This is a genomic window from Hydrogenimonas thermophila, assembly GCF_900115615.1.
Classification (GTDB): Bacteria; Campylobacterota; Campylobacteria; order Campylobacterales; family Hydrogenimonadaceae; genus Hydrogenimonas; species Hydrogenimonas thermophila.
Map to the genome: position 1 here is coordinate 1 of NZ_FOXB01000007.1, position 57,671 is coordinate 57,671.

62 protein-coding genes and 1 pseudogene (1 of these 63 running past the window's edge) are annotated in these 57,671 nt (G+C 32.6%); 17 read left to right on the forward strand and 46 right to left on the reverse strand.

Translation table 11 applies throughout. The annotated features are described in order from the left end of the window. Positions 1-322 (forward strand): annotated as a pseudogene (locus BM227_RS12710) (hypothetical protein); the annotation flags it as partial. 3 nt (positions 323-325) lie between these two features. Here the strand turns inward: BM227_RS12710 and BM227_RS03670 are convergent. The 6 genes from BM227_RS03670 to BM227_RS03695 form a co-directional block, all read right to left on the reverse strand. Then, a complete protein-coding gene (locus BM227_RS03670) occupies positions 326-1,630 on the reverse strand; it encodes a DEAD/DEAH box helicase family protein (RefSeq protein WP_092911313.1) in 1,305 nt (434 codons plus the stop codon). 7 nt (positions 1,631-1,637) lie between these two features. Then, positions 1,638-2,243 (reverse strand): class I SAM-dependent methyltransferase, encoded by a 606-nt coding sequence (locus BM227_RS03675; RefSeq protein ID WP_092911315.1) that lies wholly within the window; start codon positions 2,241-2,243, stop codon positions 1,638-1,640. 269 nt (positions 2,244-2,512) lie between these two features. Continuing rightward, positions 2,513-3,301 (reverse strand): indole-3-glycerol phosphate synthase TrpC, encoded by a 789-nt coding sequence (gene trpC, locus BM227_RS03680; RefSeq protein ID WP_092911317.1) that lies wholly within the window; start codon positions 3,299-3,301, stop codon positions 2,513-2,515. Then, positions 3,298-4,602 (reverse strand): tetratricopeptide repeat protein, encoded by a 1,305-nt coding sequence (locus tag BM227_RS03685; RefSeq protein WP_092911319.1) that lies wholly within the window; start codon positions 4,600-4,602, stop codon positions 3,298-3,300. The genes trpC and BM227_RS03685 overlap by 4 nt, the downstream gene beginning before the upstream one ends. Beyond that, complete coding sequence (locus BM227_RS03690) at positions 4,578-4,961, reverse strand: YkgJ family cysteine cluster protein (RefSeq protein ID WP_092911321.1); 384 nt, start codon at positions 4,959-4,961, stop codon at positions 4,578-4,580. Before BM227_RS03690 ends, BM227_RS03685 begins: the two co-directional genes overlap by 25 nt. Then, positions 4,946-5,593 (reverse strand): tRNA1(Val) (adenine(37)-N6)-methyltransferase, encoded by a 648-nt coding sequence (locus BM227_RS03695; RefSeq protein ID WP_245757012.1) that lies wholly within the window; start codon positions 5,591-5,593, stop codon positions 4,946-4,948. The genes BM227_RS03690 and BM227_RS03695 overlap by 16 nt, the downstream gene beginning before the upstream one ends. 95 nt (positions 5,594-5,688) lie before the next feature. On the opposite strand from BM227_RS03695, the gene kdsB reads away from it, so the two are divergent. Beyond that, positions 5,689-6,402 carry a 3-deoxy-manno-octulosonate cytidylyltransferase gene (kdsB, locus tag BM227_RS03700; protein WP_092911324.1) on the forward strand — a complete coding sequence of 238 codons (714 nt, stop codon included), beginning with the start codon at positions 5,689-5,691 and terminating at the stop codon, positions 6,400-6,402. A gap of 6 nt (positions 6,403-6,408) precedes the next feature. On the opposite strand, the gene BM227_RS03705 is transcribed toward kdsB, so the two are convergent. From BM227_RS03705 to BM227_RS03740, 8 genes are all read right to left on the reverse strand, one after another. Further along, on the reverse strand, positions 6,409-7,212 hold the full coding sequence (locus BM227_RS03705) for an ABC transporter permease (protein WP_092911325.1): 804 nt from the start codon (positions 7,210-7,212) through the stop codon (positions 6,409-6,411). A 3-nt stretch (positions 7,213-7,215) separates the two neighbouring features. Next, positions 7,216-9,051 (reverse strand): flagellar hook-associated protein FlgK, encoded by a 1,836-nt coding sequence (flgK, locus tag BM227_RS03710; RefSeq protein WP_092911327.1) that lies wholly within the window; start codon positions 9,049-9,051, stop codon positions 7,216-7,218. 2 nt (positions 9,052-9,053) lie between these two features. After that, a complete protein-coding gene (locus BM227_RS03715; protein ID WP_092911329.1) occupies positions 9,054-9,482 on the reverse strand; it encodes a hypothetical protein in 429 nt (142 codons plus the stop codon). A gap of 13 nt (positions 9,483-9,495) precedes the next feature. Beyond that, complete coding sequence (locus BM227_RS03720; protein ID WP_092911331.1) at positions 9,496-9,696, reverse strand: flagellar biosynthesis anti-sigma factor FlgM; 201 nt, start codon at positions 9,694-9,696, stop codon at positions 9,496-9,498. A 60-nt stretch (positions 9,697-9,756) separates the two neighbouring features. After that, positions 9,757-10,047: a rod-binding protein gene (locus BM227_RS03725; protein WP_092911333.1), complete on the reverse strand. Its 291-nt coding sequence runs from the start codon at positions 10,045-10,047 to the stop codon at positions 9,757-9,759. A gap of 12 nt (positions 10,048-10,059) precedes the next feature. Next, positions 10,060-11,124 carry a flagellar basal body P-ring protein FlgI gene (locus BM227_RS03730; RefSeq protein WP_092911334.1) on the reverse strand — a complete coding sequence of 355 codons (1,065 nt, stop codon included), beginning with the start codon at positions 11,122-11,124 and terminating at the stop codon, positions 10,060-10,062. A 64-nt stretch (positions 11,125-11,188) separates the two neighbouring features. Next, positions 11,189-11,782, reverse strand: coding sequence for a 16S rRNA (guanine(966)-N(2))-methyltransferase RsmD (gene rsmD, locus BM227_RS03735; RefSeq protein ID WP_177201979.1), 594 nt, complete (start codon positions 11,780-11,782; stop codon positions 11,189-11,191). Between the two features lie 4 nt (positions 11,783-11,786). Beyond that, the gene (locus tag BM227_RS03740; protein WP_092911336.1) at positions 11,787-12,152 is read right to left on the reverse strand and encodes a hypothetical protein; all 366 of its coding nucleotides are present in this window, start codon (positions 12,150-12,152) and stop codon (positions 11,787-11,789) included. A 115-nt stretch (positions 12,153-12,267) separates the two neighbouring features. On the opposite strand from BM227_RS03740, the gene BM227_RS03745 reads away from it, so the two are divergent. The 4 genes from BM227_RS03745 to BM227_RS03760 are packed head-to-tail and all read left to right on the forward strand — an operon-like array spanning position 12,268 to position 14,616. Beyond that, positions 12,268-12,660, forward strand: coding sequence for a FlaG family protein (locus tag BM227_RS03745; protein ID WP_177201980.1), 393 nt, complete (start codon positions 12,268-12,270; stop codon positions 12,658-12,660). A gap of 58 nt (positions 12,661-12,718) precedes the next feature. Beyond that, positions 12,719-13,099 (forward strand): flagellar export chaperone FliS, encoded by a 381-nt coding sequence (gene fliS, locus BM227_RS03750; RefSeq protein ID WP_092911339.1) that lies wholly within the window; start codon positions 12,719-12,721, stop codon positions 13,097-13,099. Beyond that, on the forward strand, positions 13,086-13,346 hold the full coding sequence (locus BM227_RS03755) for a hypothetical protein (protein ID WP_092911341.1): 261 nt from the start codon (positions 13,086-13,088) through the stop codon (positions 13,344-13,346). Before fliS ends, BM227_RS03755 begins: the two co-directional genes overlap by 14 nt. A 55-nt stretch (positions 13,347-13,401) precedes the next feature. Then, entirely contained in the window at positions 13,402-14,616 is a 1,215-nt protein-coding gene (locus tag BM227_RS03760; RefSeq protein ID WP_092911343.1) for an argininosuccinate synthase, read from the forward strand. A gap of 166 nt (positions 14,617-14,782) precedes the next feature. On the opposite strand, the gene BM227_RS03765 is transcribed toward BM227_RS03760, so the two are convergent. The 4 genes from BM227_RS03765 to BM227_RS03780 all read right to left on the reverse strand — a co-directional run bounded on the left by BM227_RS03765 (position 14,783) and on the right by BM227_RS03780 (position 19,178). Beyond that, positions 14,783-15,970 (reverse strand): ATP-binding protein, encoded by a 1,188-nt coding sequence (locus BM227_RS03765; RefSeq protein WP_092911345.1) that lies wholly within the window; start codon positions 15,968-15,970, stop codon positions 14,783-14,785. Positions 15,971-16,098: 128 nt separating this feature from the next. Continuing rightward, positions 16,099-16,911: a DNA adenine methylase gene (locus BM227_RS03770; RefSeq protein WP_092911347.1), complete on the reverse strand. Its 813-nt coding sequence runs from the start codon at positions 16,909-16,911 to the stop codon at positions 16,099-16,101. A gap of 7 nt (positions 16,912-16,918) precedes the next feature. Beyond that, on the reverse strand, positions 16,919-17,227 hold the full coding sequence (locus BM227_RS03775; protein WP_092911348.1) for a hypothetical protein: 309 nt from the start codon (positions 17,225-17,227) through the stop codon (positions 16,919-16,921). Continuing rightward, a complete protein-coding gene (locus BM227_RS03780; RefSeq protein WP_425431708.1) occupies positions 17,220-19,178 on the reverse strand; it encodes a M3 family metallopeptidase in 1,959 nt (652 codons plus the stop codon). Before BM227_RS03780 ends, BM227_RS03775 begins: the two co-directional genes overlap by 8 nt. An 82-nt stretch (positions 19,179-19,260) precedes the next feature. Between BM227_RS03780 and rplI the strand changes: the two genes are divergently transcribed. From rplI to BM227_RS03830, 10 genes are all read left to right on the forward strand, one after another. Beyond that, a complete protein-coding gene (gene rplI, locus BM227_RS03785; RefSeq protein ID WP_092911352.1) occupies positions 19,261-19,704 on the forward strand; it encodes a 50S ribosomal protein L9 in 444 nt (147 codons plus the stop codon). 3 nt (positions 19,705-19,707) lie between these two features. Then, positions 19,708-20,244, forward strand: a complete 537-nt coding sequence (gene hslV / locus BM227_RS03790) for an ATP-dependent protease subunit HslV (RefSeq protein WP_092911354.1) — start codon at positions 19,708-19,710, stop codon at positions 20,242-20,244. Next, positions 20,241-21,575, forward strand: coding sequence for an ATP-dependent protease ATPase subunit HslU (hslU, locus tag BM227_RS03795; RefSeq protein ID WP_245757013.1), 1,335 nt, complete (start codon positions 20,241-20,243; stop codon positions 21,573-21,575). Before hslV ends, hslU begins: the two co-directional genes overlap by 4 nt. Further along, a complete protein-coding gene (era, locus tag BM227_RS03800; RefSeq protein ID WP_245757014.1) occupies positions 21,547-22,461 on the forward strand; it encodes a GTPase Era in 915 nt (304 codons plus the stop codon). The genes hslU and era overlap by 29 nt, the downstream gene beginning before the upstream one ends. A 112-nt stretch (positions 22,462-22,573) precedes the next feature. Further along, complete coding sequence (locus tag BM227_RS03805; RefSeq protein ID WP_092911358.1) at positions 22,574-24,121, forward strand: hypothetical protein; 1,548 nt, start codon at positions 22,574-22,576, stop codon at positions 24,119-24,121. Continuing rightward, on the forward strand, positions 24,118-24,762 hold the full coding sequence (pilO, locus tag BM227_RS03810) for a type 4a pilus biogenesis protein PilO (RefSeq protein ID WP_092911360.1): 645 nt from the start codon (positions 24,118-24,120) through the stop codon (positions 24,760-24,762). Before BM227_RS03805 ends, pilO begins: the two co-directional genes overlap by 4 nt. Continuing rightward, positions 24,744-25,172 carry a hypothetical protein gene (locus tag BM227_RS03815; protein ID WP_092911362.1) on the forward strand — a complete coding sequence of 143 codons (429 nt, stop codon included), beginning with the start codon at positions 24,744-24,746 and terminating at the stop codon, positions 25,170-25,172. The genes pilO and BM227_RS03815 overlap by 19 nt, the downstream gene beginning before the upstream one ends. Positions 25,173-25,183: 11 nt before the next feature. Further along, positions 25,184-26,737, forward strand: a complete 1,554-nt coding sequence (gene mshL, locus BM227_RS03820; RefSeq protein ID WP_092911363.1) for a pilus (MSHA type) biogenesis protein MshL — start codon at positions 25,184-25,186, stop codon at positions 26,735-26,737. A 49-nt stretch (positions 26,738-26,786) separates the two neighbouring features. Continuing rightward, the gene (locus BM227_RS03825; protein ID WP_092911365.1) at positions 26,787-28,529 is read left to right on the forward strand and encodes a GspE/PulE family protein; all 1,743 of its coding nucleotides are present in this window, start codon (positions 26,787-26,789) and stop codon (positions 28,527-28,529) included. A gap of 13 nt (positions 28,530-28,542) precedes the next feature. Beyond that, positions 28,543-29,787: a type II secretion system F family protein gene (locus BM227_RS03830; RefSeq protein ID WP_245757015.1), complete on the forward strand. Its 1,245-nt coding sequence runs from the start codon at positions 28,543-28,545 to the stop codon at positions 29,785-29,787. Here BM227_RS03830 and BM227_RS03835 read toward each other — a convergent pair. Further along, on the reverse strand, positions 29,774-31,837 hold the full coding sequence (locus BM227_RS03835) for an ATP-dependent helicase (RefSeq protein WP_092911368.1): 2,064 nt from the start codon (positions 31,835-31,837) through the stop codon (positions 29,774-29,776). The two genes, BM227_RS03830 and BM227_RS03835, sit on opposite strands and share 14 nt — an antisense overlap. Positions 31,838-31,927: 90 nt before the next feature. Between BM227_RS03835 and BM227_RS03840 the strand changes: the two genes are divergently transcribed. Next, a complete protein-coding gene (locus tag BM227_RS03840; RefSeq protein ID WP_092911370.1) occupies positions 31,928-34,558 on the forward strand; it encodes a valine--tRNA ligase in 2,631 nt (876 codons plus the stop codon). A 36-nt stretch (positions 34,559-34,594) separates the two neighbouring features. Here BM227_RS03840 and BM227_RS03845 read toward each other — a convergent pair whose 3' ends face one another. The 27 genes from BM227_RS03845 to BM227_RS03975 all read right to left on the reverse strand — a co-directional run. Continuing rightward, positions 34,595-35,146, reverse strand: a complete 552-nt coding sequence (locus BM227_RS03845; RefSeq protein WP_143089686.1) for a Uma2 family endonuclease — start codon at positions 35,144-35,146, stop codon at positions 34,595-34,597. Positions 35,147-35,186: 40 nt separating this feature from the next. Continuing rightward, positions 35,187-35,612, reverse strand: a complete 426-nt coding sequence (locus tag BM227_RS03850; RefSeq protein WP_092911374.1) for a hypothetical protein — start codon at positions 35,610-35,612, stop codon at positions 35,187-35,189. Continuing rightward, on the reverse strand, positions 35,600-36,115 hold the full coding sequence (locus BM227_RS03855) for a histidine phosphatase family protein (protein WP_092911376.1): 516 nt from the start codon (positions 36,113-36,115) through the stop codon (positions 35,600-35,602). Before BM227_RS03855 ends, BM227_RS03850 begins: the two co-directional genes overlap by 13 nt. Continuing rightward, complete coding sequence (locus tag BM227_RS03860; RefSeq protein ID WP_177201981.1) at positions 36,106-36,852, reverse strand: adenosylcobinamide-GDP ribazoletransferase; 747 nt, start codon at positions 36,850-36,852, stop codon at positions 36,106-36,108. The genes BM227_RS03855 and BM227_RS03860 overlap by 10 nt, the downstream gene beginning before the upstream one ends. Continuing rightward, positions 36,846-37,730 (reverse strand): adenosylcobinamide-phosphate synthase CbiB, encoded by an 885-nt coding sequence (cbiB, locus tag BM227_RS03865; protein ID WP_092911380.1) that lies wholly within the window; start codon positions 37,728-37,730, stop codon positions 36,846-36,848. The genes BM227_RS03860 and cbiB overlap by 7 nt, the downstream gene beginning before the upstream one ends. Further along, entirely contained in the window at positions 37,730-39,415 is a 1,686-nt protein-coding gene (locus BM227_RS03870; protein WP_092911382.1) for an AAA family ATPase, read from the reverse strand. Before BM227_RS03870 ends, cbiB begins: the two co-directional genes overlap by 1 nt. 28 nt (positions 39,416-39,443) lie before the next feature. Continuing rightward, positions 39,444-40,784 (reverse strand): cobyric acid synthase, encoded by a 1,341-nt coding sequence (locus BM227_RS03875; RefSeq protein ID WP_092911384.1) that lies wholly within the window; start codon positions 40,782-40,784, stop codon positions 39,444-39,446. A 92-nt stretch (positions 40,785-40,876) separates the two neighbouring features. Continuing rightward, positions 40,877-41,614, reverse strand: coding sequence for a hypothetical protein (locus BM227_RS03880; protein WP_092911385.1), 738 nt, complete (start codon positions 41,612-41,614; stop codon positions 40,877-40,879). Further along, positions 41,614-42,804, reverse strand: coding sequence for an AAA family ATPase (locus BM227_RS03885; protein ID WP_177201982.1), 1,191 nt, complete (start codon positions 42,802-42,804; stop codon positions 41,614-41,616). Before BM227_RS03885 ends, BM227_RS03880 begins: the two co-directional genes overlap by 1 nt. A gap of 141 nt (positions 42,805-42,945) precedes the next feature. Further along, complete coding sequence (locus tag BM227_RS03890; RefSeq protein ID WP_092911389.1) at positions 42,946-43,968, reverse strand: aminotransferase class I/II-fold pyridoxal phosphate-dependent enzyme; 1,023 nt, start codon at positions 43,966-43,968, stop codon at positions 42,946-42,948. Continuing rightward, positions 43,965-44,462, reverse strand: coding sequence for a bifunctional adenosylcobinamide kinase/adenosylcobinamide-phosphate guanylyltransferase (locus tag BM227_RS03895; protein ID WP_245757016.1), 498 nt, complete (start codon positions 44,460-44,462; stop codon positions 43,965-43,967). Before BM227_RS03895 ends, BM227_RS03890 begins: the two co-directional genes overlap by 4 nt. Positions 44,463-44,468: 6 nt before the next feature. Next, a complete protein-coding gene (locus BM227_RS03900) occupies positions 44,469-45,524 on the reverse strand; it encodes a nicotinate-nucleotide--dimethylbenzimidazole phosphoribosyltransferase (RefSeq protein ID WP_092911391.1) in 1,056 nt (351 codons plus the stop codon). Positions 45,525-45,574: 50 nt separating this feature from the next. Next, positions 45,575-46,384 carry a phosphotransferase gene (locus tag BM227_RS03905; RefSeq protein WP_092911393.1) on the reverse strand — a complete coding sequence of 270 codons (810 nt, stop codon included), beginning with the start codon at positions 46,382-46,384 and terminating at the stop codon, positions 45,575-45,577. Further along, positions 46,374-47,651, reverse strand: coding sequence for a cobyrinic acid a,c-diamide synthase CobB (locus tag BM227_RS03910; protein WP_092911395.1), 1,278 nt, complete (start codon positions 47,649-47,651; stop codon positions 46,374-46,376). The genes BM227_RS03905 and BM227_RS03910 overlap by 11 nt, the downstream gene beginning before the upstream one ends. Before the next feature lie 12 nt (positions 47,652-47,663). After that, positions 47,664-47,888, reverse strand: coding sequence for a helix-turn-helix domain-containing protein (locus BM227_RS03915; RefSeq protein ID WP_218147908.1), 225 nt, complete (start codon positions 47,886-47,888; stop codon positions 47,664-47,666). After that, complete coding sequence (locus BM227_RS03920; protein ID WP_092911399.1) at positions 47,854-49,056, reverse strand: type II toxin-antitoxin system HipA family toxin; 1,203 nt, start codon at positions 49,054-49,056, stop codon at positions 47,854-47,856. Before BM227_RS03920 ends, BM227_RS03915 begins: the two co-directional genes overlap by 35 nt. Before the next feature lie 100 nt (positions 49,057-49,156). Further along, the gene (locus tag BM227_RS03925) at positions 49,157-49,942 is read right to left on the reverse strand and encodes a precorrin-3B C(17)-methyltransferase (RefSeq protein WP_245757017.1); all 786 of its coding nucleotides are present in this window, start codon (positions 49,940-49,942) and stop codon (positions 49,157-49,159) included. Beyond that, positions 49,942-50,952 carry a cobalt-precorrin 5A hydrolase gene (locus BM227_RS03930; protein WP_245757018.1) on the reverse strand — a complete coding sequence of 337 codons (1,011 nt, stop codon included), beginning with the start codon at positions 50,950-50,952 and terminating at the stop codon, positions 49,942-49,944. Before BM227_RS03930 ends, BM227_RS03925 begins: the two co-directional genes overlap by 1 nt. Before the next feature lie 96 nt (positions 50,953-51,048). After that, positions 51,049-51,780 carry a cobalt-precorrin-4/precorrin-4 C(11)-methyltransferase gene (locus BM227_RS03935; protein ID WP_092911401.1) on the reverse strand — a complete coding sequence of 244 codons (732 nt, stop codon included), beginning with the start codon at positions 51,778-51,780 and terminating at the stop codon, positions 51,049-51,051. Between the two features lie 113 nt (positions 51,781-51,893). After that, positions 51,894-52,433, reverse strand: coding sequence for a Uma2 family endonuclease (locus BM227_RS03940; RefSeq protein ID WP_092911403.1), 540 nt, complete (start codon positions 52,431-52,433; stop codon positions 51,894-51,896). A 52-nt stretch (positions 52,434-52,485) separates the two neighbouring features. Continuing rightward, entirely contained in the window at positions 52,486-53,637 is a 1,152-nt protein-coding gene (gene cbiT / locus BM227_RS03945) for a precorrin-6Y C5,15-methyltransferase (decarboxylating) subunit CbiT (protein WP_092911404.1), read from the reverse strand. Further along, positions 53,637-54,581: a cobalt-precorrin-5B (C(1))-methyltransferase CbiD gene (cbiD, locus tag BM227_RS03950; RefSeq protein WP_092911406.1), complete on the reverse strand. Its 945-nt coding sequence runs from the start codon at positions 54,579-54,581 to the stop codon at positions 53,637-53,639. Before cbiD ends, cbiT begins: the two co-directional genes overlap by 1 nt. 3 nt (positions 54,582-54,584) lie before the next feature. Continuing rightward, complete coding sequence (locus BM227_RS03955) at positions 54,585-55,025, reverse strand: (2Fe-2S) ferredoxin domain-containing protein (protein WP_092911408.1); 441 nt, start codon at positions 55,023-55,025, stop codon at positions 54,585-54,587. Next, positions 55,015-55,725: a precorrin-8X methylmutase gene (locus BM227_RS03960; protein ID WP_092911410.1), complete on the reverse strand. Its 711-nt coding sequence runs from the start codon at positions 55,723-55,725 to the stop codon at positions 55,015-55,017. The genes BM227_RS03955 and BM227_RS03960 overlap by 11 nt, the downstream gene beginning before the upstream one ends. A gap of 8 nt (positions 55,726-55,733) precedes the next feature. Continuing rightward, positions 55,734-56,402 carry a precorrin-2 C(20)-methyltransferase gene (locus tag BM227_RS03965; protein ID WP_245757019.1) on the reverse strand — a complete coding sequence of 223 codons (669 nt, stop codon included), beginning with the start codon at positions 56,400-56,402 and terminating at the stop codon, positions 55,734-55,736. After that, a complete protein-coding gene (locus BM227_RS03970) occupies positions 56,395-57,210 on the reverse strand; it encodes a sirohydrochlorin cobaltochelatase (protein ID WP_092911412.1) in 816 nt (271 codons plus the stop codon). The genes BM227_RS03965 and BM227_RS03970 overlap by 8 nt, the downstream gene beginning before the upstream one ends. A 3-nt stretch (positions 57,211-57,213) precedes the next feature. Beyond that, a protein-coding gene (locus BM227_RS03975) for an energy-coupling factor ABC transporter permease (protein WP_092911414.1) crosses the window boundary here: on the reverse strand, positions 57,214-57,671 show its 3' portion. 226 nt of this gene lie beyond the right edge of the window; the window shows 458 of its 684 coding nt (coding positions 227-684); the start codon falls outside the window, past its right edge; the stop codon is at positions 57,214-57,216.

Genomic DNA, 57,671 nt, shown 5'->3' on the forward strand with positions numbered 1-57,671 from the left:
AACCATTGACAATCAAGAGACTACAACACACTACTATATATCAAATGAGTATAATGATGCAAAAACTTTTTTAACAAAAATTCTTTATGAATGGAGTGTTGAAACAATGCACTTTTACAAAGATACTGCATTAAATGAAGATAAATGCAAAGTCAATAAAGGTGCTTTTGCATTATCTATTCTTAGAAGCTTCGTTATCAATATTTTACATTTGAATAAAGTTGAAAATATTGGTAGAAAAATTGTTGAAACAACATATGATCTTACAGAAGCTTTAACACTTATTTGTATGACAAGAATCAAGTATGGACTTATTAAATGAATATTAGGGTTGGAATGGGCTACTTATTGGTACTAATAATTTTTTCTTTATTGCTTCAACTAATGTTAAAGATACTTCATATTTTCCAAAAATATCTGCAAGACTCTTTTCATCAAGTCTTTTATCAGTAGCAGTTAATCCCAAAAGAGTATTTGGATTAAAGTGTTGAATTACTTTTTGTAAAGTTGGTGCAACAGCATGATGAGCCTCATCAATAGCAATATAGTCAAAATCTGAGCTATTGAATCTTTGATAATATCTACTCATCCAAGAATATGTTTGAATTAAAATTTGTGAATCTGGTTCTTCACCAATTGTTGGAATATCTATAATATCTATATTGTATCTATCTTTAAACCTTATATTAAATTTCTTAATAGTATCTATCTTTAACTGCTTTGTTGGAACAAGTAATAAAACTTTTAAATCCCTATTTTTTTCATACTGGTCTAAAATATCAGCAATTAAGATTTCTGTCTTTCCTGTACCTGTTGGAAGTACAACTAAAAAATTTTTTTCTCCTTTTGCTCTCTTTGCATTTATAGCTTTTAATGAATCTTCTTGATGTTTTAAAAGAGTTATTTCTCTTGAAATAGATAGTTTTTGTAGGTCTAAGAGATCTTCTTTTTTCCCTATGTATTTTTTAATTTCACTATAAAAATTTTCAGTTGATTTCATACCTTCTAATGACCATCTGAAAACTTTATATCCATAAGCTATAAGAGAGTTCTGTTTTTTTAGTTGAGATTTATATTTTTGTTTTCCAACAATTATAGGATGATGATAACTTTCACCATTTTTTTCAATAGCAATATTGTAATCTTTATGTTTTACAACATAATCAATCCATCTTGTTTGACCATCAAAATCAATAATAGGAAATTCTCTTCTAATTTTTGAAAGAGATTCTCTTCCATAACATTCTATAAAAGCTTGCTCAAAATATGCTTCTGGTACACTAGGATCAATCTCCTTTAACTCTCTATTTACTCCACTTTGTTTAATATCATCTTCATTAAAATCATTTTTTAAAATATGGGAGAAAATGGCTACAAACTCACTAAAGTCATTTTCATCATCAATCATAAATCTAAAAAGCTTCTTATATTTATGCATAAGAAAGTTTTGCTCTTTTGTATACTCATTGTATTCAAAGTATTTTGATTTATTACAAATATCATTATCAATGATAATTGCTGTATTGTCTATAGTATTAACAATCAAATATCCTCTTAATAAATCTTGTTTATAAACATAGAATTTACCTAAAAAATCTAAAACTTGATCTTTAAAATTTGAATAAGTCATTACTGTTCTACTTACTCATTACTAAAGTTAACCACTCTATACCACTTCTATTTAGACCATCATTGTTTGTTTGTATATTTTCTATTTTAAATCCTGCTTCTTCACAAAGTTCAATCCACTTATTTTGTGGTAAAACTAAAAAAAATCTTCCTTTATCATCAAAGCCGTTTTTATCAATATCATCTCTAAAAAGAGAAACAGATATTAAAAACTTTCCATCAATGTTAAGTAAGTTAAAAATTTTTAAAAGAGTTAGTTTTAAATCTTCAAAAGATAGATGCATTAATGTAGCTATCGAATAAATACCATCAAATTTTGTTTTAAATTCTAACTCATGAGGTAAAACTTTAGTATATAGAAAGTTACTAATCTCTGGATGTGTTTTTTTTGCTTCTGTTATCATATTTTCAGAACCATCAATTGCAATAACATCAAATCCATTTTTAAACATAAAAGAAGCATCTCTACCAGATCCACAACCTATTTCTAACAATTTATTCTTTTCCCTAAAAGTCTGCAAAAGTAAGCTTTGAACACTTGATACATTTGCTGACTCATATCTATTTACTAATATTTTTGAATTATTTTTATAGTAGTTTAATGTGGTATTCATACTTTAACTGCTTTAAAAAAGTTATGTAGTAAATTATAACATATGATTTTTTACATAAGCTGTATCAATTTGTTAAATAGGATGTTACAAATATCTGAAAATTGTCATCTATTAAATCTACTGTTTAATTACATTACACTTTTATTTACGTCTAACTTATAATTTTGTTTACTAAAAAGTAATGTCTCTATTTTTATCATTACTTTTAGCATTAAAAATAGAGACATTAAACTTTAAATCTTTTGTAGTAACTATCAAACTAAAATTACTTACTGCTTGCCCTTAAGCTTCTTAAGAGCCCCAGAAATGTCATCTTGGCGCATAAAGTGTTCGCCTACCAAAAATGCATCTGCACCTACTTCGTGTAAATGTTTAACCTGTTCGTGATCGTAAATACCGCTTTCTGCAACAATTATCTTACTGTTTGGAATAAGCGGTATCAACTTTTCGCTTAAGTTCATATCCATTTCAAATGTTTCAAGGTTTCGGTGGTTGATGCCTATGATGTTTGCACCTGCAAATATGGCTTTAATAAGATCTTTTTTATCATGAATCTCAACAAGTGCTTCCATTCCCAAGTGCCATGTATATTCTAGTAGTTCTTTGAGCTGTTTGCGAGTTAGTGCTTTGGCAATGAGCAATACAAAGTCAGCGCCATAAACAAGAGCTTCAACAAGCTGGTACTTATCTATAATGAAATCTTTACGAAGTAGCGGCATTGGTACATAGCGTCTTATTTGTGTCAAATACTCAATATCACCTTTAAAATAGTGAGGCTCAGTTAAAATAGAAAGTGCATCTGCTCCACCCTCTTCATACTCTTTTGCAATCATAAGAGGGTCAAAATCTTCACGAATAACACCTTTTGAAGGGCTTGCTTTTTTAACCTCTGCAATGATTCTGTAAGGGTTCTCTTCTGTTGACTTTAAAACTTTATGAACATCTCTTGGCGGGAAAGGGTTGTATGCCAAAGAGCGTCCAAGCCACTCTAACGGATACTCTTTTTTCTTTCGCTCAAGATCAATCTTTGTACGGGCAATTATCTCATCTAAAATCACTTCTTTTTACTCCTACACTCTTGAATTTTTTTCATATGGTTTTTAATCTCTTCATCTTCCATTCCAAGCTTTTCTACAACTTTTTTCATTAGCTTGTAAGCTTCATCACATTGATCAAGTTTATAATAACCCCAAGCTAATGAGTCAATATAAAAGGCTGAGTCAGGTTCAGCTTTCAAGGCTTTTTTAACCAGTTTTATGCCGCGATTTATGTCAATATCATTGTCAATCAACAAATAACCTAGATAATTATAATAGAGTGGATCATCTAATCCTTGTTCAATAGCGCGATTTAATTTATCTACTACACTATTTAAAAGTTTTTTATCATTTTTCTTTTCAGCTGCCTCGAAAAGCAAAATTCCATATTCAGCAAGCCATATAGGATCTAAACTATTATCATAAATCTGTTTTGCTAATTTAGCTGCTTTTTTAAATTGACGTATCTGTTTTAAAATAGCTAAAAGAAGACGATTATCCGTTTTAGAAGATTCAAGCAATTCTATAGCTTGATCATACTTTTTCTCATATGCGTAAATTTCTGCAGCTTTTTGTGCGTACTCACTCTTTTTAGTAGTTTTATAAAGATTGGCATATATTTTTGCCATATTGTTTAAATCACTGCGTTGACGGTAAATCTCTGCCAAAAATGTGCATATTTTCTCAGAACAGCCAATGAACTGTGTATGTGAGCGTAGCATTTGAATAGTTTTATTAACATCTTTTAGTTTATGAAATGTTATTGATGCAATTTTGATCAAAGATTGATCATCGTGATGTTTGCTATAGTATTGGTTATAAAGGTCTATAGCTTCTTGGTATTTTTGCATTACTAAATAGATTGATGCTACAAGATCAATATTTTCCATACTCTCTGGATCTATTTTTAAAGCTTTTTTTGCACTTTCAAGTGCTTTATCAACATAATTTAGTTTTAACTCTGCTAGTGTAAGTAGTCTATATAGTGTAACATTGTTGGAGTGATGTTTTAAAAACGAAACAATCTCTTTTTGTGCGCTTTCATAACCACCTAAAGAGATTAAAAGCTTTAGTGACTCTATTTTATACTCAATTTTTTTAGTCTCTTTGTAGAGTTTATCAAAGAGTGCATATGCTTTAATGTAATCACCATGCTCTTTATAGTAAAGTGCATGCATTATATAACCAAGCTCATTTTCAAACTTCTCTATTTTACTGTCTACATCTATTTCTGATCTGTTTTGAATATTGCTTTTATCTGCACATCCACCAACAAGCAGAAGTGTTATTAAACTAACTATAAAGAGATTATTCCTGGACATTCTGCTTTTAATTCCTCTTCATTATCTTTAAAATATTCCCAAAATGGAAATGTTCGGCACTGAATTGGCCTAACTGGATATATTGCACATCTCTTTTTTTCACGGTCAAAAAAGATGCAATCATACTCACCTTCAACTACTACTTTCTCTTTGATACTAAAACGATACCCTACTTTTTCCAAGTACTGCTTAATGAAACTCTCTTCATCAATATTTAAAAAAGCAGCCATTTCAGGAATTTTTTGAACTGAAACCCATATGTGACCGCTTTCACCTATGCAACAGTTACCTTCACAGGTTTCACAAGCTTTTGGATCAAATGCGAAATTATATCCATCTTTTTTTATGATATCTGACATTTTATCGTATGTGTCCTTGCTTTTTTAAATATCTCTTGTGCTTCTGTGCTGTATTTATCCCCTTCGAAAACTATAAAAGGTGGTAAAACTTTGAGTCTTGCTTTAGAATTTTTCCTTGCGTGTATCATTACAAGCTTTGCCGCACGGTCTGTCTTTGGATGAACCATACGCAACTCTTCAGCTCTTAGTGCTACTTTATTTAAACTTTCTAAAAGCTGTGGTAGTTGTGATGCATCATAACAAAAAATGAAATGTCCTCTAGAACTAAGAAGAGATGCAACTTTTTTAAAAAAAGGCTCTATTGGCAAATGGGTATTGTACCTGCATGCGTTTATATGGCTATTTTGACTTTGAATCACATCAGGATGATAAAAAGGAGGGTTTGAGACTATAAAATCAAAAGGCTTAGTAGCATTAAATTCAAGGAAATCACTCTTTATAAGCTCTGCATCAATTTTGTTGACTTTTATATTTCTTTGTGCAAGTTTGGCCATAACATCTTGCTTCTCAACCATAGTAAGATCTATATTAAAATCCCTCGCAAGCAGTAAGCCAATTACACCTACGCCGCATCCAACATCTAAAAGCCTCCCTTTAGGAGAGTAGGATGATATAAAATCGTAAAGAAACATAGAGTCACTGTTAAAACAGTAGCCTTTCTGAGGTTGATAAAAAAGCACATTACACCCAAATTTTTGATAGAATTATATCAAAAAAGGTTCAATAGATGATCATAATTCCGGCAAGATTGGGTTCTACCCGTTTTCCCAAAAAAGTATTGGCAGATATTGGCGGGACTCCTATGGTTGTAGCTACTGCAAATGCAGTTAAAAGTGTAGATGATGTAGCTGTAGCAACAGATTCTAAAGAGGTAATGGATATTTGTAAATCAAACAACATAAAAGCTGTTATGACCAGCAGTGAACACAAAAGCGGAACTGACCGCATAAATGAAGCAGCTGCACGACTTGGTTTAGATGATAATGAGATAATTATAAATGTACAGGCAGATGAACCATTTATTGAACCAGAAGTTGTTGAAAAATTAAAACAACTGGTTGAATCAACTTGCAATAACAACCGCATAATGATATGCTCTGCATACAAAGCTATCTCAAAAGAGGATGCCAAAGATCCAAATATTGTAAAAGTTATAACAGATGAGAGCGGTTTTGCCATATATTTTTCTAGAAGTATGATTCCTTATGATAGAGACGGAGGATTTGACAGCTACAAAGGGCATCTTGGACTTTATGGATTTACAAGAAGAATGCTTGAAAATTTTTGCAACCTTCCACACGCACCGCTGGAGCACATTGAAAAGCTTGAACAGTTACGTGCACTCTCACACGGGTATGCTATAGCTATGACAGAGGTTAAAACAGAGAGTTTTGGCATTGATACGCCAGAAGATTTACAGAGGGCTATTGCCTGTTTATAACAGGAATCAGCTCAATACCTCTTTTCTGTTTGTCCTGCTCTGCAGATAGTCTGAAATCTGCATTAGTGAAAATGTAACAAGAAAGATCATAAGTCCTGGGAAAAAACTGATCCACCAGGCAATCTCCATAACCTCTTTACCTTCGCTAATAAGGCTACCCCAGCTCATTTGTGGTGGTGTAATTCCAAGTCCTAAAAAGCTAAGTGCACTCTCACTTAAAATTGCACCGCCTACTCCAAAGGTGAAGCTTACAAAAAATATTGGTGCCAGTAGAGGAGCAAAATATTTTAGAATAATTTTTAGAGGGTTAACATTGGCAATTTTAAGGATTTTAATAAAAGGCTTTTCACTTATAGAAAAACTTTCAGCACGGATCATTCTTGCCATTGTCATCCAACCTGTTACTGAAATAACAAAAATCAAAACCCAAACTGATGCTTCAACATAACTAACAAGAGCCAACAAAAGAAAAAATGTAGGAAAAGTTAAAAATAGGTCAACAAGAATGACAAAACCTTTATCGACTTTTCCTTTAAAAAATCCAGCTGTAATGCCAATAATTAAACCAAGCATAGATGCTATCAAAGCACTTCCTACACCAATAATTAAAGATACCCTACCGCCATACATTAAACGGGCAAAAAGGTCTCGTCCCAAACGGTCTGTACCAAAAGGGTGTTCTAATGTTGGCGGCAGCAAAAGTGCGTCTGGATTTAAGTCATATGGATTTACATTATAAATATAAGGTCCTAAAAAAGAGAATAAAAAAATAGATATTAAAATACCTATACTAATACAAGGACATCTCATTGACTACTGTTTCATTCCAAGAAGTGTCTGAATCATCTGATCAATAGTTGTAATGACTTTTGCACTTGCCTGATATCCGGTTTGATACTTCATAAGATTGGTCATCTCTTCATCTATATCGACTTTGCTTATGCTGTCGAACTCATCTACTACACTGTTTAAAAGCGCTTTGGATGTCTCATTCATTGTATGAGCTGATGCAGTAACATCAGCAACTCCAGTGACACTCATTCTAAAAAAACCGCCTAATGTATCAGTTGAATATGGTTTATCTGTTCCATTTATATAAAAATCTACTTTTTTATACTGCAATTCAACCATACTGTTTGCTAGAGTATTATCTCCAGCAACTGGTGCACTATTTCCAGAAATTTTTGTCGGGTCTTTATCAAGAGATGATTCTAATGATATATTTGTAGCATCATCTCCATCTAAAAATCGTTCTAATCCCAATGCACCTGCAAATAGTGTAGGATTGTCAGGGTCTTTCTCTTCAATGGCAAATGTATATCCTGAGTTTGCTTTATCTGTATTCATACTTATTTGAAAAATATTTGAAGCACTTGCTGATAAATAATCATCAATATCATTTGTACCAAGATTGTCTGCATTATCATCCTGCTCAACAGAAAATTGTGCAGCAATATCTTCAAATGTCATATCTTTAGTTAGCGTTATCTCTCTTTTTGCAACCTCATTGCCATCTATATCATAAACTTTAACATAAAATGATCCTTCATTAATAGGAAGATCTGAATTAGATAATGTATTTTGTGGATCAATTTGCGTACTGCCGTCCATTTGAGTTGTAGCGTGGGATGCATATAAGTTATTTGTATTTACTATCAAACTATTTGCGAAACTATCTAATTCATCAATGATATTTTGAATATCTCCATTTGTAAATTTACCTAAATTTTGATCATAATCACTTCCTCGTAAAGAGAGAATTGCTCCAACTTCACCAGTTTTAATATAGTTTGTAATATCAAACTTCTCACCATCTTGTCTTTCATAATACAAACTACTGTATTGACTACCTTCAGCTGTTTTATCTAAAATAATAGGATGATATGTAGCTCCATCAACAAATGAAGCACCACCTATATTTAGATTATAATCACTTCCTGACTCTCTTAAGTTAGAATCTACAGTAGTATTAGAGCTTAATTCTCCTTTTGAAACAGAAACATCAATTAACTTACTTAATGTTAACTCTAATTTATCTCTTTGATCTCGAAGATCATTAGCGTTATTTCCACCTGCTTCATTTGCATTTATACGGGCATTTAACTCTGCAATATCTTTACCTATTCTATTTATTTCATCTATATTGGTTTTTAATCTATCATCTAGTGACTTCTGAAGTTCATCAAGTTTATCACGAGTTTCACGTATTGTAGAGGTAAATATCCTTGTCTGCTCTGCTAGGTTTATTTTAAGTGAGCTATCATCACTATTTTTTGCAAAATCATTCCAAGCATTAAAATAATCTTGCATTCCATTATAGATACCATTTTTATCTATCTCTGGAAAATATGATGATACCTGATCTAGAACATCTTGACGCAGTTGATTATATTCACTTGATGCAGAAGAGTCTTTAAGCCGTTTATATACAAACTCATCATGGATTCGAACTATCTGTGTAACTTTTGCACCAAGACCTACATCACCCGGAACAGTGTTTAGTGGGGTGCGTGGATCAATTGAGACACGCTGACGAGTATAGTATGGGTTCTCAGCATTTGCAATATTGTGCCCTACTGTATCTATTGCTACTTGAGAAGTTTTTAATCCACTGTACCCTATGTGTAATGCATTGAATATTGAAGACATTTCTATGCCCTCACTTCTATTAGTGATGCTGTTTTGGTACTTTTACCTGTATATCCATCTTTTTCAACAGGTATCATCTCTTCATATAATGAGTTGTAGAATTCACCTACTGTTACTACAAACCTTGCGTAGTATTTATTTGTTTCATGTAGTTTTTCAAGCTGTTTGCGCATTATTTCAAGTTTTTCTTGAATTACTGGTCCTAGAACACTATCTATCTGTTTATTAGGATTCTTTTCAATAAGTGCTCTTATAGAGTCATCAATCAGAGATTTGTAGTTTTCAAAAGAGACTATTGCATGCTCTTTAGTTTTTATTCGGTCAAACATACTTTGATGTTTGGCTTGTTTAATATCTTCAATATCTGCTTCAGTAAGTTTAATTAGATTATTTATCTCTTCTATTGCTTTATCAATATAGTGTTCTAACATTATTTCCCCCTTCTTATAAGGGCTTGATCTCCTGAGCCATCTTAGTAGCTGTAGCTTTTAGATCAATGGTATACTCACCATTTCTAATCTGCTCTTTCAGCTTATCTAAACGAGTGGCTTGGTTATCACCCTTTTTTGTTATAACTTTCTGTTCATTTTTTGTTGTTTCAGTAATCAGTGAATTACTCTGATTAATTCCGATATTTCTTATCATTAAGATTCCTTTTGCCTACCAATAGTTCTTACTTCTAATATCGGCAAAAATAGTAATTTATTAACCTTTCATACTTTTTTGCTCAGTCAAATATCCATAAAGAAGTTCACTGTATCCAAAGCTACCAGACAACTGTTTACTAATCTCATCATTTTGCATTGATTTGTATATTTTACGTCCAGGATCTTCTGGTAATAGTGAATCTTTTGTATCAAGTGCTTTATCAAGCATCATTTTTAAAATTATTGCTTCAAATGCATCTGTCTGTTCTCTCAACTTTTCTTCATCTTTATTTGAACTAGAGATTGTTGGAACAGCAGGTTGATATTGATTAATATTGATAGGTTGCATAATTTTTTCTCCTTAAATTATTTCTAAATCAGCTTGAATTGCCCCAGCTTGTTTCATAGCTTCAATAATAGAGATAATATCTTTTGGTGTAGCACCAAGTTTTTTTAGTGATCTGGCTATATTGGCTACGGTAGATGATTTTTTCTTCATTAAAACAGCATTATTTTTAGTCTGAACTTGAACATTGTCTCCAATATTAAAACTGTTTGCATCATTACTATCTATTGTAGGCAAACTTTGTGTTGGTTCAATTTGTATAGTAATATCACCATGTGTTATGACAACAGGTTGAACCTCAATATTTACCCCAGCGACAATTGTTCCTGTTCTTTCATCAATAACGATTTTCTCTTTTGGAGTGTAGTTAATTGAGAGTTCCTGTACATTTGCAAGAAACTCAATCATACTCATATTTTGAGGCTTTTTTAGTCTTATTGTACGTGAATCAACTGCAACTGCTATTCTCTCTTTATAGTATCGGTTAAGAATATCTTGAATAGCAATAGCATTTTTAAAGTTAGCCTCTTTAAGACTCAAAGTTGCTGTCTTTTGATTATATAGGTTATATGGTACTTCCTGTTCAACTAATGCACCTGCAGGAATTTTACCTGCAGTTGCATGATTTAGTGTTCCACCACCTTTACCATTTCGTCCTCCTATTGTTACCGAACCTTGTGCAAGAGCATAAATACGCCCATCAACCCCCTTAAGAGGAGTCATTAGCAATGTTCCGCCTTCTAAAGACTTTGCATCACCAATTGACGACACAACTACATCAATCTTATCACCCTGTCTAGCAAATGGAGGAAGTGTAGCTGTAACAACAACAGCAGCAACATTTTTTGATTTGATATCTTTTGGATCTAGCTTTACATTCATTGTTTGAAGCATATTGGCAACAGTTTGCAAAGTAAACTTTGAAGTTGTTCCATCACCGGTTTTATTGAGACCGACAATCAAACCATACCCAATAAGTTGGTTCTCCCTTACTCCTACAATATTACTAATCTCTTTGATTTTTATGGCATTTAAAGCCAAAGGAATAAATAAAAAGAGTAGAAGAAGACGTACTTTCACAGTTCCACCTTTGCTTTAGTTAGTTACCAAAGCAAAAGCAAAAACTATTCCAGTTTTATATGTTTTAGTTAGAAGAGTAGTAAGAAAGAGAGCTTTTTCCAAATTTTTTTCTTTTTTCCAGTGAAAAAGAACCAATTCTTTCTGGAAAATCAACCTGTGTCATATGTTCAATAATAATTTTTATGACAACTTCTTGAGGAATATCTTCAATCATTCTAATTACTTTTTGGTAAATATCTTCATGCCCTTCACGTATAGCAAACGGAGGATCTATGTATATGTAAGCTTTTTTATCCTCTTTTAAAAGAGTTTCAATAATTTTAGGCAACTGTATAAATGCATCTGCTAAATATGTTTCACAACGCGATGGATCAATTAAACGACAATTAGACTGTAATGTTTTGTAGCTTTCTGAATTTTGCTCTATAAAATAGGCTCTGCTTGCACCTCTACTGATCGCTTCAAGCCCAACTGAACCGCTTCCGCCAAAAACTTCAACAAAATTTTGATCTAATATATCAAACTGTAAAGTATTAAACAGAGACTCTTTTAAACGCGATTTCGAACTGCGGGTAACTGTTTTAGAAGGAAGCAATAACTTCTTACCTTTATATTTTCCACCGATTATTTTAGTTGTTAATTCACTTGTTTTAGACATTTTTTTAATTATCCTTTTGGGCATATTTCTTAAATATTTTCAATAAATCATTAGTAAATTGCTTAGTCAATTGTTCAATCTCTTTTTCAATTGTAGTATCTTCTTCAGTAATAATTGAGTTTAACTCATCTTTTTGCTTTATAGTTTTTAACTTATCTTCTAACTTAATCATAAGTTGTGATCTTGAAAAAGGCTTTTGTAAATCTGCTGTTGGATCGTTATAACCTATATGAAATATAGGCAAATTGCTTTTAACACTATTGTCAGTAATCAATATATTTGCTTCATTTTCAGATACAATATACTGACTCAAAAAATTTTTTAAAGCTTTTTCTAGTAATAAAGATTTACAATTTAATGCAATTTTCATAAATTAACCTGTTTTTTAAATTTATCGTTTAAATATATCTCTATTATACAAAATGTTATATAAACATTTAAATAAAATGTCCGATACTATAAACAGAGGTATTAGGAGGTACATCATGGAAATATATAATACTGTAGCAAATGCTCACCAACCAATACAAACAAAGCAAGATGGTGCTCAAAGAATTCAAACAGCTGAATCACAATTGAATGAGACTAATCCTTCAAAACAACAGAAGGTAGATGAAAATGAAAATGAAGATAAAAAATATAATGAAAAAGAGATAAAAAAGAAACTCCAAGAGATCACTGAACAGTTAAATAAAGAGATGGACACTCTAAATACAACAATCAGATTTGGATTTAATGATAAAGTGGAGGAGATGTATGTCAGTGTCATTGATACAAAAGACAACAGAGTAATAAGACAAATTCCATCTGAAGAAGCTATGCAATTAGCAGCAAAAATGAGAGAATTAGTTGGCATGCTTTTTGATGAAAAAGGCTAAACCTCATTACTTTGCATAATTTAAAAACTAAAAAAATATAATAAATAAAGGATTAAATATGACAGCAGCTAGAGCTTATTCAACTTATTCGCAAAATAATGTACAAATTGAATCACCTGAAAAACTGATTGAAATGCTTTATGAAGGAGTTTTACGTTTCTGTTCACAAGCAAAAAAAGCTATTGAGAATAATGATATAGAAAAGAGAGTTTACTGGATCAACAGAGCAATAGCAATATTTAGTGAATTAATAGTATCCTTAGATCCTGATCGAGGTGGAGAGATTGCTTATTACCTTGAAGGGCTATATGTACAACAGATAAAATTTTTAAATGAGTGTAATATTAACAATGATGTAAAAAGTCTTGAAATTGTTATGAATGTAACAAAAGAGTTGTTAGAAGCATGGAGAGAAGAGATTAGCCATGAAATGGCTTGATGAATTTAAAATTGCTCTTATAGAGGAGAATGATACTAAAATCTCCTCTTTACTATCTTCAATACCATCATTTAATACAATTGAAGAGAATCAAGAAGCTATGGCATTGATAGACCAGGCACGAAAAACTTATATTTTAAAAAAAAATAGACTTGCAAAACAGATGCAACAACTTGAAAAATCTAGAAAGTTTCTTCTTTCATCTGAAAATAAAACTAAACATCCAAAACTCGATATCCACTCATAATCTTTTCAACTCTTTTTAGATAAAATATCTTTAAATTATTTTTAGAGGTAAGTAGATGAAAAAAGAGGTTAAAAAAGTTGTTCTAGCCTACTCTGGTGGGCTTGATACAAGTATCATTTTAAAATGGCTTCAAGATGAGTACAATTGTGAAGTTGTTACTTTTACTGCTGACATAGGCCAAGGTGAAGAGGTAGAACCTGCTAGAGAAAAGGCTCTTAAACTTGGAATCAAACCTGAAAATATCTTTATAGAAGATTTGCGTGAAGAGTTTGTACGCGACTATGTTTTTCCAATGTTTAGAGCAAATGCCATCTATGAAGGCGAATATCTACTAGGTACATCTATTGCGCGTCCTTTAATTGCAAAGCGTCAAATAGAGATTGCCAAACTTACTGGTGCAGATGCTGTTAGTCACGGTGCAACAGGTAAAGGAAATGATCAGGTACGTTTTGAGCTTGGTTACTTGGCTCTAAATCCTGATATTACTATTATTGCACCTTGGAGAGAGTGGGATCTTAACAGCCGTGAAAAACTTTTAAAATTTGCTGAAGCACACGGTATTCCTATTGAAAAACATGGTAAAAAATCTCCTTACTCTATGGATGCAAACCTTCTACACATCTCATATGAGGGTGGAATTTTAGAAGATCCAATGAATGAGCCTGAAGAGGATATGTGGAGATGGACAGTAAGCCCTGAAAATGCTCCAGATAAACCTGAGTATATTACAATTACCTACAAAAATGGTGATCCAGTTGCTTTAAATGGTAAAGAGTTAACACCAGCACAGATGCTTACAGAGTTAAATGAGTATGGTAAAAAACATGGAATTGGACGACTTGATATTGTTGAAAATCGCTATGTCGGTATGAAAAGCCGTGGATGTTACGAAACACCAGGTGGAACCATTATGCTAAAGGCTCACCGTGCAATAGAGTCTATTACTCTTGACAGAGAAGAGGCACACTTAAAAGATGAACTAATGCCACGATATGCAAAACTCATCTATAATGGTTTCTGGTTCTCACCTGAAAGAGAGATGTTGCAAGCTGCAATAGATAAAACACAAGAGAATGTAAACGGAGATGTTCGTCTTAAACTTTACAAAGGAAATGTAATAGTAGTTGGACGACAATCACCAAATACTTTGTTTAACTCAGAGTTCTGTACATTTGAAGAAGATAGTGTTTATAACCAAAAAGATGCTGAAGGCTTCATTCGCCTAAATGCCCTTCGGTTTATTATTGAAGGTCACGCAAGAAAAAAATAGCGATAACAGATAAATGAAAACAATGGAAAGAAAAAAATGACACTCAACAACCTTATATGGGAAATCTTTTCCGTTGTTTTCGTTGTCGCTTTTGTAGTAATAATCTCTCTTGTTTATCAAAAGTGGATACAGAAAAAGTTTGATGAGTAAATTGAATAACAATTTTTTAATACAAAAATCCAAACAACCATAACGGTATGGTGTTATCATACCCGCTCTCAATATCATCAATAGCAAGATATGCTTCTTTAAGACCTTTTATTTGTTTAATATCTTTTGATCTGCCACCTACCTCAATTGTATATCGTTCATCTACTAAAAAATCTCCTTGATGATGATAATGCACTTGGTGCGATGGTAAAAGTTGTGAAACAATAAAACTCTCTCTAATTGCACCAACATCTGCTTTTGCACATAAAACACTAAATAGATTTGGATTATTAAGAAGTATCTTATTTGGTGTATGCAAAGTTTTATGTCCTTTAGATCCTCTTACAATATGAAGTAGTGAGCCTTTTTGCATATACTCAAGATATTTTGCAAGTGTACTCCAAGAGATGCCTACACCATTTGAGAGTTTTGATTTATTAACTTCATAAGGTGTAGTGCTACAGAGCATATATAGTACCTTTTTTAAAGCATCAAGTTTTTCATAATTTATGCTAAATATTGAAGCGAGATCACTATCTATTGTTGTATGTACAACTTCAAGAAGTCTCTCACTATAAGAGTTTATACCCTCTTTAAAAAATGGATAAGCTCCATATTCCAAATAGTCGCTAAAATATTCAAGCGGTTTTATTTCACTGATTATTTCTACAACAATATCTTCGTGTGAGTGGAGTATCTCTTCTAAACTATAGCTTTTTAAATGTACTATGTTTTTTAGTGCTAAAAACTCTCTAAATGAAAGTATAGGCAGATCATACACCAAAGCTCTTCTTGAAAGATCAGCAAGCTCATGTCTAATGCTCATTGCAGATGAACCAGAAAAAATAACCTGTAAGTCGGTAAAATCATAGATAGCTTTAAGATGTGATGGGAAATCTTTAACTTTATGTATTTCATCAAGTAGTAAAAGTTTTCCACCATGAGTATAAAAGTCATCAGCAATCTCATATATGTTTTCATTGAGTATGGAAGGATGGTCGCAAGATATATAGAGTATTTGTGAAGGTTTGTATTTTGAGGACTTTGCATACTGGTGCATTAAAGTTGTTTTACCACTTCCTCTTCCACCTACAATCCCAATGATTTGTGCAGAAAAATCTATTTTATCGTATAAAAAACGTCTAAATGAGGATGGTTTAATACTCAAAAATCGTTTTGAAAGTTTTGCTAAAATGGGTATCATATCAACTCCAGACTATTAAATGTATTTAATATATTTACTATTGTACTATTAAATGCATTTAATATATCAAAATTTCAACATTTTCACTATTGAAATCAACTGCTTTCTTAACCATTAAAACTCCAATATTAGTAGTTAACTACAACAACCTCTTTTATTTTATCTCTTCCATCGCCTTTGCAATTAATTGCACGATTAGCCATTACTATTTTAATATTATAATCTTTGTAAAGATTTAGTATGAAATCTGTATATGAGTTTGAGAGCATAAAATATGCACCTATGCTATTAATATAGTCGCAAAACTCTTTAAGTCTAAACTGCATATCGTCATCAAAGCCCTTGTCGGTATAGGCAGTAAAACTAGAAGTTGTATTTAAAGGTACATAAGGTGGATCAAGATAGATGAAATCTTCTTTTTTAATCAAAGGTTTGATTATCTCAAAATCACCATTTAAAATCTCTGTATCTTTTAATACTTGGCTACAAGCTCTTAAATTATCTTCATCTAACCATTTAGGGTTTTTATATCTTCCAAAAGGAACATTACATTGCCCTTTTTTATTTACTCTGTACAGTCCATTAAAACCAGTTTTATTGAGATAGATAAAACGGCTTGCCTTTTCAACATCTGACAATTGTTCATAACTCTCTTTATCTCTGTCAAGCTCTCTTATTTTATAATAATACTCTTCTGTATTTTGATGCTTTTTTAGATCCTCTATCAATTCATTAACTCTATCTCTAACAACACAATAAAGGTTTGTTAACTCTGTATTGTAATCGTTTATTACTCCATTTTTTGGTTTTAAAGCAAAGAACAAAGCTCCACCGCCAATGAATGGTTCAAAGTATCGATTGTAGTTTGTTGGCATAAATCTCATTAAATCATCGAGTAACTGACGCTTGCCACCTACCCACTTTACGATTGGTTTGCACATATTTCTACTATTTTTTTAGAGCTATTTCAGCCCTCTCTATAAGATCAGAGATACTAAAGCGAATCACTGCATCATCAATTCGTAACATTGCCGGTACAATCTCAAGGAGAAAATGAAATAGTAAAAGCATTGGAAAGAAAACAGTCAACTCTCTCATAAATACTTTAAAGCTATAGCGTTTTTTTAACCACTCTACTGCTTCAGGTCGTCCGTGAAGCAGTAAAAGTCCTTGAATAGCAAAAACAAATCCCCAACATATATAGGTTAATATTGCTCCATAAACAAGTACATAACCCCAAAACTCTAAATCACTCATTTTCCAAACCATAAAGTTTAATCAACGCTTTTGGATCAGGATCACGTCCAAGCCACTCTCTATAAAGCTCACTCATTGGCCTGCTTGCCCCTTTTTGGAGTATGTGATGTTTATATCCATCAGTCATATCTTTTTTTATTTTACTCTCAAAACATGCAAAAAATGCATCAGCACTCAATACTTCTGCCCATTTATAACTGTAATATCCTGCAGCATATCCACCGGCAAAAATATGTGCAAATCCCCACTGAAAGCGGTTATAGCTTGGTGGTTTAATAAGTGATAGACGGTCTCTAAGAGAGTCTAAAAGTTTTTGTACTTCATCTCCTTGATAGAGTTTTTGATGAAGCATAAAGTCAAAAAGTGCAAACTCCAACTGGCGAAGCATACCCATTGCAGCAAGAAAGTTTTTACTCTTTTTAATCTTTGTCATCAAGTCATCAGGCATCAACTCACCTGTCTCTATATGGCGTGCAAAGCGTTTAAGAACTTCGCTTTCATAGGCAAAATTTTCTAAAAACTGAGATGGAAACTCAACTGCATCCCACTCTACTCCATGAATACCACTGACAAAACGCTCTTTGACCTGACTAAAAAGGTGGTGAATAGCATGTCCCATTTCGTGGAAAAGAGTCACTACATCATCGTGTCGCAAAAGTGATGGTGTATCTTTTGTAGAAGGAGGGAAATTACAAACAACAAAAGCAGATGCCGGATACTCTTTACCGTCAGCATCTTCATGATGTGTTTGCCAATCATTCATCCAAGCCCCGCCACGTTTACTCTCTCTAGCATCCAAATCAAAGTAGATTCGAGCAAAAGCAGAACCAGCCTCTTTTAAATCATAAACTTTTACCTTTTCATTCCAAACAGGTACATCAACTTGCTCAAAAGTTATGCTAAAGAGTTCACTTACAAAATCTAAAAGCCCTTGAAGAACTCTTCCTTGCTCAAAGTATGGACGTGTTATCTCATCATCAAAATCTAATTCAAGTTTTTTTAGTTTTTCACTGTAGTAAGCAACATCATAACTTTCTAGACTCTCACACCCATCCTCTTTTGCCAAAGCCTCAAGTTTTTCAACCTCTTTTTTAGCAAATGGAAGACTTGCATCAGCCAATTCATTTAAAAAGCCAACAACTGCATCATCATTTGGTGCCATTTTACTTGCAAGTGATAGTTCACTGAAGTGATCAAAGCCAAGAAGTTTAGCCTTCTCATCACGAAGTCTTAGAATCTCATCTATAACTTCCTGGTTTTCAGGAGCTCTTGTAACATACGCTTTGTAAAGCTCTTCTCTAAGTTTACGGTTTGGTCCATAAGTCATATATGCCATATAACTTGGAATTTGAAGCGTAAATCTCCAAACAGTTTTTCCATCCTTTTCGGTTTTTGCCAACTCCAAATCACTTTCAGGCAAACCTTCTACATCTTTTGGATCTTCTATTATGAGTTCATAAGCATTTGTTGCATCCAAAAGGTTTTGAGAAAAGCGGTTGTTTAATTCACTCAAACGAAGATTAATCTCTTCAAGTCTTTTTTTCTCATTTTCAGGAAGATCAACACCAGAAAGCTTGAAGTCACGGATCTCTTGACGAATAACCTCTTTTTGAGCCAAATCATTAGAATCAATCTTTGAAAAAGCCTCATACAGCTCTCTGTTTTGAGAAAGTTTGGTATGGTAACGTGAAAGCAAAGGTAAAGAGTTTTCATAAGCTGTTTGGGTATCTTTTGAATTTTCTACACTGTTAAGATGCGAAAGTGGAGTAAAAAATAGATCCAGCTTTTCAAAACTCTCCATATATGGACGTACAAAGTTATTGTACGTTTTATCTTCTTTACTAAGCAACTCTTCAATTAACTTTTCATTCTTTTCCAAAATAGTATTAAGTTCTTTAGAAAAATTTTCAAAATCAGGGGTTTTAAAAGGTACAAACATCTTGCCATCCATTCAGAGTTTTTTTATAATTATAGCCGATTTTACGCTATTTTCGATATAATCTCTCCAATATTGAGTGAAGGAGAATATTTTTATGAAAGTTTTACTTATAAAAGATGTAAAAAGTCTAGGAAAAGCCGGAGAAATCAAAGAAGTTAAAGATGGATACGGTAAAAACTTTCTTGTTGCAAAAGGATTTGCAAAAGTAGCAACAGATGAAGTAATAGAAGCTTGGAAGGAAGAGCAAAAGCGAAAAGCCCAAGAGGAAGCAGCTGAGATTGCTCGTTTGGAAGATTTAAAAAAGAGACTTGAGAGTACAAACCTTGTAATTTCTAAAAAGCTTGGTGCCAACGGATCTCTTTTTGGGGCAATTACAAACACAGATGTAGCTGATGCTCTTAAAAAGAGCGGTATTGAAATAGATAAAAAATTGATTCATATAGACCATGCAATTAAAGCTACTGGTTCTTATGAAGCAGATGTTAAGCTTGGTCACGGTATACACGCAAAGCTAAAGTTTGAAGTAATTGGAGAGTAATGAATGTTTGAAGCAACAACCATACTTGCATATAGATCAGATGACTACTCCGTCATTGGCGGTGATGGTCAAGTAACATTTGGTCATGCCGTTTTAAAAGGCAATGCCACCAAAATCAGATCTCTTTACAATGGGCAAGTACTTGCCGGTTTTGCCGGAAGTACTGCAGATGCCTTTAATCTTTTTGATATGTTTGAAGGATTCTTACAAAGCCGTAAAGGTGATATACTAAAAGCTGTTATAGATTTTTCCAAAGAGTGGAGAAAAGATAAAGTACTTAGACGACTAGAAGCAATGATGATTGTACTTAACAATGATCACATTTTTATATTAAGCGGAAATGGTGATGTAGTTGAACCAGAAGATGGAAAGATAGCAGCCATTGGAAGTGGTGGCAACTTTGCTATTTCAGCAGCAAGAGCATTAGACAAACATGCTGATTTAAATCCTAAAAAACTCGTTGAAGAGAGTCTTCATATAGCAGCAGATCTTTGTATCTATACAAACCACAATATCAAAACATTGGAATTGAAAAGATGAGTAAAATAGAAAATATGACACCAAAAGCGATAGTAGAATATCTAGATAACTATGTAATCGGACAAACTAAAGCTAAAAAGACTATTGCAGTAGCGTTGCGTAACCGTTTTAGACGAATGCAGCTTCCTAAAGATATTCAAGATGAGATTATGCCAAAAAACATCCTGATGATCGGTTCAACAGGTGTTGGTAAAACTGAAATAGCAAGACGTTTGGCAAAGATGCTTGGATACCCTTTTGTTAAAGTGGAAGCAAGCAAATATACAGAAGTCGGTTTTGTAGGTCGTGATGTTGAGTCTATGATACGTGACCTTGTTTCAACATCTATCAATCTTGTCAAGCAAGAGCAAAAAGAGCTCAAAAAAACTGAGATTGATGAGTATGTTGAAAAGATGATTATAGAAAAACTTCTACCACCTCTTCCAAAAGGTGCAACAGAAGCAAAACAGCAAGAGTATGAAAACAGTTTTGAAAAAATGCGCCAAAGATTAAAAAATGGTGAATTGGATAATCTAAAAATAGAGATTGAAGCTCCTTCATTTACAGTTGAAATAGATTCAAATCTGCCACCAGAACTTGGCAAAGTACAAGAGTCGCTTGCAAAAGTATTTGGTGGTCTAAATAAAGAGAATAAAAAAGAGGTCACTGTAAAAGAGGCTAAAAATATTCTTCGACAAACAGCAAGTGAACGAATTCTTGATGAAGAGCAGATAAAACAAGAGGCTTTACGCCGTGCACAAGAGGGAGGAATAATCTTCCTTGATGAGATTGATAAAATTGCAGTTTCAAGTCAAAACAGCGGTCGCCAAGACCCAAGCAAAGAGGGAGTTCAACGAGATCTTCTTCCAATTGTAGAAGGTAGCACTGTAAATACAAAATATGGTCCTGTAGAGACTGATCACATTCTGTTTATAGCAGCTGGGGCTTTCCATGTTAGTAAGCCAAGTGATCTGATTCCTGAACTACAGGGACGTTTCCCTCTTAGAGTAGAACTTGACAGTTTAACAGAAGAAGCTCTTTATGAAATCTTGACTAAGCCTAAAAATTCTCTGATTAAACAGTATCAGGCTCTGCTTAGTGTTGAAGGAATGGAGCTTGAGTTTGAAGAAGAGGCTCTTAAAGCTATTGCAAAACTAAGTTTCCAGGCAAATGAAAGAACTGAAGATATCGGTGCAAGAAGATTACATACTGTCATTGAAAAAGTACTAGAAGAGATCAGCTTTGATGCTGATACATATGAAGGTCAAACATTTACTATTACAGCTGAATATGTACATGAAAAACTAGATATGATTGTAGAGAATGAAGATGTTGCACGATACATCCTCTAATATTGCGACGAAAGCAGGCTTTGTAGCCGTCGTCGGTCGTCCTAATGCCGGTAAAAGCACTCTGCTTAACTGGCTTGTGGGCGAAAAACTTGCAATGGTCAGCAAAAAGGCGCAGGCTACACGAAAGCGTATGAACATCATTGTTATGCATGAAAATGCACAAATCATCTTTGTTGATACTCCTGGTATTCATGAAAAAGAGCGTCTTTTAAATCAGTTTATGCTCTCTGAAGCGATCAAAGCTATAGGTGATTGCGATCTTGTACTCTTTTTAGCTCCTGCTAAAGATAAACTGGAACACTACAAAAAGTTTTTAGAACTTAATGCTAAAAATAGACCTCACATTGTTGTTTTGACAAAAATTGATGAAGTAAGTCAAGAAGCACTGCTTGCCAAGATAGCTGAATATCAAGCATTTCAAGATAAATTTTTAGCACTGATTCCAGTCTCTGTTACAAAAGGTGTAGGGAAAGATCAGCTTCTAGATGAGATAACCAAACATCTGCCCCACTCTCCTTGGCTTTATGATCCTGAACTTTTGACGACAACAAATATTCGTGAGATTTACAAAGAGATGATTCGTGAATCTATTTTCGATAATCTGAGTGACGAAATTCCTTATGAAACGGATGTCATTATAGAAAAGATTGATGAATTACCACATTTGGATCGCGTTCAAGCAACCATTATTACTGAAAAAAAGAGTCAAAAGATGATCATTGTCGGTAAAGGCGGTTCAACAATAAAGCGTATTGGACGAGATGCCAGAATGAAAATGGAGCAGTTTTCTCAAAAAAAGATATATCTAGAACTTTTTGTTTCAGTAAAAAGCGGCTGGTCTAAGAACAAAAAATCACTCTCTGAAATTGGTTATAATTTTGATTAAATTATAATATTTTTCTATATTGCTCTATTTATTGTTCAAACATCTTTTTAAGTTCATTTCAGATAGAATTTAAATACCGAAGATGTATGATCAATAAAATGAGAGTGATATTATGTTTTTTTCAAAAAAAAGTATATCTAAATCTGAACAGACCGACCTTAATAAAATAGTTTCTATTGATCCTTATAACTCAATCTACTATCAACTTCAAAACAATACACTGAATAAAGTTAAAAAACTTGAGTTCAATAAAAAAAATCATGTTGTATCTACACTAAATACAAAAGATTTTATTTCTACTGTTATTGAACTTAGTATTAATATTCCAAATGAAGATTTAAAAGATGCTATTGAATTAAAAACATATGAAGATTTAGGGCTAGATCAAACTTTAGCATATGTTATACGCTTTGAAGAGATTTTAGATCGCAACTCTGAAAACAAGCGTTTTTTTAATGTATTTGTTACTGAACCTAATACAATAGAAGAGACTTTTCAATCTATTAAAGAGCAAGTAAAATTCATAGATGCTATATATCCAAAACCTTATTTAATTCAAAACTTATATGAAAAAAATATTCTCAGCCCATTTGGAATACATGGATTTTTATATTTTCAAAGAGAAGATGCCTTTGTTGCTCTTTTTAAGGATGGTAAATATTTATACTCTAAATCTATTAAATTTTCATTTGAAACTATATATGAACATTTTTGCGAACTATATGGTGAAAGAGTAGATGAAGATACTTTTTTTGAAATTATACGCAAAGATGGTATAAACAGTTCAAATTTAGACTACCAAAGTCATTTAAAAAAACTTTTTACAGAAATATTTTTACATATAAATGATATTTTTTTATATACCAAAAGAGCTTTTGAAATAGATTCAATCGATCTTTTTTTTGTGGGTTCATACTTTGGCAAAATAGAAGGAATTGATGAATATATAACTACCTATTTAGGCATAAATTCATCAAACTTTGATTTTGATTATGGAATAGAAAATATAGGTAATGAGTATATAGACCAGTTTCACTATTTAAGTTGTATAGAAGCGCAAAAAACTCTTCAAGGAACTTCAACAGCTCCAAACTTTACACTATTTTTTAGACCTCCTCCATTTGTTATGAGGCGCAGTGGAAAGTTCATTATTACTCTATCTGCGGCTACACTGATAGTGCTTTCTCTTCCTGTTTATAACTACATATATGACTCTTTTATTAAAATAGATATTAAATTACTGCAAAATGAGACAAATAAAATAACCAAACTGAGCAATGCTATTCGTAGTGAAATAAAAAGTAAAGAAAATATTAAAAAAAGCATTGAATCAAAAATAGAGTTAGAAAAAAATCTTTTAGAAAAAAAGAGAAAAATCTTACAAGCCGTGTATGATAAAAAAGTAAACTATCTTATGAAAGCTAAAACTATTGTACAGCTTGGTAACGATATGTCAAAATTTAATGTATATGTTACAAAAATCACAAATAAAGATAATCAATTTATTCTTTCATTATATGCATCAAATGAAAAAAATATAACCAACTTCATAAAATACTTGACAAATCATTACAATCAAATAGTTTACACCGATATAGAAAAGATATATAAAGATAAAAATGGTATATATAGAGGTGATTTAAAGGTCAAAATGTTATGAAAATAGTCGAAGATATTCTTGAAAAACTTGATAACTATTTTGAGCATAAAAAAGAGAGTGAATTTTACATTATAGTACTGGGTACAGTTTTTGCAATAGGAATGTTTTCATACAACATTCTTATTCCAGAAACAGAAGATATGCTCAAAAAAGATTTACAAATTCAAAACAGGCTGAAAGCTCAACTGACAAAAGAGAAAAACTATTTAAAGTCTGTAACAGTAAATGGTGATAACAGATACAAAATTAAAAAATTGCAAAAAGAGATTAAAACCTTAAAAGCAACTCTTAATAATTTAAAAGAGTTAAATGAATATTCTGACTATCAGATTCGCAAACTTCAAGAGCTGCTTTTCAATGAAGAGAATTGGGCAAAGTTTCTTGATTCAATAGCAAAAAAGGCTAATGACAATAGCGTTGATATCGATATTATTTCAAATACTTTTATTCAAAATCAAAAAAACTTTGGACATGTTCTTGAGATTGGTATAGAGTGTGAAGGTAATTATCAAAGTATCATATCATTTATAAACGATATTGAAGAGAGTGAACTTGTTGTTGATGTATATGATATTGTACTTGAAAAAGAAAAAAAATTAAGAGCAAACTTTAAGGTATCGGTATGGGGTATAAGTTATTAATAAAAATTTTTTTATTGTCGATTCTAACTGTTGAAGCAGTTTTTGCTTTAACAGATATTGAAAGAATCGATAAACTTGTAAAAGATATTAAAAAAGAGCGTATTGGTTTAAGTAAAACTGATGCAAAGAAAGCTAAAAATCCTTTTGTAAAAGCTGTACAAAAGAGACAAGAGCTTAAACATGTAAAAAAATATAAAAAGAGAAAATATAATAAAAGGCTTTCTTTAAAAGCAATTGTAAATAACAGAGCAAAAATAAACTATAAATGGTACAGTCATAACTCTACTATTAATGGCTATAAAATAATAAAAATTTCAAATGACTATGTTGTACTTAAAAGAGGTAACAGAACTATATATCTTTACCTAAAAAACAAAAAAAACAAAAATATAAAATTTTCTTCTAATTAAAGGTTAAAGCAATGAGATTACAAAATTTAACACTATCACTTCTTTCTACAATACTTTGTATATCTGTTTATACAACAGACATATATGCTGCATGTGAAGAGAATATTTTCAATATAAAAGCTAAAGCTGGAGTTCGTATATCTGAAATTATTGATCAATTAGCCCAAGAGTGCGATTTAACACTTATTATAAAAGACAACGATGCAAAAAAAAAGCTAAACACTCCTATGAACAGACTCTCATTAAAAGATGCTACTCTACAGGAAGTTTTGAATGTAGTTTTAAATGAGTATAACTTGAACTACTCAATTGAAGGAAATGTTTTAAAAATATCATACTTACTTACAAAAACATTTCACGTTGATTATATTGGAACAGAAAGACAAAGTAATAGCAATACAAAAGTTTCGCTGACAAGCGGTTCATCATCTACACAAAGTATGAGTTCTGGCGACTCTGAAAGTGGAATGGAAATTACATCTGATGATATATTTATTTTTTGGTCAGAATTTTCAGAACAGATAAAAAATATTTTGAATCGACCAGGAGATGAGTACCAAGCTGGGGAACCTGTTATTGACAGAGAGTCTGGTCTTATAACAATTACAGGGACAAAAAAACAGCTTGATCGTGTTGAAAACTACATTAAACAACTAATGGACCGCCTGCATAAACAGGTAATGATTGATGTAAAAATGTATGCTGTTGTCTTAAATGAAGGAAAACAGACAGGTATTGACTGGAGACAAATTTATAGTATTCAAAATATAAAGTTATCTGCCGGAGCATCAAGAACAAACAGTGCAATAATATCTGCACCAGCAACATCAGGTATTAGTGGAATTATTGGTAGAACTGCTATTTTTACAGACTTTGTTATGAATGCAGAGATTGGAACAATTATTAAGTTTTTAAAATCGCAAGGAGATGTTCACTCTGTATCTAATCCAAAAATATTAACACTAAATAATCAAGCTGCTATGATTACTGTTGGGAAACAGTACTTTTATAAAGTGACAAATAGTACAACTACAAGTAACACAGGTGGAAGTACAGTTTCACAAAATGAGATCATTGACTCTGTTTTTGCCGGCGTTTTGCTAGATATTACACCTGAAATTTCATCTGATGAAACAATCACTCTAAAAATAAATCCTTCTGTAAGTGATACAATAAATGCCATTGTAGAGAGTGTAAGCAGAACTATGCCTCCAGATTTGGAACGTCGTCAAATGTCAACTGTTGTAACAGTAAAAAATGGCGATCATGTGATTTTAGGTGGATTAATTACAGAAAAAGAGAATATTCAAAATAACAAAGTTCCTATTTTAGGAGATATTCCTCTACTTGGATATGCTTTTAAGTATGAAGAGAAAACAAAAGAGACAGTTGAGTTGGTTATAATAGTTACACCTTATCTAATAAAAAAAGAAGCACCTGTAAATATGGAAAAGCTGGGTTACAATCAGGTTAATGGTAAAAAATTCAAACAAAGTAAAACTATAATAATAGAGAGTTCAAATAGAGACTCTAAACTTAACAAGAAACAAGTATACATAAAGTAAAATAAACTAAATTATAAAGTGTATTGATAATATTAAGTGAGTGTAATATATGGACAAAATCATAGATCTTTTAATTTCAGCTGAGCTGATTACAAAAGATAAAATTAATGAGTTTTTAAAAGACAAGAAAGAGAAAAAGGTTACACTTAAAACATTAATAACAAATAGAGTTATAGATCCACAAAAAGCTTATACTATTATTGCCGATGAAATTAGAAATGGCAATTTAACTATCAGTATGATAGAACAAAACATAAGTCCAGAACATGCAGATAAGATCCTTGAACATTTAGCAAAATTGATGCATATGGAGTATGTTGATCTTGATGAAGTGGACTTTGATCTTCATCTGTTATCTAAACTGCCACTTAGTAAATTAGAAAAAATAGGCGCTCTTCCTATAAAAGAGAGTGATCTTAATATATTGGTTGCATTTAAAGACCCGTTTGATATAAATGCTCAAGAGTCAATTCAAAGAATGCTTCCAAAAAAGCCAATAACAGCCGGTATTGCCCGTCCTTCTCAAATAGAGTATCATTTAAATCGCCTTGAAATGTCTGAAAGCATTAAAGGATTGATAAATGAGATACGAGAAGAGATTTCAAAAAATGTATCAACAAGTGAAGCCAGTGAATCATCTGCTATTTTAAAACTAATTGAAGTTATATTAAAATCAGCAATTCTTTCAAGAGGGAGTGATATACATATTGAACCAACAGAAAATAGCTGTATCATACGAACACGTATTGACGGTATGCTGACAGAAAGTTTTAGGTTCAATAAAGATATCTACCCTCCTCTATCTTCTAGAATTAAACTTCTTTCAAACCTTGATATTGCAGAGAGACGTAAACCTCAAGATGGACGTTTCAGTGCCACAGTCTTACAAAAAACGTATGATTTCAGGGTTTCAACTCTTCCAATAATCAATGGAGAATCGATAGTTTTAAGAATTTTGGATAAATCTAAAGCTATGATCAAGCTTGAAGATGCTGGTATGAGCCAGAAAAACTTCAATATTTTTTCTGAAGCACTAAAAGTACCTTACGGCATAGTACTTGTAACAGGACCGACAGGAAGTGGTAAAACAACTACTCTTTATGGTGCACTTAACAATCTTAAAAGTATTGATAGAAAAGTAATTACAGTAGAAGACCCTGTAGAGTACCAGATGAACCTTATACAACAGGTTCAAGTTAATCAAAAAGTAGGCTTAACTTTTGCCAATACACTTCGTTCTATATTGCGTCAAGACCCTGATATCATTATGATTGGTGAGATTAGAGATCACGAAACTTTGCGTATTGCTATACAAGCTGCTTTAACAGGACACCTTGTTCTTTCAACACTTCATACAAATGATGCAATAAGCGCAATAACAAGAATGGCAGATATGGGAATAGAGCCATACCTTATCAGCGGATCATTAATTGCTATAGAGGCTCAAAGGCTTGTTAGAAAAATTTGCCCACACTGTAAACAAGCAGTAGAGATTCCAGAACATGCAATAGAAGAGTTACATCAATACTTGCCAGAAAATTACCAGTTTTACAAAGGTAAAGGGTGCAAAGAGTGTCATAGCACAGGGTACATTGGTCGTGAAATGATAAGTGAAGTACTTAGAGTTGATGATACTCTTTCAAGCCTGATTGCAAAAGAGGCTTCCAAGGCAGAAATATTGGAAGTTGCTTACAAAAATGGTTATGTATCAATGATCCAAGATGGTATAAACAAGGTACTTAATGGCACTACAACAATAGATGAAGTTCTTCGTGTTGCAAGGTTAACATAATGGAGATTTGTTTGTGAAATATTATCTAGCGACTATGCTATTGAAAGGAATTAAACAGAGTCATCTTGTAAAAGCAGAAGATAGAGCTGATGCCATAAATCGTATTAAAAAAGAGTACAAGGGAACTTTGTTAAAAGTTGAAGAGGTATCACCGCCTCTTGAAGATATCATAAAAGAGTATTTAAGTACTTTCCAATCATTGTTAGGAGCCCGTAAAGTACAAATAAAACACTTAATTGCTGCTATAAGACAATTGGCAGTAATGACAAATGCCGGAATCTCCATACACGATGCACTGCATGAAATTGCCAACTCTACAACAGATAAACAGTTAAAAAAGATTTTACTTGAAGCTTTCGAAGATATAAATGCCGGACTCAGCCTCTCTCATACATTTAACCGATATAAAACTAGTGTCGGTGGATTAACAATAGCAATGATAGAACTTGGTGAGCAGACAGGAAATATCTCAGAAGCACTGGCAAGTCTGGCAGATATGCTTGAAGAGATAGAAGACAATATAATGAAATTTAAAAAAGCTATGCGATATCCAATGATAACATTGGGAGCTATGGCAATTGCCTTTACAATTCTCATTTTGATGGTTGTTCCAAAATTCAAATCTATCTTTGAAAAATTTCATACAGAACTTCCTTTACCAACAAAAATCCTTCTAAGCATAGAAAGTGTTTTAAACAATTATGGGTTACTTGTACTAGGTGGATTGATTCTTACAACTACTATAACTATGTATTTGTATAGAAAAAATTATGACTTCAAATATTATGTAGATGCTTTTTTGTTAAAAATATACCTTATAAAAGATATTATATTTTTCGCCACTCTAAACCGTTTTGCAATTATCTTTACAGAACTTGTTCACGCAGGTATTCCTATTGCTGATGCACTTGATACTGCAACAAGTATGATCGATAATGCTATTTTAAAAGAGAAACTTGAAACTGTAAAAATCTCAGTTTCTAGGGGAGTTAGCTTAACAGAGTCATTCAAAGAGACAGGTGTATTTGAAAACATGATTATTCAAATGATAAATGCCGGAGAGAGCAGCGGACAGTTAGATAGCATGATGCGCAAAGTTACAGACTACTACAGAATGAGATTTAACTACATTCTAGACAACCTCTCATCTTATATAGAGCCTGTTATGTTAACAATTATAGCTGCACTTGTATTATTGCTTGCTCTGGGCATATTCTTGCCTATGTGGGATATGGCAGGAGCCGTCAATGGTCACTAAGGGCCTTTAGCTTTTCAAAAGTCTGATCTTTTTTCAAAAGACCCGCTTCATACAGAAACTGTGACGGCATAAAATTTGTATCTTTAAAACTATCATACTTTGCATACGAAAGATAGAGCAAATCTTTTGCTCTTGTCACAGCTACATAAAATAGTCGTCTCTCCTCTTCTATTTGACCAGCTTGACTTGCTAACTTGCGGTTAGGAAACCTGCCATCCATCAAATCAATAATATATACTTCACTAAATTCCAGCCCCTTGCTGGCGTGAACTGTTAAAAGGTTAACTCCCTCCCCTTCACTAAGCTCTTTTCCGCCAAGTACCATAGCATTAATAAATTTTTCCAAAGTGTTGTATGCATTAGCCAATTGAACAAGCAAACCGCCCTTTCGTTTAATTCGATCAAGTGCTTCATCTTTTTTTGCCTCATCAATTTCACCATTTTTAAGAGTAGCCCTTTTGCGTGCTAACTGCTCTATTATAAAACCATATGTAGCAGATGATAAAATGGTACGAATTATAGAAACAGGCTGTTTTTTAGCTTTCAGATCTTTAGCCAACTTGAAAAAGTCATAAATAAATCTTACTCCATCAGCATTAAGTGAAGGGTGCTTTAAAATTGGATGAGCCATAAAGTTTTCATCCAATCCAAGATGAGCAAATCTAGATACAGAACCAATCTGCGTAGGGTGATCAAAAAGTCCAAGCTGATAGTTTGTTGACCTTGTTTTAAATGGATTTGTCATAGATTTGGGATGAAAAATCCCCTCTAGCATATTCCCATCTCCAAGAGTTATCAACCCTTCAAAAAGCTCTTTTGCTGTAGCACTTCCTATCCCCTTGGCATACTCAAAAATATGGATAAATGCCATCATATCTTTAGGGTTAGCAATTAAAGTTGCAATATCAAGTGCCGCTTTTACCTCTTTTGCATCAAAAAAGCTTCTTCCTCCTTTACGTTTACAAGCAATGCCCTGCTCTCTTAGCATCGCTTCAACACCATCAGCAGATGCATTATTTCTAAAAATTATAGCTATCTCTTTATGAGGAGTTGTACTTCTGCGAATCATATGTGCAATAGTTTCATACTGCTGTAAAAGATTATCAAAAATAAGCAGTTTAGGCATTTGAGCATTGCCCTGCCTGACAACTTCAAGCTGTTTTGGGTATATGCGTTCATTATACTCAATTACACGGTTTGCCAACGATAAAATCGGTGCTGTAGATCGATAGTTCTTTGTTAGTGTAAATACTTTTGCATCAGCAAACTTCTTTGTAAATGAACCTATAATATTGATATTTGCACCATTAAAAGCATAGATACTCTGATCGTAATCACCTACACAAAATAGTGAAGGCGGCTCCATAGCATCTATCATTGATCCTTGAAGCTCATTAGTATCTTGATATTCGTCAATAAGCACCTCTTTAAAAGGAAGCTCACTCTCTTTAACTGCTTCTCTCATCAAGATAAGAAGATCGTTAAAGTTTACAAAACCGTAAGACTCTTTAGTCTCTTCAAACTCTCTGATAATATCAAGATAAATTTCAATAAAAGGCTCCTGCCCCTCGTGCCTGCGATTTAGCCAACTCTCAAAATCTTCCATCGTAGCATTTTGATATAGAGAATAGAGATCATAAAGAAAGTTTGCAGAAAATGGTTGACCCTCAGCTTGCAAATGATGAAACTGCCGTTTATCATAGATACTTCTAAAAAGTGTTTTAAGTTCACTTGGCTGCTTTAAAATAATTTGGCGATCCATCTTTTTTAGCCATCTATAGCTTACAGCGTGAAAAGTTCCCGCCTCAATTCGAGTTGCAACCTCTTTACTAAAGTAACCCGCAACACGTTCAACCATTTCTGCTGCCGCCTTGTTGGTAAATGTAAGCAGTAAAATCTCTTCAGGCTTAACTCCCTCTTTTAACAGATACCCAATACGACCAACAATAGTCGAAGTTTTACCTGTACCGGCGGAAGCAATAATAAGATTATGACCAAATGGTGCTTTTGCAGCTTGAAGCTGTTCTGGATTAAGTCTACTTAATGGCATGAATTTCTTTTTATTTTCTATTTTTTAACGCGAATATTACCCTTCCTTCGATATAATCACGATTAATTTTAAAGTTTACGAGGTTAATCTATGAGTGAAAAAAAAGGATACAATCCCCACGAATTTGAAGAGAAATTTTATAAAATCTGGGAAGAGCGTGGCTACTTTGAAGTAGATGGTAACAAAAATATTCAAAAAGAGGGCAAAAACTTCTCTATTATGATGCCTCCTCCTAATGTTACAGGAAGCTTGCACATTGGACATGCTCTAACCTTTACACTGCAAGATATCATTGTCCGATACAAAAGAATGGATGGATATAAAACACTCTGGCAGCCAGGTACTGACCACGCAGGTATTGCTACACAAAATGTTGTTGAAAAGCAGTTGCTGGCTGAAGGTAAAACCAAAGAGGAGCTTGGACGAGAAGCATTTTTAGAGCGTGTATGGAAGTGGAAAGAGCATAGCGGCGGTATGATTGTTCATCAAATGCGTAAACTTGGCGTATCTCCAGCTTGGAGTCGTGAGCGTTTTACAATGGATGATGGACTAAAAAATGCTGTTAAAAAAGCTTTTGTTCAACTTTATGATGAAGGGCTTATAGTTCGTGGAAACTATATGGTTAACTGGTGTACTCACGATGGCGCACTAAGCGACATTGAAGTTGAGTATGAAGAGCATAATGGTAAACTCTACCACATCCGCTACCCTCTTGTAGATGAAGAGGGATGTGTCATCGTTGCAACTACACGTCCAGAAACATACTTTGGCGATACAGCTGTTATGGTTCATCCTGATGATGAACGTTACAAACATTTAATAGGTAAAAAAGTTCGATTGCCACTGATTGATCGTGAAATCACTATAATTGCTGATGAACACGTAGATATGGAGTTTGGTACCGGTGTGGTTAAAGTTACTCCAGCACACGACCCTAATGACTATGAAGTAGGAAAACGCCATAATCTTGAGTTTATAACAGTATTTGATGAAAAGGGAATTTTAAATAAATTTGCCGGAGAGTTTGAAGGTCATGAACGGCTTGATGCACGTGAAAAGATTGTTGCACGCTTGGATGAAGAAGGATTTATTGAAAAAATAGAAGAACATCAGCATCAAGTTGGTCACTGCTACCGATGCCATAATGTTGTTGAGCCTTACATCTCTAAACAGTGGTTTGTTAAAAAAGAGGTAGCTACAAGAGCTATTGAAAAAGTAAATGCAGGAGAAGCTAAATTTTTCCCGCCACACTGGATCAACAGCTATAATGCTTGGATGAATGATTTGCGTGACTGGTGTATCAGCCGTCAGTTATGGTGGGGACACCGCATACCGGTATTCTACTGCGATGAGTGTGGTCATGAGTGGGCAACAAGTGAAGATGATCCACAAAGTTGTCCAAAATGTGCATCTTCTAAAATACATCAAGATCCTGATGTATTAGATACTTGGTTTAGTTCAGCTCTATGGCCTTTCTCTACACTTGGCTGGGGTAATGGCGATGCATTGAAAAACAGCAAATGGTTTGAAGGTGATCTATCAAGCTTCTACCCTAATGACTTGTTAATTACCGGATTTGATATTCTCTTCTTCTGGGTTGCCCGTATGATAATGATGGGCGAACACTTTATGGGTGAACTACCATTTAAAGATATCTATCTTCACGCCCTGGTGCGTGACGAGCACGGAAACAAGATGTCAAAATCGCGCGGTAACGTCATAGACCCACTTGATACAATAGAAGAGTATAGTGCCGATGCACTACGCTTTACATTGGCAGTCCTTGCTGTACAGGGGCGAGATATTAAACTAAGCCAAGAGAAACTTGAACTAAGCCGTAACTTTACAAACAAACTTTACAATGCAGCAAAATATCTGCAAATGAATGTAGAAACATTTGATAATCTTGAAAATATTGAGGTTAAAACACCTCTTGGCAAATATATGCTGTCACGCTTTGCTCTTGCAGTTGAAGAGACAAGGAGCTTTATAGATCAGTATAGATTTAATGATGCGGCAACAACACTTTACCGATTCTTATGGGGAGAGTTCTGCGACTGGGGAATTGAACTTAGTAAAGCAAGCAAGACAAGTGTAGCAGAGCTTGGAGCAATATTTAAAGAGGCTATGAAACTGCTTCATCCATTTATGCCGTTTATTACAGAATATCTGTGGCATCAACTCTCAAATACATCTGTAGAAACAGAGAGTTCAATTATGGTACAACCATACCCTGCTGATCTAAAAAGAGATGAAGCAATAGAAAAAGAGTTTGCAAACATCATTGAAGCAATTGTATCTATTCGCCGCGCAAAAGCAACTGTTGATATGCCGGGTAAAAAAATTGAAATTGCTTACATTAAAGCAGACGAGCCAATGGATGACAAACTTGCAACTCCATTTATTAAACTGCTCGCCAAAACAGAAAATGTTGAGTTTGTAGATCAAAAGGTTAAAAACGCCATTACAGATGTAAGCGACCATATGGAAGTTTACCTGCCACTAACAGGTATAGATTTAAAACCAATTTTAGAAAGACTTGAAAAACAGCAGGCAAAACTGACTAAAGAGGTAATTAAATTATCTAATATGTTAAAAAATGAAAAATTTGTTGCCAATGCTCCAGCACACGTTGTTGAAGAGAATAGAAAAGCTTTAGAAGAGGCAGAAACAAAACTTAAAAAAGTTGAAGCAGAGCTACTGCAACTAACTCAAATATAATGCAATCTCTCCTTTTTTAAGGAGAGATTGTTCTTTTTAAACTATCTCATCAAATAGCTCTTTAAAATCAAACTCTATTTCGCAACCGTTTAGATTAAAAATATAACTATCTTTTTCAAAAATACCATCCAATAAAAATTTATCATCTTTCAGTTTTAAAATTTCAGCACTAAAATCAACTGGATCAACCATTACATAGTAAGGAACTCTCTCTTGCTCATAAATAAGTTTTTTCAAGCCTAAATCTTTACTTTTAGTAGATGGAGAAAGAATTTCAAATATAATTTCAGGAGTCTTTGAAACAAATGCGCCCTTCTTTTTTTGATCACAAACAACCAATACATCAGGTCGGACAACTATATCTTCTTTGATTTTCCAATCCATTTCATAAACAGCTTTGCACCTTTTGCAATCTTTTAGCTTTGAGTGCAATTGATATATTGCTCTTACACCTATCTCTTGATGAACAAAATTAGGAGAAGACATAGCATAAGGTATGCCATATATCAACTCCCAATCCCCTTCCCACTCTTTATAATCATCATAGGTATAGTGCGGTAAAAACTCTTTTTTTATTGCAACAGACATAATTTTTACCTCTACTTTCAAAAATTATCTTAATTGCTACTCAAATATAATAACACACTTTTGACATAACCTCAAACCAATCTCTACTAAAGTGCTTTTTTATAAAACTCTCTTTATGAGGCAGAGTGCAAGAAGAGCAGTTTAAATGTACTACACCATCATGTTCGATGGTTGAACTGTCTTTAGCATTTATAGAGCATTTACTCTTTATTGTCAACCCATCTCTAAACTCTAACCCATTATCATCAAATCTAAAGTATGGACAAGCACATAAATAGCAGTTTAGCGACTCCATTTCGTGGCACTTTCTGTTTTCAGCATATAAAGGACAAAAATCTGGCTCATTTTTTACCATATTTTCAAATCTGAAATACTCTATAATCTCATCATCACTTAAGTGCGATAACTTATCTACTATCTTTTTATGCTTTTTACCGTGAGCTTCAAACCAATCTAAATATCCCATATTTTTACCATCTCCAAATAATCGATATTATCTATTTTATGACCTAAAATTTCTCCAACAACCCTAATGACACCTGCGTGCGTACAAATGAGTATCTCTTTCTCTTTTGGTAGTTCACTTAAGAAACTCTCTACTCTACTATAAAAGCTATTCTTGTCTTCTTTGCAGATAAACCTGTGCCAACTATCCATACTATTTAAAAATTTACTATCAAAGGTATCAAGCTTAGAAATTTCATCAAAACTCTTACCCTCTATATGATCTTTAAATGCAACCTCTTTTAGTCTATCATCCAAAATAAATTCTTTAAAACCCAACTCTTTTAAAGTATTGATAGCTCTTACAAGGGTAGAACTATATACACTGTCAAAACTTAGTCTCTTTATCTCGTTTGCTTTTGTTTGATCCCAAAAGTTTAAATCTATATCTATATCACTCCAACCAATATAACGCTTTTGATACTTTTTACCTAAAGAGGCGTGTCTAATAAGAGTCAAAGACATAGTATTACCCCTGTTAGTCCTATTACCTCTGCAAACTCTAATGTAGTTCCCATAACATCACCATTTGCAAATCCTAGTCTATAGATGATATATTTTGCAACAAAAAAAGAGATTAAAACCATAAATAGCAAAAGTATCACGGCTTGTAATCCTGCGATATTGTATAAAATCAAAGTATAGAGTGCAGTAGCAAACCAAAATATCTTTCTATCAAAAGATGCTTTTAAACTCTCTAAAAACTTTGATCTAAACTCTAAAACCCTAAATAGAACTAAAAGCCCAACTCTACTAGAGATTGCAACTACAACTAAAAACAGATACTTTTTTGTCAAAAATAGATAAACAATAGATGCTATCTTTACAATTAATAAACTAACTCCCCATAAAACACCCATCGCACCTACTGTAGGCTCTTTGATTATCTCATACGCATCTTTACTAGAGTGTGAAGCATAAATTGCATCTGCTACATCAATTACAGCTTCTGTATGCAAAAATCCATAAAGCCACATATATAAAACTGCCGCTATCAATGCTCCATACCAGTGTAAACTCTCTAAAACACCAAAAGCAAAAATAGTCAAATACCCTAAAACTGCTCCAACAAAAGGAAAGAATAGAAGCATAAATTTTAAAATATCACTTTTAGTTAAATCATCACTCTCTTTAAACCTAATAGGCAAAATTGAAAAATATGATACAGACAGTTTTAATCCTAAATATATATCTTTTAACAAAACAACACCCCTAAAGATAGAGTAACTATTATAAAAATATCCAATCTCTTTTTTATTTTTAAAGCTCTATAGATATCTTCACGCTTAATCTCTTCTCTTCCATCGCCAAAGTATGGCTTGTTTACTATTTGTCCAAAGTAACTTGTAGCTCCTCCAAGTTTAATGCCCAAAGCCAAAGCAATAGCAGATATTGGATAACCTGCATTTGGACTTTTGTGAAGTTTACCAAACTTCCAAAGCTTTAGAATTGCCCTTTTGCTCATAAAAAGTAAGCTTATCAAAATAGCTGTAATTCTAGATGGGAGTAAGTTAGCTACATCATCAAGCTTTGCACTAAATTTACCAAAGTTTGCATAACGGCTATTTTGATACCCAACCATAGAGTCAAGTGTATTTATAGCTTTATAAACAAATGCTCCAGTAAGTCCAAAAACAGCCAGATAAAATAGCGGTGCTATTACACCATCACTTAGATTTTCTGCATAAGTTTCAATAGCTGCTCTGTTTATCTCACTTTGTGTTAGATTATCGGTATCTCTGCTTACTAAAAATCTTATCTCTTCTGGATGGTTAATAACCCTTTTTACACTCTCATAGAGCATATTGTTGGCTATTGCCATAGAACCTAAACCTGCAGCTGCTAATACCCCAAAACTTCCAAGAGATAGTAAAATATTTTCTAAAATATAGCTAACCACTCCAACAATCAAGACTAAAGATACTCCAAGAGCAGCACCTGCAAAAACGCTATCTTTATAAAACTTACTCTCAAACCACTTTATATAGTTACCCATCAAAACTACAGGATGGGTAATTTTAAACTCTCCAAATATTAAATCTATCACATAAGCAATCAAAGCTATTTCAAGATACACCATCAAATTCTTTTAACCCAACACCTTTTTCCATCAAAGACAAGTCCAAAAGCTAAAATATTGTTATATCCTCTTTTTTTAACTAAAGAGATGTAACTATGCTTTTTTATCTGCTCTATAGCCTTATTTAGTGCATCATCTTTATCTTCTTCTTCAAACTCATCTATAGCTTTTAGCTCCATTACAATGGCAGGTTTTTCTTTGTCAGTTTTATGTAGCAAAATTATGTCAACCCTACCATACCCTGCTTCACTGTTTGAGATGATCTCATACTCATAACTTAAATTTGTAAGCACTCCAAGTAAAAACATATGGTAGCTATTTTCATTTTTTGTATCAAAGTAACTGACACTGTCTCTTAAAAGGTATGAAAATAGTTTTTCAAAGAGTTTAATTTCACCATTTACCAAAGCTTGTAGCAACTCATTTATATCTTGATTATTAAAACTATCTCTTACATATGATTTTATAACATCTCTAAAAATCATTCTACACTCACTATTTGTTGGCTCAAGCTTACAAAATAGTGCATCTTCATCATCTACTGTTTTTATATACTTCTCTTTACACTTTAAATATCCACTAAAAAACAAAAATGAAAAGAGATTATCTTTTTGATAAAGCTCACCATCTCTAAAAGAGAGATTTTCATTTATCTGAATTTCTATAGATTCATTTTTTAAAAGCTTCTCTAAATTGGTTCTAAAATCTTTAGATTTGCCTATTAAAAATCTTATGAAATCATTTGAGCTTGTATTTGCCCAGTAGGCTTTAAATTTTTTCTCTACTACAAAGTTTAAGATACTCCAAGGATTAAAAATTAGAGTATCTTTGCCAAATATGTAGCCATTGTACATCTTTATAGCTTTTTCATGTAACTCTTTTTCTATTTTGTACTCTTGCATCAATCTTATAGTTTCATCTTTAGTAAATCCACAAGCAGTAGATAATTCATCTTCTAAAATTGTAAGATTTCTTAAGTTATTTAAACCGCTAAACATACTCTCTTTACTAATTTTTAGTATTCCTGTAATTAGTGCTTTTTTTACATAAAGATCATTATCTTTAAAGACTGCTGTAAAAAGATTTCTGAAAAAGTTTATAGCCTTATCATAGTAGTTCTCTAAGTATGCTGTCTGAATTGGAGTATCATACTCATCTATTAGAACTATGCAGGGAGTATTGTAGTATTTAGTTAAAAGAACAGATAGAGCTTTTAGGGAGTTTTCATAATATGCAAGTGAGGCTTGACCTTTTAAAATATTTTCTAAATATACTTTATACTCAATCTCATTTTCAATCTCTTCAACATTAATACTATCTAACAATCTTCTAATCTCAACTTTAATAGTACCCTTTATCTTCTCTATCATTAGATCATAATTTAACTCTCTTATATCTTTAAATGTTAAGTATATTACAGGGTATTTACCAAAGTGGTTTTTAAAAAAATCACTATTGTAAATATAAGTATTCTTAAAAAGATGTTCTTTTTTTTCTTGGTTTGAAAAGAAATATTTCAGAGTTGTTAAAAAGAGAGTTTTTCCAAAACGACGGGGTCTTGGCATAAGCACTATCGAACCGTCTGTTTTAAAAAACTCTTCTATATACTTAGTTTTATCTATATAGTATTCATCATTTTCTATCAAAACCTTAAAATCACTTCTTCCTATGGGGATCTTTTTCATTTTATTATCTCCTTGCAACTCTACTTAATTATACTATCTCTTTAATAACTCTATCTATATCCAAAAATTTTTCCATCTCTTTTACGAAGCTATCAATTTCACTTTTTTGATAAGCTTTAAATGATTCATCTTCAAATATTGCGTGTACAAATGTACCTTTTATATTGCCTTTTTCAAAAAAGAGTGGATACTTTTTACTTATACCATTGTGTATCTCAAAACCATCTAACTCTTTGTTAAAAATCCTATATTTTCCTCTTTTAACAATTTTTTTATTTTGGAAATAGATAGTATCATCTATAAATCCAAGCCCTCTCATCTCTTTGGTAGATGACTCAATGGAGTCTTTGTCAATGAGCTTTTCAAACATCATCTCATATCCACCGCAAATACCTAAAATCTCCCCTTTTCTGCTCTTTAGCCTACTATCTAATCCTGTCTTTTTGAGCCACTGTAAATCACTCATTACCAATTTTGAACCAGGCAGTATTACTAAATCGTAACTATCTAAAGGTATGTTTGACTTTATAAAATCAACTTCAATATCACTTCTGACAATCAAAGGTTCAAAATCGTTATAGTTACTCATTGTAGGATAGGCAATTATGGCTACTCTTTTAGTTGTATTCTCTTTTCTTTGTGTATAATTTAGCAGACTTTGAGAATCTTCAAAACCAAGATTGAGAGGTCTATAAGGTAATACTCCAAGAACAGGTATTTTAAACCTCTCCTCTATAATCTTGACCCCATCATAAAAGAGACTCATATCACCTCTAAATTTATTTACTATAACACCTATTACACTGTCTCTTAACTCTTTTGGCAAAAGATTATAGACTCCATAGATAGAGGCAAAGACTCCACCTTTTTCTATATCTGCTACTAAGATAATTTTGGTATTAAACTCTTTGGCTACAAATATATTTGATAAATCTTTATCCATCAAATTTAGCTCAACAGGGCTACCTGCTCCCTCTGCTACCACAATATCGTAAGCTTTATCCAGATATAAAAACGCCTCTTTTACAATTGGTTTTAGAGAGTCTAAATCTTTGTAATACTCTCTTACACTTTGGACGGATATAGCTTGACCTTTAACTATTAAAGATGCACTATTACCTCTTCCAGATTTAAGCAATACTGGATTGTTGTGCCAAGAGCTTTTTATACCAAGAGCTTCAGATTGGAAATATTGTGCAATTGCAATCTCACTATTATCATTGGCAACTCTTGCATTATTTGAGACATTTTGAGCCTTAAATGGAGCTACACTAAAACCTCTTTGTTGTAGCAGTTTAGAGAGTATTAGTGTAACTGTAGATTTACCAGCATCACTGCTTGTACCAAAAATTGAGATGTTAGAAGGCATATTTTAATACTGTTACATCAATAACTATCTGCATAAAATGTTCCTATTGATATTAACTAAATTTAATATTAGGGAAATTGTTGATCATAGACTCAATCTAAAGAAAAAAAATTACATATTTTATTGGCTTCTTCACATTCACTACATACTTTTTCCAGATTGTCTGTTATTCGTTGAGCATAAGTTTTATAAATTTTTAAATCTTTTTTTAATTTTTTCATTCCTTCTCTATCAATATATGAGGCATATCCTAAATCAAATAATCTGTTAATTACATCATTAATATCTTCAAAATCAAAATCACTTGGTAAATCATTAAAAATGTTTTCTATTCTATCATGTGTAGCTAATATCCAAGTTTCTGTTGAAGTAGTTGAAAGTAATAAATATATTTCATTAGGAATCTCTTCTTCTCCTAACCAACTTAAAATAGCTTTTTGTGCAAATTGTTTCCTTGAATTTTTTGTTAAACCTGTTGAACTATTGTACCTTGGAATTAAGTCAGTTATATATTCAATAATATCAGTATCCATTTGAATAATCAAACCATTTGCATTAGATATTTTTAATAATGCTCTCCAATTTCTTTTTTGTATTAACTTAGCAAATGGATTATCGTCTGTATCAGCATTTTTACCATAAACTTTACACCATTTTCTAACTTCTTCCCAACCATGACTAGGATAACGATATGTAGTAGCATCTCTTTGTGGTGCAAGTTCTTGAATTTCTATAGTATCATTTATGTTTTCAGAAATATTTTTTGCTATTTTATCAATAACTAATATATCAGTAGGTCCTTCACAAACAAGTAAATATTTCTTTGACATTAAAAACCTTTAGGTAATCCACCAATAGCTCCAGACAGCCATATCTCTGATAATTTCAAACCATAATATTTTTCTTCCCATTCCTCTTTAGTTGTTCCTTGAGGTGGTTTTATCTGTTTAAATTCTGTTTTTCCTGCTTCATTTCTAGCAACAACAAATAATCTATGATTAGGATCAAATAAGTCGATAGAATCTAATGCAGTAGGATTATGAGTTGTTAAAAAAACCTGTTTTTCAGGATGTTTTTTTAATATATCTACTATCTGATTCATTAATTCTCTAACAAGACCAGGATTTAAAGTATTATCAATATTATCAACTGCAAAGATATCAGGAGTATTTTCATGTATTAAAAGTACAAGAACAAATAAAATATATAAAGCTCCTTCACTAACATCATAAGCATAAAGATCATTAAAATTTGTTTTCATAAATTTATCTTTATAAGTTACCAATATATTGCCTAAAATACTCTGTTCAGGAGCTATATCTGTATTAATTTGATCTGTTACACCAATAGATTGAAACCAATCAAGTAGATGAAAGAAGCGTTGCAATTCATGACGACTATTATTATTCAAAATATCAGTTAATGCTTTTGCCAATCCTCCACCATATAAGCCTAAAGGTTCCTGAAAACTATTATCACTAGCAACACCTCTTAAAATAGGTGTAGAAGGAGAAAAAATAGCAAATTCACTCAATTTATTTATAATATTATTATGTGAACCTTCATAATTTTGAATAATACTTATTATGCTTCTATTTTGTGTGATTTTAGGGATTGATTCTTTAAATAATGTTGCACCTGCTCTAGAACGTCCAGCAATCTTTTTATTATTCTTTAATAATTTTTCAGAAAAGTAAGATAAAGATTCTTTATTTGTATTAAGTTTGAAATTATAGTAAAAATCTTGCATTTTAATAGCTAACTCAAAATAATTTTTTCTTTCTACATTTCTAAATGAGCTTCTTAAAATTTCTGGTGAAGAAAGTCTAGCACCTCTTGATGAAAGCTTTTTATAATCAATTCCACCCTCTGCTGAAGCTGAAATCATTGCTAAAGCTTCTAAAAAATTACTTTTACCTGCTCCATTAGTACCAATAAAGATATTGAGTTGCCCAAGATTGAGAGTTTGGTTTTCTATTGATTTAAAACCTTTGATCTCAATTTCTTTAATAATATCCACATTATTTCCTAATATTATATTAGATAATATCTAAACCTTAGTATTATACTATAGTTAAATTTATCTATAGTTAAATTTATCCAATAAGTTGCAGTTAATTTATTTATTTATTTTGTATTATTCTTTGCATCTTTAACACTTTTAATCTATACCATCCAAAGCCTTTTTTAAAACCCTTAAATCTCTCATCTCTTTTACAGCTACTCTTATGTGGTAACTATCTAAAAAATCAAAGTTACTGCAATCTCTAACCATTATCTTATAAGGCTCAAAAAAAGATTGAAACCTACTAGCATCTATTTCTAGCTGAGATAATATAAAATTTGCTTGTGATGGATATATCTTTTTGACTATAGGTGAACTTTTTAGTATCTTGGTCAAATACTCTTTTGAGGCAACATTTGCCAATTTTGAGCGTTTGTCAAAAGAGTTGTCTTTAAGAGCAGATATGATGTAAGCACTGTCAAAAGATGATATTTTCCAAAGTGGCTCTTTTAAACTTAGCTTTTGTATTGCATCTTTGTTTGATACTACTACTCCTACCCTAACACCGGCACAAGCATAATATTTAGTTAAAGATTTAACTATATACAGGTTTTCAAAACTCTCAATATATTTTGTGGCAGAGCCGCAGTTACAAAAGTCTAAAAATGACTCATCTACAATAACTTTACAACTCTTGCTCTTCCAAAGATCTAAAAGAGGCTTGATATCATAAAATTTTCCATCTGGAGTAGAAGGGTTTACAAAAATTACTATGCTACCATTTGAAGGCTCTTTGTCTAAATCATCAAATCTATTAATATGCTCTATTTTAAAGCCGTACTTTAACGCAACTCTTTTGTACTCTAAGTATGCAGGGGAGTAGATAGTGCAAACTTTTTCAGCCCGGCAAGTTGCAAGCTCTCTAAGAAGAGAATCTATTGCTACACTAGCACCATTAAAAAGCTCTATATTACAGCTGCTAACATCATATCTTTTAGCAATTACAGAGATAAGCTCTTCATAATTTGGATATGAATCTATCTTTAAACTATTAAAGTCAACATCAATTTTTGGCTTAATAAAATTGATATTTGATGATAGATCTATTATATCTTCTAAATTAGAGCCAATTTTCTTGGCAAAGTTAGCAACATCTCCACCGTGGGCAAACTCTGTCACTTAAGCCTAACTCCCAACCCAAATTTTACTTCATATACCTCATCACAAATTGATGTCAGCTTTTGTCCTACTATTCCTGTTCTATCTACAAACTCTCTACTGACTTTGTCTATAGGTATCACTCCAGAACCTACCTCATTTAAGACAAACAAAATATTTGCATCACACTTAGAAAGTGTTTCTAACTCTTGTAAAACCTCATCTTGAGACCAACTAATAGTGTTTAATATCCACATACTCATACAATCTATTAAGTATGTATGACCACTGCTAATAACACTATTTAGATGCCTACTCTCCTCTATAGTGATAAAACTATCTCCCCTGCTATCTTGATGATTATCTATCCTTTGTTGCATTTGCAAATCGCCAAAGCTATTATCATAAGTAGCAATGTAGTATGGCTTTTTTTCATTAGAGATGGCCAAAGCCCTATCTTGAGCCAATTGACTCTTTCCAGATTTTTGACCACCGAAGTATAAGACTTTGATCATTAAATCTTATCTCAAAAAGTTCTCTATCTCTTTTGTAATAGGCTCTTTTGATAAGCCATTTAGTAGTCCATAAACCAAAGCTCCTCCAGCTCCTACACCCTCTTTTGCTTCACCTTCATCATAGAGTTTAAGAGCAGGATGATTAGAATGACTAAAATCAAAATCTGCATAATAGCCATCTATTTTAAAATCCAACATTTCCAAAAGTGCTTTAAGATTACTGTTTTTATCATTAGCTACCCACTTGGTAGTACATAAAGCACAGTTGTTAAGCTCTAACTCTATACCAAGCTCTTTTGCTAAAGAGTTAGCTACTAAAAGTACACCAGCCATCTGTGTACCTCCTGCCAAAACTACATCAAATCTATCCCTGCAACCAAGAATAAATCCAGCATTGAAAATAAGCATATTATCAGAAGCTTTACCCAATCTATCAAATATAGTATCACTATCTTTAATATTTGATAGAGTTTTTTCTATAGTTGTTTTGCGTACAGAGTTAGGTACTTCTTTAAAACTTGAGCTAAAAAACTTTTCAGCATTATAACCCAAAGCCAAAGCTGTAGTAGTAGCTGTAGTAGTTCCAGATGGAACACTCTCTGCCAATATTACATAGTCTCCATCTGGTGTATACTCTTTTCCAAACTTAAACCCTTTTTCAAAAACCTCTTTTGCATCTATATTTGCACCCTCATCAATTCTTCCACTAGGAGGTATATCAAAGCGGTGAATGGTATTTGGTACTTTTGGCTCTACTTTTAATCCTAAATTTAAAAACTCTATTGTTTCAAATGGATTTAGCAGATGAATAGCTCTAGTGATCAAAGCCGGTGTAGGTACTCCTGTTGGAGTCTCTGCTATCTCTGTAAGACTAAAAACTTGACCTGTTGCTACAAATTCTCCATCAAGAGTTGGTGTCAGATATATAACTCCTGGTATTCCAGCTTGAGTAATCCCAGGTATATCGGCTGTTTGTGTATTTGACAAAGAGAGCATAAATGTAGCTTTTTTACTTTTAAGTCTATCTATATCCCCTCTATTTTTTGTAATTTGCTTTATCATAAATTTTAAATCTCCTTTTAATAGTCTGCAATTGAAAAATATTTTGTAGTTTACTTTTTCTTAACGTATTTTGCACTTAAATTATAAAATATCTCAAGAAGCTCTTTATAGTCTCTATTTCCAATATATCTTGTAGCAGCATAATATAAAGAGACAAATTTCATATACTCCACAAACTCTTTTAAGCAAATTTCTTCGCTATATCCATTAAACAGAGCTTTTAATTTATCTTGATTTAAATTTAAATTATCTATACACCAAGATATAGCTACAACTCCTAAATCAAAATATCTATCACCCATTGATGCATCGCTAAAGTCATATACACCACTCAATCTATTGCCAATAAATTTAACATTATCTCTAAATAGGTCTGCGTGGATTAAAGTATCAACTTTAGGATTGCACTCTATAAAATCAAGACACTCTTTAATTGGAGCAATATTATATTTATCTACCAAAGACTCTAAACTATCTTTACTATATTTGCCACTATCTAACTCAAAATCAAACTCAATCCTGTGCAATTTAGCTAAAAACTCTCCAATAGCCTCTACCTGAGCCGGTGTAGTCTCTTTTAAACTATTGCCTGGTATCTGCTCATAAACTAAAACCTCTCCCCCGTCTATTTCAAAGCTATCTACAATTTTTGGCACCAATAGATTGTGCTTTATCATCTGCTGATGTAGTTTTATCTCTTTATCTATTTGAGTTTTAGATCTATCATCAAATATTTTTAGAACAAACTGCTTACCAAGAAGATATACACTTTGACTCACTCCATCACTTGTTGGGATTAAAGAGAAGTTTTGATACCTTTTTGGCAAGAGAGATTTTTCTATTTTATATTTAACTCCCATCAAAAAACCTCTCAATAATCTTAGGATTGACTCTAAATAGAGTATGCAAATATGTCCCAAAGACTTTTTTTTGATTAGTAGCCCAACTTCCCACCTCTCCTTTAGAGCCTACTCTTTTATATAGAGTATCAAACCCCTTCTTGAGTGTAGAAACAGTTGGTTTTGTGTAGTGGAATGCGTGCCCCTTGACTCCATCACTGTTATAGTAGTATCCAAGTCTGGCAAACCTATTCCCAAGCTCAAACTCTATATCTAAAACTCCACTCATTACCTTATCATCTACCTTTTTAGATAGATATAAAAGTCCTGCACACTCTGCATATATTGGCTTTGTTTTACTATGTTCAACAATTGAGTTTTTGAAACTGTTTGAATGTTTTATTCTATTATAGGCATCAACACTCTCTACATAACCACCAGGAATATAGAGAAAGTCTGTATCATTTGGAACTGCTTCATCTTTGGTACTGTCAATTACTACTACCTCTTTAAACATCTCTTTTAAAAACTGCAAATTATCATAGTACAAAAATGAGAAGTTCTCATCATTTACAATGGTAATCTTTTTATCTAATCTTTTAAATTTTGGAAATGGATAAGAGTTTTTGACTCTTTTTTTATGAGTTTCAGCAATTTTAGAAAGCCTGTATATATCTATATGCTCCAAAACCTCTTTAGAGATAGCTTCAATCTTTGATAAATCTCTTAAATCCAATCCCAAGTGGGTGTCTCTTAAGCTTTCCAAATCTTTTCTTATCCATCCTAAAACCTCTATTTGATGGAACTCTTTAGAGATTAAGTTTTTAATAAGCTCATAGTGACTCTTTGATGAGACTCTATTTATTACAACAGCTTTGATTGTATTATCTTTTCTATACTCAAGTAACCCCTTTAATAGTGCTACAATTGTAATGTAACTCCCACTTCCATCTAAAAGCATCACTACCGGAGTATCTAAGTCTCTTGCTATGGAGTAGGTACTACAGCCTCTATCATCTCCATCATAAAAGCCCATAACCCCTTCAATTACAGCCCACTCCTCTGTGGCATAATGATAGTAAATCCACTCTACTTGCTCTTTACTCATCATAAAGGAATCAAGGTTGATTGACTCTTTGAGAGCTACTCTTTTGTGAAATTGAGGATCTATAAAATCAGGACCAACTTTAAATGGTCTAACGTTACCTCTAAAGTGGTAAAGCAAAGCTGTAGTGAGTATTGTTTTACCTCTATTTGACCCACAAGCTGATATAGCAACTCTTTTCATATTTTGTCTTAGTTAAATCTTACAAAATGGATTTCTTGGTTTAAGCTCTATTGCATACCCTAAAATAGAAAGTATATTATCTAGGGTTGCAACGCTAATATTTCCAAAATACCCATTTTCAAGCTTTGAAAGTGTTGTTCGGCTAAGTCCTGCCATCTTGGCTAGCTCCTCTTGTTTTAGCCCTTTCTCTTTTCGCTTTATTCTAATAACTTCTCCAATTTCTGATAACATCATCATCTATCTCCTTAATCGGAATTTCTAATAATGACAACTTCCAACTATCTATCATTCTCTTACCTATCTTGTTAAAATGAGGATTCTCTTTAATGTAAATTTCAAGCTCATCTATTGAACTTTCAAGAGCTTTTTTACACTCTTCATAGAAAAGTGTAGCTTTTGTTTTAGATAAATTGCAATGCTTTACGCCAAAATTGATAAGTTCATTTTTAGTGTGCCATATCTTTTTACCATTTAGTGTCAAAGCTGGTTTATCTTTAAAAATATAAGCAGTAGTTGTAACAATATCATAAGCAGGTGCAAATCTAATCTCACTAAAGTCATCATTAAACAAAAGTCCAAAATTTTTAAGATGTGCATCTCCATTTTTTAATAAATAGTTCATCACCACAGTTTTAAAAAAATATTCCATCGATTTTGTACTGTTTGTTACAAAAGAGTTAATGACTTTTGCAACCTGTTCATAGCTTCCTTGATATTTACTGTTTCTATTTTTATCCATCAAAGATAAAACCTCTTCAAACCCATAAACTAAATCTCCATCATAAATAAATTTTTCAACTATCAAAAATCTTCTGTTTTTAGAAAGATATATATTTGGAATAGGCACACCCGCTTTTTGAACAGCTTTTAGACAAAAATACTCATTTTCAGCCAAATTTTCGAACTCATCTCCCCAAGTTTTGACAATATACTCTTTTAAATCTAGTCTCTCTTTATCTCTTATTAAAGCAATAGTTTTAGGTTGAACTCCTGAGATAGCATTTTTATCTAAAAATTGATTTAGTAGATAGTTAAAAGTATCTTGCGTATCATTATTTAAAATTTCATCAATATCTAAAAAATCAAAATTTAGTTTTTTATTTTCACTTTCAAAAGTTATTCGTCCATCTATATTTGGAGATAAAAGAGAAAATAGAAGATAATCATCAATATACCCATACTCTTTTGTCAAAAGATTTTTAAATATTTCAAAAAGATAACCCTCTGGTAAAAATGTCTCAAAATATGGTGGAAATCTATACTCCCAACTATAAATTTTCTGTGTATTTGGAAGAGAAAGAGATATAGAGTTTTCCAATTCAAGATTTTTATAATTTAAAAAGTATCTTTTTTTATCGTATATAAAATCTGCAATCTCTATATCTGAATGGAATATTTTGATCATTTTTCCACTTTATGTTCATTTTACTTAACATTATAGTCAAATATATATATTTTGTAAAGTATTTTAAACATATAAACCCAAAGAAACGACTCTTTTCAACTTAGTCCTTTTTTAACTCTCCACTTAAATCATACTTGTTTAGATAGCCTCTAGGAGTGAGTAATAGTCCATTTTTAGTGAGCTTTGTATTTGAATTGCCAACTAGTATTAAAGTTGACATTGTAATATCTGGATGCTCTATATCTTTATCAATTAAATCTTGACTATTTGTGATAGTAACTCTCTCTTTGGCTCTTCCTACATTTGAAGCAATTACTACCGGCCTATCGTCAACTTTTGATAACTCTTTTAGAAAATCTCTATATGGCTCTACTCTTGTTTTTGATTTTGGATTATATATTCCAATTACAAAATCACCCTCTAACGCTAACCTAACTCTTTTTTTGATTAACTCTTTATCTGTAAGTCTGTCCGATAGTGAAATGATTGCAAAATCTTGGCTAACAGGAGCTCCAACCCTTGAAGCTACAGCTAAAAATGAAGTAACTCCAGCAATAGTAATAACCTCTATCTCATCCCACAGATCCATCTCATCAACAAGCTCTACTACCAATGTGGCCATTCCATAAACATTTACATCACCATTTGAGATAATAGCAGTTGTTTTACCACTCCTTGCTGACTCTATAGCCTCTTTGCATCTATCTATCTCTTTTGTCATTCCAGATGTGTATATCTCTTTGCCAATTAACAACTCTTTTAACTCTTTGGCATATTTAACATATGAAACAACCACTTCACACTCTTCAATTGCTTTTCTAGCTTCAAGAGTCATAAAGTCTACTCCACCAGCACCACTACTTAAAATATACAACCTCTTTGCCACTATATTGCTCCTGCTAATGTTATTTTTTTGTGTAAAGCAACTTTTTTAATAACTAACTCTTTATAGTGTGAAGCCAAAATAGCACTTGGTTCTGCTACCCCTTTAATACCAAAAAATTTTTTGGATGCTGATGAGCTAAACTCCATCTCAAGAGAGTTTATATCTTCCTTTTTAAAAAATTTTATCTCTTTGCCAAGAGACTTTACAAACTCCAACAGTCCCAATTCAGAGGACTTTGCTTCAAATGATGCAAAAAGGGCAATGTCATCTTTTGAAATCTTATAGTTTTCAATAAACTCTGCGAAAGCCTCTTCTATCTCCTCTTTGGTAGTACCTTGATTACACCCTATACCAATATAAATCTTTGGTCTCAAAGTCAAGTTTTCAAAGTTTCCAAAAGGAGATATAACCACACTGTTATCATCTACACTATCAAAGTCTATTAACTCTAAATTATCTTTTTTTGGCAGAGAGTCAAAGATTGATTCATATGTTGCTACTTTTACCGCTTTTTTATTAAGAAGATTATTTGAGATTTTTGCCAAGCATTTTATATTCTCTATCCTCCAGCCTCTTTTTTTGGCTACCATATCAAAAGCTAAAGTATTGGTCTGATCTGTAGCTGTAGATATAAACACAGATGCATTAAGCCTGCTTGCAAGTAAGTTTGCTAACTCATTTGCTCCACCTAAATGTCCACTAAGCAATGGTACAATCTTGCTAAGAGCCAAGTCTATTACCAAAACAGCTGGATCGCTGGATTTATCTTTTAAAAAAGGGGCAATCTTTCTTACTACTGCTCCTATAGCCAATATTGCTATGATTGCATCATACTTTTGCCAAGCTAAGCCCATAATATCATCAAGCTTTTGATAGTTTATTACTCTATGTTCACTGGAGCTAAACCCTTCTTTGGCATATATATCCACATCAAAATCACTCATAAATGAGCTAAGCTTCAAACTAGCATTAAAGCTTGGTTGATTTATTGAAACTATTGCTACTTTCAAAAAAACTCCTTAAATTAGGTAAACAGTGTTTTTGGATGCAAATATGCATACCAAAAACTCACAAAATGCTATGAAAGTGAAACAGTTCACTTTCATTTAACATATTTTGCCTTTATACTCTTTGCTATACAGATGTGAGCTAACACTCTCTTTTTGATTTAAAAAGTCACCAAGTAAAATCAAAGCTACACCTTTAATATGCTCTACCATAGGCGATATTGAATCAAGAGTTCCTTTGTAGATAGCTTCATCTTCCCACGTAGCTTTCTCTACCACCCAACAAGGGGTATCTTTGCTATATCCTAAAGAGAGAGCTTTTTTTACCAATTTATCTATTAAATTAATAGAAAGATAGAAGACTAAAGATGAATTTTTACATCTTAAGATATTCTCTAAATCCTCTGGATTTGGAGTTCGTCCTGCTACTCTTGATATGATTAGAGTCTGAGATACTCCAGGAATTGTATACTCAATCCCCAAACTAGCACTAGCCCCAAAAGCTGCACTCACTCCAGGAATTACCTCATAAGTAATACCTTCAGCATTTAAAAACTCTATCTGCTTTGCTATAGTAGAGTATATAGTAGGATCTCCTGTATGAAGTCTTACTAATGTTTTATCTTTATGCATTTTCAAAAACTCGAAAATTTCATCATAACTCATTTTATGAGAGTTTTTAATGAGAGCTGTATCTTTACACCATTTTAGTAACTCTTTTGGAACAAGTGAACCTGTATATAACACTACATCAGCTGCTTTTAATATATTAAAAGCTTTTAGAGTAATAAGCTCAGGATCTCCCGGACCCGCACCAATAAAATATATCATTGACTATAGCTCCCCCATTTTTATTTAGTAGATTAATAAAAATATTTCTATTATGAAGTTTCAGATTCTAATTTGTTTAGCAGTTTAAAGAGAATAATCTATCTTTATATTATTTACTTTTTCTTAAACTTTTTAAAAACTTTACTAAAATTTATGTCAACACTACAACTTAAACCTTCAAACTTATAAACTTGATCAAAAAAATCTCCCTCTTTATCAAATTTACCATCTTTAAGCTTATATATTTTTGCTTTTAAATCATCTGGATAGACTAAAATGTAGTAAGGCACCTTTTCGCTTTCATAAATTTTAAATTTATACTTCTCATCTCTTTTGCTACTGCTTTTACTTATTATTTCTACAACAATCTCTGGAGTTTTTGTTATATATGCTTCATTTGGTTCATCACATATCAAAGATACATCCGGTTTTAAAACAGTATCGTCACTGATTTTCCAATCTTCTTCCGCAACTACCAAACATTTATCACAATTTTCTATTGATCTTTCAAGTTCGAAAGCTACTTGCATAGCTAATGCTTGATGAGTAATCATTGGACTTGGAGCCATTGCATAAGCTATACCATCAATTAGTTCCCATTTCCCTTCCCAATGAACATAATCATCATAAGTATAATACTCAATCGCACACATAACACAATCCTTACTATCTTTAGTTTTCAAACTATATTTTACTAAAATATTTCTACTTTGTTATCCTTATTTGAAAAAGCTCTCTTTGGGGTTCTGCCATCTTTAATTTACCTTTGTAAGTGGTAAGTGATAGAGAGATTACCTCATAATCTATATGAAACTTTTCTAAGATACCCAGTATTGCAGTCAAGTTACTTAGTGTTACAGCAACTATTAACATAACTCCATCTCTATTTAATCTATCATAAAGATATGGTAACTTTTCAAAGAGCTTCTTGCCACCACCCCCTACAAAGATTCTATCTGGATCTTCTACAATTGTGTCAAAGTGTTCTACAGCATCACCTTCAAAAAGATGTGTATCGCATACTCTATGCCTTTTTAGATTTGTTTTGATAAAGTCAACCCTTTTTGGATTTTTCTCAAAAAATATTACTTTTGTGCTATATCTGCAAAAGGCTTCAATCCCACAACTTCCACTTCCAGCTCCTACATCCCAAAGAGTCAAATTTGGAAGCAGATCTAAGTGCTGAAGAGACAACTCCCTTTTATACCTTTTTGTGATCATCCCTCGTTCTGTATCAAACTCACTATCTTCTAATATCTTTAAAGTGTTGTCAAAATTACGCTTGAGCAAGATAGTAAATGGAGCTTTTAGATTGAAATTGTGGTTGTCTGGGTCAAACTCACCTATATACTCATCGCTATACCCCATCTTATAGCCAATTATCCAGCTTATATCATCTTTACACAGATACTTTGTAGCCTCTTTTAATCTATCTAAGCTTTTCTCATCACATAAAATTAGAGTATATTTTTGTTTTAAAAAGGCTCTCAAATCTAAATTTTGTCTTCCGTGAAGAGATATAGATGATACATCTGTTTCACTAATAGCCAATTTTGACAATAGATAGGATTTTGATGAAGTATTATCTATAATCGTTAGATATTTTTTAGGTATTAACCTAGCTAAAACAGTTCCTGCTGAAAAGAATAGAGGTGAACCTGTAACAACATACAAAATATTTTGGCTCTTATAGTTAGATAATATATACTCTTTTGTCTCTTTATATGAGAGTTTTAGTATATTTTTTCCCTCTTCTTTGAAGTTTTTATCGCACACTACTACATCAAAATCTTCTAGCTTTACTGAAATATTATCAAAGGTATAATCACCCATTCCATTACCAACTATCGTTACCATTAGACAATCCTAATATCTATATCTTTATCAAACCACTCTTTGAGCCTCTTTTTGCTCTTTGAAAGCACCATTTTTTTAAACTGAACCTCATCTACCATCTCACAAAGAGCTTTTACTGTAATAACTCCACTTAAATCAACATTCCACTTTTCTCTTGCCCACTCTTGAAGCTCTTTAAAATCTATACTTCCAAAGCGATTATGGGTATTTTTAAACCCTTGAGCAACTTTTACTGCTTTTGCTATACCTATATAAAGAGTGACATCTAACCCTAAGTTGATTGCGATCTTTATCCCATCATAGATAAAGTTGCCAATCTCTACTATCTCCTCTTCTGAGTAAACTTTCAAAGCTTCTCTTTTAGAGCTGTTGCCAAGAGTAAAGACTACTTTTTTATAGGTTTGTTTGATTACACTTAACTCTGCTTCTATACTATCAAGATAGGCTTCAGCTGAAACTGGCTTAACCCATCCGGTAGTGCCAAGTATAGACAAGCCTCCAACCACTCCAACCTTTTTGTTAGCTGTATCTTTAGCTATCTTTTCACCATCTTCAATACCTATACTGCAATAAACTCTATCAGATGACGCAAAAGGTTCATAATATTTAAATATAGCCTCCAAAGGAGTAGGATTGATGGCTGGATACCCTTTTGGAGGTTTTAGTCCATCTTTAGTAACTACCCCTACTCCCTCTCCTGCAAAGATTTGGAGATTTTTATATCTATATGGCTTATGAGGAGTCGGATTGAGTTTTAGCTCATTTTTTTGATTTGAGATGACAACTACAATAGTAGCCCCTTTGGTTACATCCAAATCATCATTATCTATCTTTTGATTTTTGGCTACTGCAGTCTCTTTGGTAGCCAAAAAGACACCTAAAGCTGATCTAAAAGCTAAAAGAGCGTGTACCCCTGTAGTATAACCCTTCTTTAACTCAGACATCTATTAATAATATGCCATCTCGATTTGCTCAAATTTTGTACTATCTAACTCTCTATTGTCTCTTAAAGCTTCGAAAAGCTCTATCCAATCCTCTTTGGAATATAGATGAGTATGCTTTAGCCAGATATTATTGTTTTGCAAGCAACCACCATTTTTTGTATTCTCATAGATATTTGCTACTCCTCTAAATCTACAAGCACCAAAACAGCCACTTCTTGAGATTTTAATTCTATTTTTGCCTTTATGCAAATCTATCTCTTTTAGGATATCTCTCAACATATTAGCGACATCCTGATCTTTATGAGCTTTTTTGCATCTAGCATCATCACATACAAAAATATGGCTTTTAAAGTGCATTATTGGCTTATTTGGATCTAGTTTTTTAGGCTTACACTTAAAACCCTCTTCTACTTCTGAACCCATTAAATTGATTTTATTTGCCATTGTATCTCTCTTTGCCGTCATAATCTTTTATCAATTTATAGATAGCGTGAAGCGTAGCTACTCCCATAGTGGAGCTGCCAAATCTACCCTGCATTAAGATAGCAGGCACATTGAAATGTTCACAAAATCTTTTGCCATAATCTTTAGACTCAACTACATTTACAAAACCAACAGGAAATAGAATAAAGCCAACCTTTGATAAATCTACACCTTCATCTAGCAGAGTATTTATAGCTCCATATATGAAAGTTGGAGCATTTCCGCATACAAAAACCAAAGGTGAATCTTTATGCCTCTTTACAGCTTCTACTACAGCCATATAGCTTCTTGTAGTACCATTTTTTTTGGCTGATTCAAAGGTAAAAGGCTCATTAATGTAGCAAATCACCTCATTGTTATACTTTTTTAGATAAAACTCACTAAGCCCTACTTTTATCATATTGACATCTACAACAATTTTTGCCTCATCTAAAAGGAGCTTTTGAATTCCATCTATCGCATTTGGAGTAAAGTAGATATTCTCCAAAACCTGCTCAAAACAGGTAGATGTATGGATCAATCTACTAATAACCTCTATCTCGTTACTGTCAAACTCTTTTGCTTTTGGATAAGCCTTTAACTCCTGCTCTATAATTTCAAACGACTTTACAGATATGTTTGCTCCAATAGCAACTGGTGGTTCTTCTTTGACAAACTTCACAATCTTTCCTATTTGAAAAAGTCTATAAATAGAGTCATATACTTTGATACGACCTCTTTTTTTTGCGGGACTATAGATTCATCTTTAAAGTTTAGATTTTCAAATGTATACATCTCCCCCTCCTCTTTGATACTTTCAGTATCCATTCCAATCTTTGGTCTCATATATACTTTTGTCTTTGGCAAATCTCTCTTTGGAAGAGGAATAATCTCTAATGCACTCTCCCCAACACATAGAGGCTTTTTGACTTTGGCTGATGCTTGCGAGAATGATGTAACTCCGGCAATCACCTCTGTAACTGCGTACAAAGATGGATTTTGCACTTTAATAATATCTAGAAGATAGTAAATAGTACTATATATAGCACTATCTCCTAAAGTTACAAAACTTAAAGTATCATATGTTTTAAATCCATCATAGATACAATCTACTTGATACTGCCAATCTTCCTTGTTATATTGCATTGGTGTATAGATTGGGATTAGAGGCTTATTGAAGTTATGCTCATTCATCAAAGCAGATACTATTTTATGTGTCAAAGATTTTTTAAAACTTCTATCTTCACTCTTTGTAGGCACACAAATAGCATCACAACTTTTTAAAGCTTTTAATGCTTTAATAGTCACTAAATCTATATCACCAGGTCCCAATGAGACCATAAACAGTTTCTTATCCAAGTTTGATTATCTCTTCTTTGATATTTTGGATAATAATTTTTCTAACAGCCTCTATCTCAAGCAGATTAAATCTATCTGACTCTGTAATTGATGGTACTAAAGAAGCGTCAAAATATTGACTTAGTTCATCTTTTATCTCTACCATATCTTTAATATAGTGATTACCGCTAACAAGCAGCATAGGTACTACTTGAACGCTTTTTACACCATCTCTTTGCATCTTCTCAATCAAACTCTCTTTTGTCGCATACCAAGGGAAAGCTCCCTCTAGTGAGCAAGTATAGTTACTGTCACTAAGTAACTTTAAAAAGTTTTCACTATACTCTACTGATGACAATCCAGCCAAATCAAGAAGAGGTACACCGTGAATAATGTACAAGTTTGCTATTCCATCTCTTGATATACGGCTATTTAACTCTTTTAAAAAGAGTGATGTCTCTTTAGTTTTGTTAATTATCGCTTTTGTGTAGCGAATATTTGCCATAGAGAAGTTGTTAAACCCCTTGACTGTACGAATTAGCAATTCGTGTTCATCTGTTGGGAAAAGATTTATAGATGCTACTATAATATTTTTATAACCCAGCCAATCTACATCTGCCAATACTTGAGGTAGATTTTTATATTCCATGCCTCTTTTGTGCAAATCCTTTAGCACCATTCTAGAGCTAAATGATAAATATACATCTACCCCTTCAAACTCTTTTGAGATTTGCTCTTTTAAGTCTAAATACAACTGCTGTTCAATGACAGAGCCAAAGCAAGATAGAATTATAGCTTTGTCTCTTTTATAGTGCCTATATCTCTTCACGCTTTAAACTCTGCAGTTATTTAATCTCTTATCAAAGAGAATATTGCAATCTAGGTCTTTATAAAAGGCTTTTACCAAAGATAAAAGTGCCAAATCAATTAAAGGCTCTATCATCACTACAAGCATATATGAGCTACCAAAAGCTAAGACATTATTTATATTTTCTGCTCCAAATCCTTGACCGTAAAATGCCCAAAAAGCAACCCAAGATACAATTGAACCTTCCCAGATTATTGACATTTTAAGAAGCTGAGTATAACTGATATCTTTATAAGCTAATTTAGCAGGAATAATTTTTTTACTAGCAAAATGAAGTAACATCATACTGGCTAAAAGTGTAGTTACATTTATGCCATACTGTGGCAGATCAAATGGAGCAAAAAAGATCCCTTGAATAAGTAACCCTAGAGCTAAGCCAACCATAGCTGGAGCTATACCAAAAATTAAAAATATAGTAGTGC

Coding starts and splice junctions, on each gene's coding strand:
- BM227_RS03670 (WP_092911313.1), bottom strand. CDS start 1,630: ATGACTTATTCAAATTTTAAAGATCAAGTTTTAGATTTTTTAGGTAAA.
- BM227_RS03675 (WP_092911315.1), bottom strand. CDS start 2,243: ATGAATACCACATTAAACTACTATAAAAATAATTCAAAAATATTAGTA.
- BM227_RS03685 (WP_092911319.1), bottom strand. CDS start 4,602: ATGTCCAGGAATAATCTCTTTATAGTTAGTTTAATAACACTTCTGCTT.
- BM227_RS03690 (WP_092911321.1), bottom strand. CDS start 4,961: ATGTCAGATATCATAAAAAAAGATGGATATAATTTCGCATTTGATCCA.
- BM227_RS03695 (WP_245757012.1), bottom strand. CDS start 5,593: ATGTTTCTTTACGATTTTATATCATCCTACTCTCCTAAAGGGAGGCTT.
- kdsB (WP_092911324.1), top strand. CDS start 5,689: ATGATCATAATTCCGGCAAGATTGGGTTCTACCCGTTTTCCCAAAAAA.
- BM227_RS03705 (WP_092911325.1), bottom strand. CDS start 7,212: ATGAGATGTCCTTGTATTAGTATAGGTATTTTAATATCTATTTTTTTA.
- flgK (WP_092911327.1), bottom strand. CDS start 9,051: ATGTCTTCAATATTCAATGCATTACACATAGGGTACAGTGGATTAAAA.
- BM227_RS03715 (WP_092911329.1), bottom strand. CDS start 9,482: ATGTTAGAACACTATATTGATAAAGCAATAGAAGAGATAAATAATCTA.
- BM227_RS03720 (WP_092911331.1), bottom strand. CDS start 9,696: ATGATAAGAAATATCGGAATTAATCAGAGTAATTCACTGATTACTGAA.
- BM227_RS03725 (WP_092911333.1), bottom strand. CDS start 10,047: ATGCAACCTATCAATATTAATCAATATCAACCTGCTGTTCCAACAATC.
- rsmD (WP_177201979.1), bottom strand. CDS start 11,782: ATGTCTAAAACAAGTGAATTAACAACTAAAATAATCGGTGGAAAATAT.
- BM227_RS03740 (WP_092911336.1), bottom strand. CDS start 12,152: ATGAAAATTGCATTAAATTGTAAATCTTTATTACTAGAAAAAGCTTTA.
- BM227_RS03745 (WP_177201980.1), top strand. CDS start 12,268: ATGGAAATATATAATACTGTAGCAAATGCTCACCAACCAATACAAACA.
- fliS (WP_092911339.1), top strand. CDS start 12,719: ATGACAGCAGCTAGAGCTTATTCAACTTATTCGCAAAATAATGTACAA.
- BM227_RS03755 (WP_092911341.1), top strand. CDS start 13,086: ATGAAATGGCTTGATGAATTTAAAATTGCTCTTATAGAGGAGAATGAT.
- BM227_RS03760 (WP_092911343.1), top strand. CDS start 13,402: ATGAAAAAAGAGGTTAAAAAAGTTGTTCTAGCCTACTCTGGTGGGCTT.
- BM227_RS03765 (WP_092911345.1), bottom strand. CDS start 15,970: ATGATACCCATTTTAGCAAAACTTTCAAAACGATTTTTGAGTATTAAA.
- BM227_RS03770 (WP_092911347.1), bottom strand. CDS start 16,911: ATGTGCAAACCAATCGTAAAGTGGGTAGGTGGCAAGCGTCAGTTACTC.
- BM227_RS03775 (WP_092911348.1), bottom strand. CDS start 17,227: ATGAGTGATTTAGAGTTTTGGGGTTATGTACTTGTTTATGGAGCAATA.
- BM227_RS03780 (WP_425431708.1), bottom strand. CDS start 19,178: ATGGATGGCAAGATGTTTGTACCTTTTAAAACCCCTGATTTTGAAAAT.
- rplI (WP_092911352.1), top strand. CDS start 19,261: ATGAAAGTTTTACTTATAAAAGATGTAAAAAGTCTAGGAAAAGCCGGA.
- hslV (WP_092911354.1), top strand. CDS start 19,708: ATGTTTGAAGCAACAACCATACTTGCATATAGATCAGATGACTACTCC.
- hslU (WP_245757013.1), top strand. CDS start 20,241: ATGAGTAAAATAGAAAATATGACACCAAAAGCGATAGTAGAATATCTA.
- era (WP_245757014.1), top strand. CDS start 21,547: ATGAAGATGTTGCACGATACATCCTCTAATATTGCGACGAAAGCAGGC.
- BM227_RS03805 (WP_092911358.1), top strand. CDS start 22,574: ATGTTTTTTTCAAAAAAAAGTATATCTAAATCTGAACAGACCGACCTT.
- pilO (WP_092911360.1), top strand. CDS start 24,118: ATGAAAATAGTCGAAGATATTCTTGAAAAACTTGATAACTATTTTGAG.
- BM227_RS03815 (WP_092911362.1), top strand. CDS start 24,744: ATGGGGTATAAGTTATTAATAAAAATTTTTTTATTGTCGATTCTAACT.
- mshL (WP_092911363.1), top strand. CDS start 25,184: ATGAGATTACAAAATTTAACACTATCACTTCTTTCTACAATACTTTGT.
- BM227_RS03825 (WP_092911365.1), top strand. CDS start 26,787: ATGGACAAAATCATAGATCTTTTAATTTCAGCTGAGCTGATTACAAAA.
- BM227_RS03835 (WP_092911368.1), bottom strand. CDS start 31,837: ATGCCATTAAGTAGACTTAATCCAGAACAGCTTCAAGCTGCAAAAGCA.
- BM227_RS03840 (WP_092911370.1), top strand. CDS start 31,928: ATGAGTGAAAAAAAAGGATACAATCCCCACGAATTTGAAGAGAAATTT.
- BM227_RS03845 (WP_143089686.1), bottom strand. CDS start 35,146: ATGTCTGTTGCAATAAAAAAAGAGTTTTTACCGCACTATACCTATGAT.
- BM227_RS03850 (WP_092911374.1), bottom strand. CDS start 35,612: ATGGGATATTTAGATTGGTTTGAAGCTCACGGTAAAAAGCATAAAAAG.
- BM227_RS03855 (WP_092911376.1), bottom strand. CDS start 36,115: ATGTCTTTGACTCTTATTAGACACGCCTCTTTAGGTAAAAAGTATCAA.
- cbiB (WP_092911380.1), bottom strand. CDS start 37,730: ATGGTGTATCTTGAAATAGCTTTGATTGCTTATGTGATAGATTTAATA.
- BM227_RS03870 (WP_092911382.1), bottom strand. CDS start 39,415: ATGAAAAAGATCCCCATAGGAAGAAGTGATTTTAAGGTTTTGATAGAA.
- BM227_RS03875 (WP_092911384.1), bottom strand. CDS start 40,784: ATGCCTTCTAACATCTCAATTTTTGGTACAAGCAGTGATGCTGGTAAA.
- BM227_RS03880 (WP_092911385.1), bottom strand. CDS start 41,614: ATGTCAAAGAAATATTTACTTGTTTGTGAAGGACCTACTGATATATTA.
- BM227_RS03895 (WP_245757016.1), bottom strand. CDS start 44,462: ATGATCAAAGTCTTATACTTCGGTGGTCAAAAATCTGGAAAGAGTCAA.
- BM227_RS03900 (WP_092911391.1), bottom strand. CDS start 45,524: ATGATAAAGCAAATTACAAAAAATAGAGGGGATATAGATAGACTTAAA.
- BM227_RS03905 (WP_092911393.1), bottom strand. CDS start 46,384: ATGGGAGTTAAATATAAAATAGAAAAATCTCTCTTGCCAAAAAGGTAT.
- BM227_RS03910 (WP_092911395.1), bottom strand. CDS start 47,651: ATGAAAAGAGTTGCTATATCAGCTTGTGGGTCAAATAGAGGTAAAACA.
- BM227_RS03915 (WP_218147908.1), bottom strand. CDS start 47,888: ATGATGATGTTATCAGAAATTGGAGAAGTTATTAGAATAAAGCGAAAA.
- BM227_RS03920 (WP_092911399.1), bottom strand. CDS start 49,056: ATGATCAAAATATTCCATTCAGATATAGAGATTGCAGATTTTATATAC.
- BM227_RS03935 (WP_092911401.1), bottom strand. CDS start 51,780: ATGATATATTTTATTGGTGCGGGTCCGGGAGATCCTGAGCTTATTACT.
- BM227_RS03940 (WP_092911403.1), bottom strand. CDS start 52,433: ATGTGTGCGATTGAGTATTATACTTATGATGATTATGTTCATTGGGAA.
- cbiT (WP_092911404.1), bottom strand. CDS start 53,637: ATGGTAACGATAGTTGGTAATGGAATGGGTGATTATACCTTTGATAAT.
- cbiD (WP_092911406.1), bottom strand. CDS start 54,581: ATGTCTGAGTTAAAGAAGGGTTATACTACAGGGGTACACGCTCTTTTA.
- BM227_RS03955 (WP_092911408.1), bottom strand. CDS start 55,025: ATGGCAAATAAAATCAATTTAATGGGTTCAGAAGTAGAAGAGGGTTTT.